Origin of the sequence: Microvirga arvi (assembly GCF_016892765.1) — a bacterium.
In the GTDB taxonomy this organism is placed as follows: Bacteria; Pseudomonadota; Alphaproteobacteria; order Rhizobiales; family Beijerinckiaceae; genus Microvirga; species Microvirga arvi.
Map to the genome: position 1 here is coordinate 57,672 of NZ_JAFEMD010000014.1, position 57,671 is coordinate 115,342.

General features: G+C 60.2%; 51 protein-coding genes (2 of these 51 cut by a window edge). 29 read left to right on the forward strand and 22 right to left on the reverse strand.

The genetic code is table 11. The annotated features are described in order from the left end of the window. The 5 genes in view from ILT44_RS10895 to ILT44_RS10915 are tightly spaced (at most 27 nt apart) and all read left to right on the forward strand, a layout consistent with a single transcriptional unit that may run on beyond the window. On the forward strand, positions 1–375 hold the 3' portion of the coding sequence (locus ILT44_RS10895; protein ID WP_204239598.1) for a TRAP transporter small permease. 165 nt of this gene lie to the left of the window's left edge; the window shows 375 of its 540 coding nt (coding positions 166–540); its start codon lies beyond the left edge, outside the window; its stop codon occupies positions 373–375. A 4-nt stretch (positions 376–379) separates the two neighbouring features. Beyond that, the gene (locus tag ILT44_RS10900; protein ID WP_204239599.1) at positions 380–1,660 is read left to right on the forward strand and encodes a TRAP transporter large permease; all 1,281 of its coding nucleotides are present in this window, start codon (positions 380–382) and stop codon (positions 1,658–1,660) included. 23 nt (positions 1,661–1,683) lie between these two features. Then, positions 1,684–2,520, forward strand: coding sequence for a 5-dehydro-4-deoxy-D-glucuronate isomerase (kduI, locus tag ILT44_RS10905; protein ID WP_204239600.1), 837 nt, complete (start codon positions 1,684–1,686; stop codon positions 2,518–2,520). Positions 2,521–2,530: 10 nt separating this feature from the next. Beyond that, positions 2,531–3,289, forward strand: a complete 759-nt coding sequence (gene kduD / locus ILT44_RS10910; protein WP_204239601.1) for a 2-dehydro-3-deoxy-D-gluconate 5-dehydrogenase KduD — start codon at positions 2,531–2,533, stop codon at positions 3,287–3,289. 27 nt (positions 3,290–3,316) lie between these two features. After that, positions 3,317–3,658 carry a cupin domain-containing protein gene (locus tag ILT44_RS10915; protein ID WP_239468107.1) on the forward strand — a complete coding sequence of 114 codons (342 nt, stop codon included), beginning with the start codon at positions 3,317–3,319 and terminating at the stop codon, positions 3,656–3,658. 87 nt (positions 3,659–3,745) lie between these two features. On the opposite strand, the gene ILT44_RS10920 is transcribed toward ILT44_RS10915, so the two are convergent. From ILT44_RS10920 to dctP, 5 genes are all read right to left on the reverse strand, one after another. Next, positions 3,746–4,642, reverse strand: coding sequence for a shikimate dehydrogenase (locus tag ILT44_RS10920; protein ID WP_204239603.1), 897 nt, complete (start codon positions 4,640–4,642; stop codon positions 3,746–3,748). Between the two features lie 8 nt (positions 4,643–4,650). Further along, entirely contained in the window at positions 4,651–5,100 is a 450-nt protein-coding gene (locus ILT44_RS10925; protein ID WP_204239604.1) for a type II 3-dehydroquinate dehydratase, read from the reverse strand. A 30-nt stretch (positions 5,101–5,130) separates the two neighbouring features. Next, complete coding sequence (locus tag ILT44_RS10930; RefSeq protein WP_204239605.1) at positions 5,131–6,432, reverse strand: TRAP transporter large permease; 1,302 nt, start codon at positions 6,430–6,432, stop codon at positions 5,131–5,133. Further along, positions 6,429–6,947 (reverse strand): TRAP transporter small permease, encoded by a 519-nt coding sequence (locus tag ILT44_RS10935; protein WP_204239606.1) that lies wholly within the window; start codon positions 6,945–6,947, stop codon positions 6,429–6,431. The genes ILT44_RS10930 and ILT44_RS10935 overlap by 4 nt, the downstream gene beginning before the upstream one ends. Before the next feature lie 87 nt (positions 6,948–7,034). Beyond that, entirely contained in the window at positions 7,035–8,027 is a 993-nt protein-coding gene (gene dctP / locus ILT44_RS10940) for a TRAP transporter substrate-binding protein DctP (RefSeq protein WP_204239607.1), read from the reverse strand. A gap of 194 nt (positions 8,028–8,221) precedes the next feature. Here dctP and ILT44_RS10945 point away from each other — a divergent pair, with 194 nt between their 5' ends. From ILT44_RS10945 to ILT44_RS10960, 4 genes are all read left to right on the forward strand, one after another. Beyond that, the gene (locus ILT44_RS10945; protein ID WP_204239608.1) at positions 8,222–8,890 is read left to right on the forward strand and encodes a GntR family transcriptional regulator; all 669 of its coding nucleotides are present in this window, start codon (positions 8,222–8,224) and stop codon (positions 8,888–8,890) included. Next, positions 8,887–9,567, forward strand: coding sequence for a GntR family transcriptional regulator (locus ILT44_RS10950; RefSeq protein ID WP_239468091.1), 681 nt, complete (start codon positions 8,887–8,889; stop codon positions 9,565–9,567). Before ILT44_RS10945 ends, ILT44_RS10950 begins: the two co-directional genes overlap by 4 nt. A 65-nt stretch (positions 9,568–9,632) precedes the next feature. After that, positions 9,633–11,516 carry a bifunctional sugar phosphate isomerase/epimerase/4-hydroxyphenylpyruvate dioxygenase family protein gene (locus tag ILT44_RS10955; protein ID WP_204239609.1) on the forward strand — a complete coding sequence of 628 codons (1,884 nt, stop codon included), beginning with the start codon at positions 9,633–9,635 and terminating at the stop codon, positions 11,514–11,516. A 150-nt stretch (positions 11,517–11,666) separates the two neighbouring features. After that, positions 11,667–12,407, forward strand: a complete 741-nt coding sequence (locus tag ILT44_RS10960) for an invasion associated locus B family protein (RefSeq protein ID WP_204239610.1) — start codon at positions 11,667–11,669, stop codon at positions 12,405–12,407. A 52-nt stretch (positions 12,408–12,459) separates the two neighbouring features. On the opposite strand, the gene ILT44_RS10965 is transcribed toward ILT44_RS10960, so the two are convergent. The 6 genes from ILT44_RS10965 to ILT44_RS10990 all read right to left on the reverse strand — a co-directional run bounded on the left by ILT44_RS10965 (position 12,460) and on the right by ILT44_RS10990 (position 18,571). Then, positions 12,460–13,305 (reverse strand): endonuclease/exonuclease/phosphatase family protein, encoded by an 846-nt coding sequence (locus ILT44_RS10965; protein WP_204239611.1) that lies wholly within the window; start codon positions 13,303–13,305, stop codon positions 12,460–12,462. Positions 13,306–13,316: 11 nt separating this feature from the next. Beyond that, on the reverse strand, positions 13,317–14,129 hold the full coding sequence (locus ILT44_RS10970) for an ABC transporter permease (protein WP_239468108.1): 813 nt from the start codon (positions 14,127–14,129) through the stop codon (positions 13,317–13,319). Between the two features lie 80 nt (positions 14,130–14,209). Then, on the reverse strand, positions 14,210–15,046 hold the full coding sequence (locus ILT44_RS10975) for an ABC transporter permease (protein ID WP_204239613.1): 837 nt from the start codon (positions 15,044–15,046) through the stop codon (positions 14,210–14,212). Positions 15,047–15,131: 85 nt separating this feature from the next. Beyond that, positions 15,132–16,265: an ABC transporter substrate-binding protein gene (locus tag ILT44_RS10980; protein ID WP_204239614.1), complete on the reverse strand. Its 1,134-nt coding sequence runs from the start codon at positions 16,263–16,265 to the stop codon at positions 15,132–15,134. Next, positions 16,258–17,349 carry an ABC transporter ATP-binding protein gene (locus tag ILT44_RS10985; RefSeq protein ID WP_204239615.1) on the reverse strand — a complete coding sequence of 364 codons (1,092 nt, stop codon included), beginning with the start codon at positions 17,347–17,349 and terminating at the stop codon, positions 16,258–16,260. The genes ILT44_RS10980 and ILT44_RS10985 overlap by 8 nt, the downstream gene beginning before the upstream one ends. A gap of 163 nt (positions 17,350–17,512) precedes the next feature. After that, a complete protein-coding gene (locus ILT44_RS10990; protein ID WP_204239616.1) occupies positions 17,513–18,571 on the reverse strand; it encodes a LacI family DNA-binding transcriptional regulator in 1,059 nt (352 codons plus the stop codon). Between the two features lie 259 nt (positions 18,572–18,830). Between ILT44_RS10990 and ILT44_RS10995 the strand changes: the two genes are divergently transcribed. From ILT44_RS10995 to ILT44_RS11050, 12 genes are all read left to right on the forward strand, one after another. Beyond that, positions 18,831–19,904 carry an ABC transporter ATP-binding protein gene (locus ILT44_RS10995; RefSeq protein ID WP_204239617.1) on the forward strand — a complete coding sequence of 358 codons (1,074 nt, stop codon included), beginning with the start codon at positions 18,831–18,833 and terminating at the stop codon, positions 19,902–19,904. A gap of 65 nt (positions 19,905–19,969) precedes the next feature. Further along, a complete protein-coding gene (locus ILT44_RS11000) occupies positions 19,970–21,229 on the forward strand; it encodes an ABC transporter substrate-binding protein (protein WP_204239618.1) in 1,260 nt (419 codons plus the stop codon). A gap of 84 nt (positions 21,230–21,313) precedes the next feature. Beyond that, a complete protein-coding gene (locus ILT44_RS11005; protein ID WP_239468110.1) occupies positions 21,314–22,246 on the forward strand; it encodes a carbohydrate ABC transporter permease in 933 nt (310 codons plus the stop codon). Between the two features lie 5 nt (positions 22,247–22,251). Then, positions 22,252–23,103, forward strand: coding sequence for a carbohydrate ABC transporter permease (locus ILT44_RS11010; RefSeq protein ID WP_204239620.1), 852 nt, complete (start codon positions 22,252–22,254; stop codon positions 23,101–23,103). 12 nt (positions 23,104–23,115) lie between these two features. Continuing rightward, a complete protein-coding gene (gene araD, locus ILT44_RS11015; protein WP_204239621.1) occupies positions 23,116–24,849 on the forward strand; it encodes an L-arabinonate dehydratase in 1,734 nt (577 codons plus the stop codon). A gap of 10 nt (positions 24,850–24,859) precedes the next feature. Then, positions 24,860–25,669: an HpcH/HpaI aldolase family protein gene (locus ILT44_RS11020; RefSeq protein ID WP_204239622.1), complete on the forward strand. Its 810-nt coding sequence runs from the start codon at positions 24,860–24,862 to the stop codon at positions 25,667–25,669. Positions 25,670–25,714: 45 nt separating this feature from the next. Next, the gene (locus tag ILT44_RS11025) at positions 25,715–26,578 is read left to right on the forward strand and encodes an aldose 1-epimerase (RefSeq protein WP_204239623.1); all 864 of its coding nucleotides are present in this window, start codon (positions 25,715–25,717) and stop codon (positions 26,576–26,578) included. After that, a complete protein-coding gene (locus ILT44_RS11030) occupies positions 26,575–27,456 on the forward strand; it encodes an SMP-30/gluconolactonase/LRE family protein (RefSeq protein ID WP_204239624.1) in 882 nt (293 codons plus the stop codon). Before ILT44_RS11025 ends, ILT44_RS11030 begins: the two co-directional genes overlap by 4 nt. Positions 27,457–27,468: 12 nt before the next feature. Next, complete coding sequence (locus tag ILT44_RS11035; RefSeq protein ID WP_239468093.1) at positions 27,469–28,233, forward strand: SDR family NAD(P)-dependent oxidoreductase; 765 nt, start codon at positions 27,469–27,471, stop codon at positions 28,231–28,233. 7 nt (positions 28,234–28,240) lie between these two features. After that, complete coding sequence (locus ILT44_RS11040) at positions 28,241–30,244, forward strand: alpha-glucosidase (protein ID WP_204239626.1); 2,004 nt, start codon at positions 28,241–28,243, stop codon at positions 30,242–30,244. 3 nt (positions 30,245–30,247) lie between these two features. Next, the gene (locus tag ILT44_RS11045; protein WP_204239627.1) at positions 30,248–31,018 is read left to right on the forward strand and encodes a sulfite exporter TauE/SafE family protein; all 771 of its coding nucleotides are present in this window, start codon (positions 30,248–30,250) and stop codon (positions 31,016–31,018) included. Further along, positions 31,015–32,505 carry an NAD-dependent succinate-semialdehyde dehydrogenase gene (locus ILT44_RS11050; protein WP_239468095.1) on the forward strand — a complete coding sequence of 497 codons (1,491 nt, stop codon included), beginning with the start codon at positions 31,015–31,017 and terminating at the stop codon, positions 32,503–32,505. The genes ILT44_RS11045 and ILT44_RS11050 overlap by 4 nt, the downstream gene beginning before the upstream one ends. A gap of 114 nt (positions 32,506–32,619) precedes the next feature. Here ILT44_RS11050 and ILT44_RS11055 read toward each other — a convergent pair whose 3' ends face one another. From ILT44_RS11055 to ILT44_RS11075, 5 genes are all read right to left on the reverse strand, one after another. Continuing rightward, positions 32,620–34,680: a S8/S53 family peptidase gene (locus tag ILT44_RS11055; protein WP_204239628.1), complete on the reverse strand. Its 2,061-nt coding sequence runs from the start codon at positions 34,678–34,680 to the stop codon at positions 32,620–32,622. Between the two features lie 38 nt (positions 34,681–34,718). Continuing rightward, positions 34,719–35,480 (reverse strand): phosphatase PAP2 family protein, encoded by a 762-nt coding sequence (locus ILT44_RS11060; RefSeq protein WP_204239629.1) that lies wholly within the window; start codon positions 35,478–35,480, stop codon positions 34,719–34,721. Positions 35,481–35,963: 483 nt separating this feature from the next. Continuing rightward, positions 35,964–37,538, reverse strand: a complete 1,575-nt coding sequence (locus tag ILT44_RS11065; protein ID WP_204239630.1) for a hypothetical protein — start codon at positions 37,536–37,538, stop codon at positions 35,964–35,966. A 535-nt stretch (positions 37,539–38,073) separates the two neighbouring features. Further along, positions 38,074–39,414 (reverse strand): alpha/beta hydrolase family protein, encoded by a 1,341-nt coding sequence (locus tag ILT44_RS11070; protein WP_204239631.1) that lies wholly within the window; start codon positions 39,412–39,414, stop codon positions 38,074–38,076. 100 nt (positions 39,415–39,514) lie between these two features. Beyond that, positions 39,515–39,901, reverse strand: a complete 387-nt coding sequence (locus tag ILT44_RS11075) for a hypothetical protein (RefSeq protein WP_204239632.1) — start codon at positions 39,899–39,901, stop codon at positions 39,515–39,517. A 158-nt stretch (positions 39,902–40,059) separates the two neighbouring features. On the opposite strand from ILT44_RS11075, the gene ILT44_RS11080 reads away from it, so the two are divergent. Then, entirely contained in the window at positions 40,060–41,142 is a 1,083-nt protein-coding gene (locus tag ILT44_RS11080) for a D-TA family PLP-dependent enzyme (protein ID WP_204239633.1), read from the forward strand. 42 nt (positions 41,143–41,184) lie between these two features. Here the strand turns inward: ILT44_RS11080 and ILT44_RS11085 are convergent, their stop codons facing one another. The 6 genes from ILT44_RS11085 to ILT44_RS11110 form a co-directional block, all read right to left on the reverse strand. Further along, entirely contained in the window at positions 41,185–42,084 is a 900-nt protein-coding gene (locus ILT44_RS11085) for a carbohydrate kinase family protein (protein ID WP_204239634.1), read from the reverse strand. Then, entirely contained in the window at positions 42,081–43,151 is a 1,071-nt protein-coding gene (locus ILT44_RS11090) for an ABC transporter ATP-binding protein (protein ID WP_204239635.1), read from the reverse strand. Before ILT44_RS11090 ends, ILT44_RS11085 begins: the two co-directional genes overlap by 4 nt. Next, entirely contained in the window at positions 43,151–44,659 is a 1,509-nt protein-coding gene (gene argH / locus ILT44_RS11095) for an argininosuccinate lyase (RefSeq protein WP_204239636.1), read from the reverse strand. The genes ILT44_RS11090 and argH overlap by 1 nt, the downstream gene beginning before the upstream one ends. 5 nt (positions 44,660–44,664) lie before the next feature. Next, entirely contained in the window at positions 44,665–45,516 is an 852-nt protein-coding gene (locus ILT44_RS11100) for a carbohydrate ABC transporter permease (protein ID WP_204239637.1), read from the reverse strand. Then, on the reverse strand, positions 45,516–46,391 hold the full coding sequence (locus ILT44_RS11105) for a carbohydrate ABC transporter permease (protein WP_372441153.1): 876 nt from the start codon (positions 46,389–46,391) through the stop codon (positions 45,516–45,518). Before ILT44_RS11105 ends, ILT44_RS11100 begins: the two co-directional genes overlap by 1 nt. A gap of 75 nt (positions 46,392–46,466) precedes the next feature. Further along, positions 46,467–47,720, reverse strand: a complete 1,254-nt coding sequence (locus ILT44_RS11110) for a sugar ABC transporter substrate-binding protein (RefSeq protein WP_204239639.1) — start codon at positions 47,718–47,720, stop codon at positions 46,467–46,469. 167 nt (positions 47,721–47,887) lie between these two features. On the opposite strand from ILT44_RS11110, the gene ILT44_RS11115 reads away from it, so the two are divergent. The 7 genes from ILT44_RS11115 to ILT44_RS11145 all read left to right on the forward strand — a co-directional run. Next, complete coding sequence (locus tag ILT44_RS11115; RefSeq protein ID WP_239468096.1) at positions 47,888–49,141, forward strand: ROK family transcriptional regulator; 1,254 nt, start codon at positions 47,888–47,890, stop codon at positions 49,139–49,141. Beyond that, positions 49,131–51,527 carry a PIG-L family deacetylase gene (locus ILT44_RS11120; protein WP_204239641.1) on the forward strand — a complete coding sequence of 799 codons (2,397 nt, stop codon included), beginning with the start codon at positions 49,131–49,133 and terminating at the stop codon, positions 51,525–51,527. Before ILT44_RS11115 ends, ILT44_RS11120 begins: the two co-directional genes overlap by 11 nt. Before the next feature lie 5 nt (positions 51,528–51,532). After that, positions 51,533–52,432, forward strand: a complete 900-nt coding sequence (locus ILT44_RS11125; RefSeq protein WP_372441150.1) for a DMT family transporter — start codon at positions 51,533–51,535, stop codon at positions 52,430–52,432. A 124-nt stretch (positions 52,433–52,556) separates the two neighbouring features. Next, positions 52,557–54,869, forward strand: a complete 2,313-nt coding sequence (locus tag ILT44_RS11130) for an FdhF/YdeP family oxidoreductase (protein ID WP_204239643.1) — start codon at positions 52,557–52,559, stop codon at positions 54,867–54,869. Next, positions 54,866–55,681 carry a formate dehydrogenase accessory sulfurtransferase FdhD gene (gene fdhD, locus ILT44_RS11135; RefSeq protein ID WP_204239644.1) on the forward strand — a complete coding sequence of 272 codons (816 nt, stop codon included), beginning with the start codon at positions 54,866–54,868 and terminating at the stop codon, positions 55,679–55,681. The genes ILT44_RS11130 and fdhD overlap by 4 nt, the downstream gene beginning before the upstream one ends. A gap of 113 nt (positions 55,682–55,794) precedes the next feature. Beyond that, entirely contained in the window at positions 55,795–56,445 is a 651-nt protein-coding gene (locus ILT44_RS11140) for a cytochrome c3 family protein (protein WP_204239645.1), read from the forward strand. Between the two features lie 17 nt (positions 56,446–56,462). After that, positions 56,463–57,671, forward strand: the beginning of a protein-coding gene (locus ILT44_RS11145) for a TAT-variant-translocated molybdopterin oxidoreductase (protein WP_204239646.1). The gene runs 1,686 nt beyond the window's last position; the window shows 1,209 of its 2,895 coding nt (coding positions 1–1,209); its start codon is at positions 56,463–56,465; its stop codon lies off the right edge, out of view.

Consider the following 57,671-nt stretch of genomic DNA (forward strand, 5'->3'; position numbering starts at 1 on the left):
CTCCTGCTGATGAGTTGGTTCATCCTGCTCGGCTCTGCCGTCGGGGTGCGCGACGGCAATCATCTCGGCTTTGAGATTGGTCTCCACTATGCTCCTCAAGGCCTGCGGCGCTTGATGCTCGGCGTTACCGAGGTGCTTGTGACGGTCTTCGGTGCGGCCATGGCTTGGTACGGCACTGAGCTTGCCGTGGAAACCTGGTCTGCGGCCATGCCCGGACTGCCGATCCCGCAAGGCTTGGACTATGTCCCACTCGCGGTCGGCGGCGCGCTGATCGCCCTTTTCTCATTGGAAAAATTCGTTCGCCTGCTCTCCCTGGGAGAGGACGTGCCTCTTGTGCGCGTGGACGAGCCTCATCTTGTTGCCGTGAAGGATTGACGCCATGGAGATGTGGGTTCTGTTCGGCGTCTTCACGCTGCTGCTTCTCATCGGCACGCCGGTGGCGTTCTGCCTCGGCATCGCTTCGCTCGCGACCATCCTCTACATGGAATTGCCGCCCGTAGTGGTTTTCCAGCAGATCAATTCCGGCATGAACGCCTTCGCCATGATGGCGATTCCGTTCTTCATCTATGCCGGCGATCTCATGATGCGAGGCGGCATCGCGGACCGGCTGATCCGTCTTGCCGCCGGCCTTGTCGGCCATCTGCGCGGCGGGCTCGGGCAGGTCAACGTGGTGGCGTCGACTCTCTTCGGCGGCATCTCCGGATCGGCCATCGCAGACGCTTCGGCGATTGGCGGCATCATGATCCCGCAGATGGAGAAGCGCGGTTATGCCAAGGACTACAGCGTCAATGTCACGGTGAACGCCGCAATCATTGCGCTCCTGATCCCCCCCTCCCATAACATGATCATCTACTCGATTGCTGCGGGTGGTACGATCTCCGTGGCCGACCTCTTTACCGCAGGCGTCGTTCCCGGGTTTCTGCTGGCAGCGGCCCTGATGATCACGGCCTACGTGGTCGCCGTCCGTCGGGGATATCCTGCCGACCCATTTCCCGGTTTTCGGATGCTGGCTTATTTCTTCGTTTCGGCTGTGCCGGGCATCCTGCTGATCTTCATCATCTTCGGTGGCGTGCGCTCCGGCGTGTTCACGGCGACGGAGAGTTCGTGCATCGCGGTGGTCTATGCACTGCTTGTCACTCTCTTCGTCTATCGCGAGATGAACTGGGAGAACTTTGTTGAGGCGACGCTTGGCGCTGTGCGCACCACCGCGATGGTGCTCCTCGTCATCGGGACGGCCAGCGCCTTCGGTTGGCTCATGGCCTTTCTGCAGGTACCGCAGGCGACCATTGCGCTGATGAAGACCGTATCGGATAATCCAATCATTGTCCTGCTCCTCATCAACGTCATCCTGCTGGTGCTCGGCACCTTCATGGACATGGCGCCAATGATCATCATCTGCACGCCGATCTTTCTGCCGGTGATTAAGGCCTTTGGCATCGATCCGGTGCATTTCGGGGTGATCCTGATCCTGAATGCTGGTATCGGGCTCAACACGCCACCGGTCGGGTCTGTTCTCTTCGTCGGCTGCGCGGTCGGAAAGATCACCATTGGGGAAGCCATGAAGACCATCTGGCCATTCCTTGGTGCCAGCGTCCTCGTGCTGTTCCTCGTCACCTACATCCCCGGCCTGTCGCTCTGGCTTCCGGCTCTGTTCCGCTGATCCATTCAAACAAAGAGGCAATGATGACCATCGAAGTTCGGCAGGTATGCCATCCCGAGGCCGTCCGTCATTTCAGTTCAGCCGAACTGCGCCGGCACTTCCTGATCGAGACGCTCTTCGTCCCGGGTGAGATTAAGCTGACTTACAGCCATATCGACCGGCTTGTGGTCGGGGGCGCGACGCCGGTCGACGGCGCGCTCACGCTGGAATCCCACAAGCAGATCGGCTCCCCCAACTTCCTCGATCGCCGTGAACTCGGTGTAGTGAATCTTGGTGGTGCAGGGCGTGTCCACACGGACGCAACCATCCATGACCTCGGCCCCCGCGATGCGCTCTACATTGCCATGGGGACTAGGGATATCCGCTTCGAGAGTGTGGATGCGTCCAATCCAGCCAAGTTCTATTTCGTCAGTACACCGGCCCATGCGCGCTTCGAGACCGTGAAGATCGGCCTCGACCGGGCCCGCCGGGTGGATTTGGGCGATGCCGCCAATGGAAACGTCCGCACGATCTTCCAGATGATCCACCCGGAGGTGTGCCGCTCCGCCCAGCTCGTGCTTGGAATGACGCAGCTCAAGCCGGGCAGCATGTGGAACACCATGCCAGCTCACCTGCACGATCGCCGCTCCGAGGTCTATGTCTATTTCGACATGCAGCCCGACACCCGCGTGTTCCACTTCATGGGCGAACCCGACGAGACGAAGCATCTCGTCGTTGCCAACGAGCAGGCAATCCTGTCGCCCGGCTGGTCGATCCATTCAGGGGTGGGCACCAGCAACTACACCTTCGTCTGGGCTATGGGTGGCGACAACCAGGACTTCACTGACATGGACATGGTGCCCATGGATGCGCTGCGTTGAGGAAGGCGCGATGACATTCTCTTTCGATCTGACCGGCAAGACCGCTGTCGTGACCGGAGCCAATACCGGTCTCGGTCAGGGGATTGCTGTTGCTCTTGCTCAAGCGGGGGCTGCAATCGTCGCCGTCGGGCGCTCCGCTATGGACGAGACCGGGCGCCTTTGCCGCGAGGCTGGCGCCACTTTCCATAGTGTTCGGGCCGACCTGGCGACGCTTGAACCGATCGAACGCATCGTCACTGATGCTGTCTCCGTCAGCGGCCGGATCGATATCCTCGTCAACAACGCGGGCATCATCCGGCGTGCCGATGCCATCGAGTTCACGGAGAAGGATTGGGACGACGTGATGGACGTCAATCTCAAGTCCACCTTCTTTCTGTCTCAGGCGGTAGCGCGGACCATGCTGGCAGACGAGCGGGGCGGCAAGATCATCAATATCGCCTCGCTCCTATCCTTCCAGGGAGGCATCCGCATCCCGTCCTACACCGCAAGCAAGAGTGGGCTTGCCGGCCTGACCCGCCTCCTCGCCTGCGAATGGGCGTCCAAAGGCATCAATGTGAATGCCATTGCGCCGGGATATTTCGTGACTAACAACACCGAGGCCCTTCGCAACGATCCGAAGCGGAGCAGCGAGATCCTAGGGCGTATTCCGGCTGGGCGCTGGGGCGAGCCCGAGGATCTTGGCGGTGCCGCCGTGTTTCTGGCATCGTCTGCAGCGGATTACATCCATGGAGTTGTATTGCCGGTGGATGGTGGATGGCTGGCACGCTGAAGAGACTTTGGAGAATCCATGAACCGTATGAATCAACCTTTCGCATTCGATGCCGACACTGAATGGGAAACTGCAGGCGAAGGTATTCGCCGGAAAATCCTGACTTATAATCCCCAGGTGATGATGGTGCGGGTCGCCTTCGAGGCTGGAGCCATCGGCGTTGCACATTCGCACCCGCATATCCAATGCAGTTTGGTAGAGGAGGGTGTGTTCGATATCACGATAGCCGGCCGTACCGAGCGCCTTAAGAGCGGAGACAGTTTCCTCGTCCCATCAAACGCGGTCCATGGTGCGGTCGCGGTCGAAGCCGGAGTTCTTCTTGATGTCTTCACGCCGATGCGAGAGGACTTTGTTGCGGCAGAGCGGTGAAGTAGGTGCATCTGGCTTCGCACTCGATTGACCTCTGTGCCCAGGCCTACATGCTGCCGAGCAGCGGGCGGTTTGATCAGTTGAATTCTACATTTCGCCGAAGTGGCGAAGCATGCGCTCGGCGTCCGGCTCCAGCCCCGTAAAGAGCCCGAACGCCCCCACAGCCTGAAAAACGGCCATGCCGCCGCCGGACATGGTGCGGCATCCTCGCGCCCGTGCCTGACGCAGCAATTCGGTTTCCAGAGGGAAATAGACGATATCGGAGACCCACAGGTTGGGATGAAGAAGATTGGCAGGAACAGCCATGCCGGGGTATTTCGCCATGCCGAGGGGAGTCGTGTTGACTATCCCATCGGCAGCAGCCATGGCATCGGCCAGGACAGAACCGCCCAGGGCGCGGTGCTTGCCAAAGCGCTCGCACAGGGCGCTTGCCAGGTTTCGGGCGCGCGCTTCGTCCGTGTCTATGATCGTGACCTCGCCCGCCCCAAGGGTCAGCAGCGCGTGAGCCACGGCAGCGCCTGCGCCACCGGCGCCGAACTGGACTACGCGGTCGATTTGAACATCAGACAGTTCGCGCCGGAAGCTTTCGGCAAAGCCCCACCAATCCGTGTTGTGCCCGACGCGCCGGTCATCCTTAAGCACGACGGTATTGACGGCTCCAAGCGCGGCCGCATCAGGTGACAGTTCGTCGAGCAGGGGAATCACAGCCTGCTTGCAGGGATGGGTGATGTTGAGCCCTGCGAAACCGAATCGCTGAGCCGCATCGAGAATCCCGGGCAGAGCGTCTGCATCGAGACCGAGAGTCTCCAGATCGATCAGCTTGTAGATGTAGCGAAGACCCTGCTCAGCTCCTTCCCGCTCATGCAGCCTTGGTGTTCGTGACGCCTGAATGCCAGTGCCGACCAGCCCGACGAGAACGGAAGGGTAGGTCGATACTCTCGAAGCTTCATCCGCCTGGGACAGGGGCGTGGATGTATTGTTCATCATAGGGTTCAGGCCCTTGCGGGCGATTGGCTGATCATATCGAGAATAGCCTGCACCGCAATCGGGTAGCCCTTGGTTCCAAGGCCTGCGATGACGGCAGTCGCTATCGGTGAGACATAGGATTTGTGGTAGATCTGCTCGCGCCGGTGGATATTCGAGATGTGCAACTCGATCATGGGGCCTGGAAACATCTTCAGAGCATCCATGATCGCCATGGAAGTGAACGTGAAGGCGGCCGGATTGATGATGATCCCGCTTCCCTCATCGATCGCCTCATGCACCCACTCGATGATTTCGTATTCCCGATTCGACTGGCGGAAGACAATGGTATGGCCGGATGCGGCCTCCCGGCACATCGCCTCGACCTCAGCCAGGGTCGTCCGGCCGTAAATCTCCGGCTCGCGGGTGCCGAGGCGGTTCAGGTTAGGCCCGTTGAGAATGTAGATCGGCTTGCTCATCGGTATCTGTCTCTAAAAATCGGAGCAGGCTTATCCCTGGTAGCCAAAGAGGCGCGGCAGCCAGAGCACGGTTTCGGGCACGAAGGTCATGATCGCGAGTGCGACGATCATGGCGAAGAGGAAAGGCAGCGTGTCGCGGACGATGTCGCGCAGCGGCTCCCCGGAGATGTTCGCCATGATGAACAGGAGCAAACCGTAGGGCGGCGTGATCAGCCCGATCATGATGTTGACGACGACCACAACCCCGAAATGTACGAGGTCGATGCCGAGAGCCTGGGCCGTCGGGATAAAGACCGGCACCACGATCAGCAGGATCGCCGTTCCTTCCAGCACACAGCCGAGCAACAACAGCAGGATATTGACGAAGATCAGAAAACCGTTCGGCGAGAGGTCCCATCCGGCGAGCAGTGCCTTCACGCCTTCCGGAATATTCTCGACGGTGATGACATAGTTGAATACGAGGGCACCCGCGATCAGCATACCGATCGAGGAAGTCGTCCTCGCGCTGACGGCGAGGGCATTGTAGAAGTCGCGCCAGCTTACGCTGCGATAAAGCCCTGCCGATATGAGAAGCGCGTAACCGGCCGCGACGGCTGCAGCTTCCGTGGGAGTCATCACCCCGCTGTAGATGCCGCCGAGCAGGACAACAGGCATCATGAGAGAGGGGAAGGCCTCCCAGGTGATCCTCGGGATTTTTCGCAAGGGGACCGGCTTCTCGACGGGGAAGTTCTTCCGGCGAGCGGTCGTCGCAACGATGATCATCTGGCTCAAGGCCATCAGAAGGCCCGGAACGACGCCGCCGAGGAAGAGAAAGCCAATCGACGCGTCGGAGACGAGGGCATACAGCACCATCGGAATGGATGGTGGGATGATCGGTCCGATTACGGAGGAGACCGCCGTGAGGGCCGCCGCATAGCTTCCCGTATACCGTCCGTCGCGGGTCATCATGACCTGCATCATGCGTCCCGTGCCGGCAGCGTCAGCGATGGCCGAGCCGGACATGCCGGCGAAGATGATGCTCTGCAGAATGTTGACCTGAGCGAGGCCACCGCGGAAGCGGCCGACCAGCGCATTGCAGAACGCCATGAGACGGTCCGTCATGCTGCCGATATTCATGAACTCGGCGGCGAGAATGAACAACGGCACCGACAGGATGACGTAGTTGGAATACATTCCATTGAGGAGCTGCTCGGCGGCCGTTCCCATGTCCAGTCCCGCCAGGAACAGGTACAGGATCGAGCCGGCGATCATCGCATGGCCGATCGGCAGTCCAAGAAAGGCGAGGGCAGTGATCGCGACGAGCGAGATCGAGAAGGGGCTGGTCAGGTTCATACGCCGGAGCTCGCTTTGGTGGGATCGAATTCCTCCGGCGCCACGCCCCGCATGGCCTGCCAAGCGAGCCAGATGTAGCGAATGATGGTGGCGACGGCGAAGACGATATAGATCGAGAATAGCCAGTCGAACCGGATCTTGAGGTAACTTGTCCTCTCCACCTTCATGAAGGTGACGTAGTCGACGATCGCCGGAAGAGAGATGGTGTAAAGCACGATCAACACAATTGCACTGATGAGCGCCATCACACGCCGAGGTCCAGGGCCGACGGCGCCGTAGATGATGTCGAAGCGGATTTCCTCACGCTCGCTCACGACGAAGGCTGCACCCCACAGGACAAGCCAGAGCCAGAGGACGACGCTAATCTCGTGCGTCCATCCGATGGGAAGCCCCAGAAGATACCGGAAGGCAATCTGCAGGAGGAAGGCTGCGAACATCGCGGCCAGCATGGCGGCGGCGATGTTCTCCGCGCGCTTTGCAAGCCACGAGCCGAGCGCCCGCGATGATGAAGTCATGAGAGCTGTTCCCTTCGTAAGAAGGCGCTGGGCGGATTTGAAAGGGCAGCCGCCAGAGCGCGATGCTCTGGCGGCTGCAAGTTAGCCTTACATCGCGTTGATCTTGTCGACCATGCCGGCCGGCCAGCTCTTTGCCAAGTCGGACGCCAGATACTTCTTCTGCGCGAATTCGCGGAAGGCCTTCAGGTCGGGCGTGTAGACCTCGAGGCCCTTCTCCTTGAAGAAGGTCGCGAGCTGTGCCTCCTGCTTAAGGTGCTCCTGCGTGCTCCACTCGATCGCTTTGTCGGCGGCCGCCTGGAAAGCTGCTTTCTTCTCCGGCGACAAGGAATCCCAGACTTTGTTGGACACGGCCAGAACGTCAAAACCCACGAGGTGGGAGGTGAGGGCGATCTGCGACATCACCTCATAGAACTTCATGTTCTGTACGTTCGGCAGCGGGTTGTCCTGCCCGTCGATGGCACCGGTCTGCAGCCCGGTATAGACCTCGGCATAGGCCATCGGGGTCGGATTCGCCCCCAAAGACTGGCCGAGGAACTGCCAGGCATCGCCGCCGGGCATGCGCAGCTTGATGCCGGCGAGATCCTCAGGCTTGCTGATCTTCTTGTTCGGCTTGAGGCCCACATGCCGGGCGCCGAAATAGGTGGGTCCAAGGATATGGATGCCGAGCTTGTCGGAAGCCATCTTCTTCAGCTGCTGGCCGACGTCACTGGCGAACACCTTCTTCAGATGGTCGGCATCGCGGAACAGATAGGCGGAGGTGACGATGGACCATTCCGGAATCTGGTTCGAGATGTCCTGCGGTGCGATGTTGCCCATCTCGAGATTGCCGCGCTGCATGGCGACAAGCTCGGTGCCCTGCTTGAACAGGGTGCCGCCGTAATAGGGCTGAAGGTTGAAGCCTTGCGCCTTCACCGCCTCCCCGAACTGCTTCATCATGTTGGCTCGGATATCCTGCTCCGAGAACACGGCGGAAAATCTCAGGTTTGTGGGTGCTTGTGCGGCGGCCGGTCCAGCCATGCCCCATGTCACAAGGGCCGCACCTGCAGCCATCAAGGCACGCCTACTGATGTCAAATCCCATGGTTTCCTCTCCTTCAAGTTGCCGCGCATTAGCCTGCGTCTCCGTGACACTATCTCTTCCGAGGTTCGCAAAATCAATAGGCATTTTACAGATCATCTGATATTTTGAATTTTAACATATGAATCAAGATCCTTTGAAAGGAACTGGGTCAGGGAGGCCCGCATGATATTGGCTCAAGACAGGGCGGTGACGGGATGAGCATCGAATTGATGGCGACATCCATTGCCGACCGCGCCTATGACCGGATTCGGGCTGACATCATATTCGGCCGTCTGGCTCCAGGGCTGCGGCTTCGTCTGGACCGGCTAGCGAGCCACTACGGCGCGAGCGTGAGTACCCTCCGGGAGATCCTGAGCCGCCTCTCATCGGAGAGCCTCGTCATCGCCGAGGGACAGCGCGGGTTTAGGGTCGCCCCCGTATCACCTGAGGGTTTCGAGGATGTCGCGGCAATGCGGCTGCTCCTGGAGACCTACGCGCTGCCCCTGGCCTTTGCAGCCGGCGATCTGGAATGGGAAAGCCGCGTCGTAGCCGCGCATCACAAGCTCGCCTTCATGGAACGGCGGATGCTGGCCGGAGATCAGGAGGGCACTGAGCTTTGGAAACGCTATGACCGTGAGTTCCACCAATCCCTGATCGAAGCGTGCGGCTCCCAGACCCTGCTCGATCTCTATGGCGGTGTGTTCGACCAGTATCTCCGTTATCAGATGGTAGCCGTGGTGTTTCGCGGAGAGATCGCCGCTGAAGAGCATAGGGAACTGTTGGACTGCGCCCTGACGCGTAATGCCGGTAAAGCTTGTGATGTTCTCACACGGCATGTGAATGGATGCGTGGCCTATACGCTGAAGAGCGGAGCGCTGGCATGAGCGACCAACTTCTGATGATCTCTCAGCCCAACATGATCGGTGAAAGCGCCTACCAGAAGATCCGGTCCGATATCGTGTTCGGCCGCCTGCCTCCTGGCAAGAAGCTGAAGCTCGAGAGATTGAAGGCCGATTACGGTGTCAGCGTCAGCACGCTGAGGGAAATCCTGAACCGCCTGCATTCCGAGCGGCTCGTAGTCGCCGAGGGACAGAAAGGCTTCGAGGTGACGCCTGTCTCGATCGCGAATTTAAGGGAGATCGCAGCACTCCGACAGCTTCTCGAATGCCGCGCGCTGGAGCAGTCCTTCCGGGCAGGCGACATGGAATGGGAGGGCCGCGTCGTTGCTGCACACCACCGACTCGCTCGTATGGAGGCGCGGATGGCCCAAGGCGACAGAGCCCATACAGAGGAGTGGAAGCGGTACGATTGGCAGTTCCACCAAGCGCTGATCTCCGCCTGCGGATCGAAGATGCTGATCGACAACCATGCTGCCGTCTTCGACAAGTACCTGCGTTACCAAATGATCGCACTGAGCTATCGCGGTGACATTGCTGCCAAGGAACATGCACTCCTTATGGAATATGCCCTGAAGCGGGACGCGGCACGTGCCTGCGAAGTGCTTACACGCCATGTCGCCGGTGGCGTCGAGCATGCGCTCGCTACGGGAACGATCAGCTGAAGAATAAAGGAGCAGGCCGGTACGACAACACGCTCCTGCATATAAGATTAAATGGATCGACAAGCATGCGCACCGCCATTGCCACCGTCTGCCTGAGCGGCACCCTGACCGAGAAGATCGAGGCCATTGCGGCTGCCCAATTCAAGGGCGTGGAGATCTTTGAGAACGACCTCTTGTCCTTCAACGGCACGCCGGCCGATGCTCGGCGCATGATTGAGGGCCTTGGGCTCGAGACAGTCACCTTTCAGCCGTTCCGCGACTTCGAAGGCATGCCCGAACCGCAACGGTCGAAGGTTTTTGCCCGGGCTGAACGCAAGTTCGACGTCATGGAGGAACTCGGCTGCGATCTCCTGATGGTGTGCAGCAACGTCTCGCCAGACTCGCTGGGCGGGATCGAACGAGCGGCGGCTGACTTCCACGAACTCGGCGAGCGGGCTGCCAAGCGCGGCATGCGCGTGGCCTTCGAGGCCCTCTCGTGGGGGCGTCACATCCACGATTACCGCGATTCCTGGGAGGTTGTGAGGCGCGCCAACCATCCGGCCGTGGGCCTCGTGCTCGATTCCTTCCATGTGCTGGCGCGCGGGACGGATCTATCTGCGATCCGCTCCATTCCATCGGACAAGATATTTCTCGTGCAGATGGCCGATGCGCCGAGGCTCGACATGGACTACCTATCCTGGAGCCGGCATTACCGCTGCTTCCCGGGGCAGGGAGATCTGCCCATTGGAGAGTTCATGAATGCGCTCGGCGCAACAGGTTTCGACAGCCTACTCTCCCTGGAGATCTTCAACGACCGCTTTAGGGCCGGTTCCGCACGCAGCGTCGCCATCGACGGGCATCGCTCGCTCATCGTTATGCTCGACGAGCTCCGCCGGACAGGAGTGGTTCTGCCTGAACTTGCGGAACTGCCACCCAAAGCTGTCTGCTCCGGCGTAGAATTTGTCGAATTCGCCGTGGATGAGCGCAGTGTGGTCGGGTTTGAACGAACCTTGAGCGGGCTCGGGTTCCAGAAGGCCGGACACCATCGCTCCAAGGCTGTAAACCGCTGGCGCCAGGGAGATATCAACATTGTCGTGAATGCAGACAAGGAGGGTTTCGCCCATTCCTTCAACATCACGCACGGCACCTCGGTCTGCGCCCTGGCTCTCCGGGTCAATGACGCACCGGAAACCGTCGAACGTGCCACCACGCTCTTGGACCAACCTTTTCAGCAGCCGGTTGGGCCCGGCGAGTTGAACATCCCGGCGGTTCGTGGCCTTGGCGGCAGTCTTCTGTATTTCGTGGACCATAAGACCGGACTCGACCGGCTCTGGGACGTTGATTTCGAACCCACCGAAGTGAGCGATTTCGCCGGAGCGGGACTGGTCACAGTCGATCACATCTCTCAGTCTATGCATTACGAGGAGATGCTGACGTGGCTCCTTTTCTACGGCTCGCTCCTCGAAGTGCGGAAGACTCCGGTTCAGACCGTAATCGACCCAGGAGGTGTGGTTCAGAGCCAAGCCATCGAGACCCATGACGGGTCGCTACGGCTGATCCTCAATGCATCCCAGAGCCAGCGCACCCTGTCCTCGCGCTTTCTGAACGAGCTTTTCGGTTCGGGAGTCCAGCACATAGCGCTGGCCACGAGCGACATCCTGGCGACCGTGCAAAGCCTGAAAGAACACGGGGTCGATCTCCTGCCCATCCCCGAGAACTATTATGATGATCTCGAAGTCAGAACTGACCTCTCCGCCGATGATGTCGAGCGGCTTCGTGCCAACAACGTTTTGTACGATCGAGAAGGCGAGGCCGAGTATTTCCAAGCCTATACGAAGACCCTGGAAGGCGGTTTCTTCTTCGAGATTGTGGAGCGGCGCCGCTACCGGGGTTATGGAGCGGTCAATGCACCCATCCGGCTCGCATCCCAAACCCATCTGGCCTCCATAACCGTGCCTCCCGAGCTTTAGGCTCTGCAAAGCTTTTAGTGCTCCCTCAGATGCCTATGCTCATATTCTTGCCCATCTTCGCTGAATTAAGAGATGGCTTGACCCTTTAGAGCCTTTTGATAGGGCAAGAACCCTATGAGAGCAGGCTTGATCCAGAGGAGCCCACCTGAGATGCCATTGACCTCCCGTCTTGCAGGTTCAGCTATAGCTACGGTACTGGCGCTCAGTCCCTTGCCCTGTTTAGCTCAAGCTTCGGGTTCGACCGCAAAGCCGAAGCAGCCTGCGCCTAAAGACCAAAAGGCCCAGCCTCAAACTCCCGCCACGGTTGTTGTCGAGCTTAAGGCGGCACCGTTCCAACCGGAATGGACCAAGGTTTGTGGGCCAGATCAGAATGCCAAGGATCAGACCTGCTATACCACGCGCGACTTCGTTACCGACAAGGGACAAAGGATCGTTGCAGTGGCCCTTTACGACGCGAAGGGGAAGGGGGCACAGAAAACGATGCGGATCATGATGCCGCTTGGCCTCCTTGTGCCCCCTGGCATTCGGATTACGGTGGACAAGAGCCAGCCGGCCTCAGGCCGTTACGCCACGTGTGTCCCTCACGGCTGCTTCGCCGAGGCTTTGGTGAAAGATGACTTCGTGGCTGCCCTCAAAAAGGGTTCTATCCTAAGTGTGAGCGCCCAAAATCAAGCGGGGAAGGAGGTTACCTTCATGGTGCCGACAACCGGTTTTGGCAAAGCCTTCGACGGGCCGCCCATCGATCCCCAAGTGCTGGCCGATCAGCAGAAAAAGATCCAGGAGGAGCTTCAGAAGCAGGCAGAGGAAGTCCGCGGTCGCCAGATGAGCAATCCCGGCAACCCCGCCGAAGCTCCTGCCGCCAATGCCGGAACGACGGCGCCCAAAAATTAGAGCTCGCAACCATATGGTTGCGTTCTCGTCTCGCCTTTGGAGACCGGCGATGTCAGCCTAGGTCGAGCTCCAACAGCACGGGCTGGTGATCGGAGGCTTGGGAGGCCTGGTCATAGACGATCCGGCGGATCCTCGGTGCAAGATCCTCGGTGACGAACATGAAGTCGCAGCAATGGGGTTGCCCGTTCCTCTGATCGTAGAGGCAAAAAGATGGAGGATGGTCGCTGTCGCCATTCACAGCTTCCCATGCGTCAACAAGAGCCGGCGCGCCAGACTCGAAAGGGTCGGACAAACGCATCTTGGTTGGATCTCTGGCCTTCATGTTGAAGTCGCCGGTCAGGATTGCGGACGATGCCGTCGGGAGCAACTCATAGGTGCCAGGGCCGTTTTCCCGAAGGGTGTCGGCCCGGTCATGGGCCGTGCGGTGGACGTTGCGAATGCCTTCCACCTGCGCACGTCTCAGCTTGTCGGATGAGTATTCCAGGTGAGTTGTCATGACGCGCAGCGGACCCGCCAGGGTTTCTACTGTGGCTTCCAGGAGAAGCCGGGGCATGTTCCGGGTTGGAGCAGCCTCCCATGGCAATGTGTGACGCAAGACCTGCGCCACAGGCAGGCGCGACAGGATCATGTTTCCGAACCGTCGGCGGCCTCCTGCACCGTCAGGGATGTCGAGAGCAACACCTTCAAACGCTGCGAAACCCGGGAGCATGGCTGCAATCCGGGTGAATTGGTCCGCTCCGTCGTTGCCTTCAAGGTTCGAGAAGTTAGCCGAGACCTCCTGCAGGCAAAGCATGTCGAAATCGGCAAGATTGCGGGCTTCCCTTATCAGCCGCCCGAGATCGACCCTGCCGTCGATGCCTAAGCCCCATTGGATGTTCCAGGTAATGATCCTGAGCATGTCCGCCATACTCACTGACCGACCTTGCTTAATACGTCGGCCTTGAGGAAGCGTTCGATCACGAGCATGAACAGCACCGAAGGAACGAGCAGGATCAGAGCTGTAATTGAGGCAATCTGGTAGTTGCCTCCCATGCTGGCGTTGTAGAGCAGCAGCGGTAGGGTTGTGACCTGCGGCACGCCGACGAAGAATGTGCCGGTGAACTCGTCCAGGGACTCAAGGAAGACGAAGATGGCGCTTGCCATAATGCCCGGCGAGGCTAGCGGCAGGGTTATCGTGAAGAAGGTACGCAGAGGCGACGCGCCGATGTTGCGGGCTGCCAGTTCGAGGTCCTTATCGACTGCTGCAAAAGCTGCAGCTGCAATCCAGACCGAGTAGACGAGGCCGTGCGCAGCGTGCACAAGCACGACCCCCGTAATCGTTCCGGTGAGACCAAGCCCATAGAATACGCGCGCCACGTTGATGTAAATCGCCACAGATGGGAATGCCTGCGGCAGCAGGAAAAGGATCATCAAAGCCGTGCGCCAGGGCAGCTTGAGCCTCGCCAAGGCGTAACCTGCAGGCACCGAGACCACAAGAGCGACCATCACCGTCAGGCATGCAATGCTGACGCTCGTCAGCAGCGACGCCATGGCGTCACCGGTTGGACGGAACACGGTCTCCCAATAGCGCATGCCATAGGTCACCGGCAGTTTATACGGTGTGTACCACCTCTCTGCCACTGACCACAGGACGAGATTGGCCAAGGGCCCGAACAGCAGGAAAGCAAAGATTGCTAGCCCGATGATTTTGAGGATGGTCGAGCCGAGCGACCAGGATCGCAATCTGAGCACCGAAGGAGCCTGCCCAGGCGACAGAGTGGGCAATGCGTTGACACGCGTTGGAGAGGACCACATTGGCGCAGTCATGCCTGCGCCTCACGCTTCATGTTGTGACGGAGATAGATCCAGGCAACCGTACCGGCAATCAGATAGGAAATTACGCCGAGTGCATTGGCCGTGCCGTAATCGCCGTATGAGTTGATGCGGAATGCCATGTCCACGGTGAGCATCGTCGGCTGGGATCCTGCGACCATCATGGGAACCGACAATACTGAGAGCATTGTCACGAAGGACAGCACAAGGCCGACGAGCAGTGTCTGAGCCACTTGTGGCAGGACCAATTCGATCAGGACCCGCAGCCGTGAGGCACCAAGATTGCGTCCGGCTTCGATCGTGGCGCGATCAATGGATGCCATGGCACCTGCCAACATCAGCGTTACGAAAGGCACCTGCTTCCAGACGAAGGTGATGATGATACCGCGCCAGTCGAGAAAGCTTGTGGCCTGGAGTGGCTCCATGAGCCCAAGTCCCACGAGGGAATTATTCATGAGGCCGTTCTTGGCTAGGAATGTACGCATGCATTGAGCTGCGACGATGAATGGGATGAAGAGGGGCCAGCGATAGAGATTGCGGAGTGCGGTCACCAGCCATGGTGTTTCGCTGAGCGTCAGGATTCCTGCGATGATGATCGAGATCAGGGCGGTCAGCAGCGTGGATACGATGACGATGAAGAGCGTGAAGGCAATATCGGTCGAATAGAGCTCATAAGCTTTCTCAAAATGAACGAGCGAGAGAAAGCCGCTTCCCGGATCCGTAAAGGCGGTCGCCAACGAATAGCCTAAAGGATAGAGGAACAGTGCTCCGATCATTGCCAGAGCCGGCGCAATAAGAAGAAGGCCAAAGAAAGAGGGTCTCGCCATGATTCTATGTCATATCGCTCTTGTTGGGAGCCGGCTTCAAAAGAAAGCCGGGCGGCTATGCTCTATAACCGCCCGGAGACAGATCTTAGTTCGCGACCTTTTTCTCGTAGCTTTCGAGAATGTCATTGAAGTAAGGACTGATGGGGAAGGGCTTGCCGTTTGAGGAGAGAGCTTCCGGCGTGATATCGGCGAAGAGAGCATTCCAAGCGGCTTTATCGAGCTTGCCTTCAAGGTTCTGGGCGTCGATGCCTGGGTACCAGTTGAAACGCTTCACGATGCCATCGGCTTGAACCTCCGGGCTCGTTGCCAATGCAATGAACTCGGCCGCCAGCTTTTCGTTCTGTGTCTTGGAGGGAATGGCATAATACATAGGCTGACCGGGCATCCCAGGCGATACGAGCTTCAACCGCATATTCGGTGGAATCTTGCCTTCGGCCTTCCAGGTATAGAACATGTCGACCCATACCGGACCCATGGCAATCTCGCCACGGTTGAGCATGTCGAGCGTACCGGCATTGCCGGGGGTGATCACGACATTCTGGTTGAATTCCTTCAAGTCCGCCAAGGCTTTATCCCAGGTGGCCTTGGTAGCGGCATCGTATGGGCCTTTCTCCAGCTTCGCCGCATCGCCGCCGAACGCGGATACCCAGCCCGTGACGAAGGCTACACCGGACATACCGCCCTTGATGCCATTATAGCCGAATTGTTTCGGGTTCTTCTTCGCCCAATCGCGCAGCTCCGCATAGCTGTTCGGCGGGTTTTTGATCAGGTCCGGATTATAAGCCAGCGCAGTCTGCGAGTGGAACATCGGCATGACATAGCCCGACACGTCGGCGCCGAGCGAGTTGTTGGCCGTATCCCGGCTCACCAACTTCCCTGTCGGAAGGCTGTCACGGTATTTCTTGAGAAAGCTGCCCTGTACCATCGTACCGGCAGCCTTCTGGTGCACGACGACAACATCGAAGTCCGACGGAGCGTTGGCGCTCTTCTGGGCTTCGAGCTTCTCATAGATCTTCTGCGATCCGCCATCGCCCGGACCCGTCCCGACAGCGACGACCTTCACGCCTGGGTGCTGCTTCTCGAACATCGGACCGAGATAGTCCTTGATGTAATCGACCATGTTCTGGTCGCCGGCGGTAGCAACATTGAGTGTCTGCGCACTCGCCGCGCTCGTCATCAAAACTGCTGCGAAACCAGCAGCCAGCAAGCCTTTATGCATGAAGTCCTCCCTTTGTTTGTTCAGTGGGGAACAGATGTAGCGAAGCCACCGGAAGGCGCAGGCCGACCGGACGGTCAAGCTCGTGGTATCTGTCGTCTGTCACGGAAAAATGACGGTCGCCGATAGCAACCACGTACCTGTAGTATCCGCCCGGGTAGGTTCTCTGCGTGATCCGTCCGGGAAGAATGATGGATCCGTCGATGCGGGCAGCAGGGTCCTCGAGGGATGCCACATCATCGCGGAAGTAGGCTGTGACGGCTCCGATCGGAACGGAGTCGATGCACGATGCCATGCTCCCATCGTCTGCCCTGATCTGAACACCCGATCCGGCAGGCGTAACGTCGAGGCTGATCGTGTTCTCAGCTCCCATGAAGCTGGCTACGAAGGGAGAGGCTGGCTGGTCGTAAACTTCCTTCGGCGTCCCGACCTGGGCGATCCGTCCGGCTTCCATCACGACGATCCTGTCCGCCATGGTCATGGCCTCTTCCCGGTCGTGGGTGACATGGAGCGCGGTGAAGCCGAGCTGGTTCTGGAGCGACTTGATTTCCGAGCGCAGTTGGATCCGCACCTTGGCGTCGAGGTTGGAAAGAGGTTCGTCGAGCAGAAGTATCTGAGGCTCTATGGCCAGCGCCCGTCCCAGGGCAACGCGCTGACGCTGGCCGCCCGAGAGAGCCGTTACCTTGCGGTTTTCGAGGCCCGACAGGTTCAGCATTTTGAGGACAGAGGCAACTCGGGCCCGGATCTCTTCTCTTGGCACGCCCCTGAGGCGCAAGCCGTAACCGACATTGCCGAGAACGGTCATGTGAGGCCAAAGAGCATAAGATTGGAACATCATGGCCATGCCCCGCTTCTCGGGCGGTACATTCACCACATCGCGACCGGAAAGGCGGATGCTGCCACCGGAGGCTTTCTGGAAACCGGCGATCGTCCGAAGAAGGGTTGTTTTTCCGCAGCCGGAGGAGCCAAGAATGGCCACGAATTCGCCGGAGGCGATCGAAAGACTGACGCCATGCAGCACCTGCTGGCTGCCATAGCTCACCTGAAGATGATCGACATCGATCGCGGGCAAGACAGTGCCGTCCACGCTCGTTATACCTCCCTATGTACGCTTTCTGCGTCTCTTATGTGATCAGACAATCACATTTGGATGGCGTTGGAAAGTATTCACCTAGGGTCATTTCAGACATTTTGCTGGCTATGAAGTCTGGAGCCCGGACCGTCAATTCCTGATCAGAAGCAGGGCCTGATTAAGAGCTCCGCCGCTCGATCAGGACATGGCCCGTATCGACGACAAGCGAGGTGCCTTCGGGGCGTTCACCATGGATGCTGGCGAGGATCAGGCGAGCGACTTCTCGCCCGATCAGGTCTCCGGAGGGGCGGATCGTCGTCAGGGACGGAATGCACGAGGCACTGAAATCGAGGTCCCCGAAGCCGACCAAAGAGACCCTCTCTGGCACGGCAACCCCCTGGCGCTGGCACTCGAAGAGAGCTCCCAAGGCGATCAGATCATTCGAGCATACGATGCCGTCGAGATTCGGAATCTGGCGGAGGGCACGGTTCAACAGGAGCGATCCCGCCTCGACCGTGGCTGCGCCGGGATGATTGATGATCTCACAGGTTGCCGGCTCTGCTGCGCGCTTCGTCTCTTCGGCAAAACCGCTTGCGCGCTTGGCCGCGCGATGATCTTCCTGCATGCGGGCCCCTAGAAAGGCTAGGCTTCGGCGCCCTTTCGACAGGAGATGCCGGGCCGCAGATGCGCCGACCTGCGGGTGTGAAAATCCCACGGCCATGTCGATCGGCTTCCCACCAATCTCCCACATCTCGACGACAGGCACGCCGCTCGCTTGGAGAAGCTTTCGGGTTTCGGCGTTATGGGACAGTCCTGTCAGGACAACGGCGGCCGGGGCCCAGGACAGGGCAGTCCGAACCAGAGCCTCCTCCTGATCCTCGCCATACTCGCTGTGACCGAGAATCACCTGCAGGCCTTCTGCCGACAATTCTGATTGGATGGTCGACACGGTCTCAGCGAAGAAGGCATTGCGGATCGAGGGTACAATGATGCTGACCACCTTCGAGGACGCAGCCGCAAGCCCCCCCGCCACGAGATTGGGAACATAGCCCAGGGTCGAGATGGCACGAGCAATTTCCTGACCTGCCGCAGGGGAAACGGCGCCAGGCTTGCGAAGGTAGAGCGAGACAGTGGAAGGGGAGACCTGGGCGAGCTTGGCCACATCCATCATGGTCACGCGCTGCATCTTGCGCCGCTTCCTAGGTACGCGATTCTGCAAGTCACTGCTCGCGTCCATCAGTCTCCTCTTTCGTAGCGCTACGATAAAATCATTCTCGTCAGTATAGCGGCTATGGGGCGCAATTCAAAGAAAATATCGCCTCCCGAACTCCAAAATCGCTTATTTTCCTGTTCGAAAATCCCCTTGGATGCTTCTTGCATAAGCCTTATCGTAGCGCTATGATAAGCCTACTGAGCCAAAAGCCTGGGACTCGTCGCAGGGGCATCTGCGCAGGCGTGACGGATTTGAGCGCGCTGCAAAGCAACAGGGAGGGAGCATGTCGTCTGTCAGCTTCCGCAAGCTTGAGAAGAACTACGGTGCACTTCGGATCGTAAAGGGCATCAACCTGGAAATTGCCGACCGTGAGTTCGTGGTGCTGGTGGGCCCATCGGGCTGTGGCAAGTCGACGACCCTGCGCATGCTTGCAGGTCTCGAAAGCATCAGCGGCGGCGAGATCCGCATCGGCGAGAGGGTGGTGAACAAGTTGCCGCCCCGTGAGCGCGACATTGCCATGGTGTTCCAGGATTACGCGCTCTACCCGCACAAGACCGTTTATGAGAACATGGCGTTCAGCCTGAAGGTACGCGGAATTCCGTCTGCCGAGATCAAGCCGCGCATCACCCAGGCGTCCGAGATGCTCGGAATCACTCAGCTTCTTGAGAGGAAACCCAGCCAGCTCTCTGGCGGTCAACGCCAGCGCGTGGCCATGGGGCGCGCCATCGTGCGACGTCCCCAGGTATTCCTCTTTGATGAACCGCTCTCCAACCTGGATGCCAAGCTGCGCGGCCAGGTTCGCACCGAGATCAAGCGCCTCCATCAGGCCATCGGCACCACCATCATCTACGTGACCCATGATCAGGTGGAGGCGATGACCCTTGCCGACCGGATCGTGATCCTCAAGGGCGGTGAGATCGAGCAAGTCGGCACGCCGGATGAGGTCTACAACTCGCCAGCCAGCGTTTTCGTCGGCGGCTTCATCGGCTCGCCTGCGATGAACTTCGCGAAGGGGACGATCCGCGGCGGACAGGTGATGTTCGATGGTGGGGCCGGCATTCCGCTCCAAGGCCACCTGGCCCTGAAACCCGGTGGCCTGGAGGGCCGTGATGTCATTGTCGGAATCCGGCCTGAGCACTTCATGCCGGCCGGCGAGGGCCATGCCCTGTCAGGCCAAGTGCAGGTTGTTGAGCCGCTAGGCTCCGACACGCTCATCCACTTCGCTCTTGGCTCGTCCATGCTGACGGCACGTGTCGCGCCGGAGATGCGGCCAAGCCCGGGCGAAACTCTCTCCATCGGTGTCGATCCATCACGAATCCACCTGTTCGATGCGGCAACGGAAAAGGCCCTCGTCTGAAAAGCGCAGGTCAACAAAGGATGCCGGTAAGGAACCGACATTGTCAAACTTCCACGGAGGAAACGATGACTCTGAAGACAACCATGACACTGCTTCTGGCGGGTGCGGCCGTGACCCTGTCGTCATCCATCGCGACGGCACAGACCAATCTGCAGGTTTTCGTCTCGAGCCAGCACCGCCCTGACGTATGGCGCAAGGCCTTCGACATTTACGAGGCCAAGAACGCGAACGTGAAGGTGACGATCGAGACCGGCGGCAACACCTCAGAGCAGCAGGCGCAGTATCTCAACACCGTGATGACCGCGAAGGATTCCTCGCTTGACGTCATGATCCTCGATGTGATCCGCCCGGCACAATATGCGGCGGCGGGTTGGACCGTACCCTTCAACGAAGTGCTTGGCAGCGATGCCGCCAACTCAATGAAGCGCTATCTCCCGGCTTATGCCGAGGCCAACACGGTCGACGGCAAGGTCGTCGCGCTGCCGGCTTTCGCCGATGCCATGTTCCTTTACTACCGCAAGGACCTGCTCGAGAAGCACGGCATCCAGCCGCCGCAGACCTGGGACGAGCTTGCGGCGGCCGCCAAGAAAGTCGCCAACGCCGAAAAGGACCCGAACCTCCAGGGGCTTTCCTTCCAGGGCAAGGCGATCGAAGGTGCCGTCTGCACCTTCCTCCTGCCTTACTGGAGCATGGGTAAGCAGCTCGTTTCCGATGGCAAGCTCTCCTTCGACAAGGATGCTGCCGTGAAGTCGCTGAAGCTGTGGAAGGACTTCGTCGATCAGGGCGTTGCCAAGAAGAATATCGCCGAAGTGGCCACTGACGACACCCGCAAGGAATTCCAGGCCGGCAACGTTTTGTTTGCGGTGAACTGGTCTTATGCCTGGGGCCAGTTCCAGGGCGCCGAATCGGTTGTGAAGGACAAGGTCGGCGTCGTGAAGCTCCCGGCGGTGCAGGGCGGCCAGCCGGCCTCCTGCCTGGGGGGCTGGGAATGGGGTGTGTCCGCCTATTCCAACAACAAGACCGAAGCGCAGAAGTTCGTGCAGTATCTGTCGAGTCCCGAGATCTCGGAGTTCATGGCGGTCAATGCCGCACTGCTTCCGCAATTTCCGGAAGTCTACACGGATGCAGATGTGACCAAGGCTGTGCCTTGGTTCGCCAACGCCCGTCCGGTAGTGGAAACCGCCAAGGCGCGGCCGGTGACGCCTCGCTACAACGAGGTGAGCGAGATTATCCGCACCACCGTCAACGCCGTCTTGGCCGGCCAGTCGACCCCTGAAGAAGGCGCCACACAGATGGAAGGCCGCCTGCGTCGCGTGCTGCGTTAAAGCAAACAATAAAATCTATCTGACGGACGCCTGTGTGCGTCCGTCACCTCAACTGTGCAACCGGGCAGGATGGTGACGATGGCAATGGCCAGCGAAACGACCCTAGTGACCACACGCAACGAGAGCGGCACGAAGTGGTGGACGCGATTCCTCGATCCAAGCGAGGGCACTCTGGCCGTGCTGCTGCTGATGCCGGCGGCGCTCCTGTTGACACTTATCATCGTTTATCCGGTCTGTCGGCTGATCTGGACCAGTTTCCAGAACCTGTCTCTCACCTCCGGCGTTCCTGCGACCTTCGCTGGGCTTGAGAATTACACTCTCATGCTGGAGGATCCGGTATTCTGGGAGACAACCTGGAACACGGTTCTCATCACCCTCATCACCGTTCCGGGCGCGCTGCTCATCGGCATGGCGCTAGCCCTCATGGCCAACCTGCCGTTCAACGTGAAATGGCCGGTTCGTCTTTCACTTCTCATCCCCTGGGCTCTGCCGCTCTCGTTCGCGGGCTTGATCTTCGCGTGGTTCTTCCATTCCGAATACGGCGTCGTGAACGACGTGCTTCGCCGACTCGGCATCGAGGGCGTGATTTGGTTCAACTCGGCCAATTGGGCCTTCGCGGCGATCTGCCTCACGATCATCTGGAAGACGTCATCCTTCATGGCGCTCATCATTCTCGCCGGTCTGCAGACGATTCCTCGCTCCCTCTACGAGGCAGCGGATGTCGACGGGGCAGGGCGCTTGAGGCAGTTCTTCGAGATCACGCTGCCGCTGCTCAAGCCCGCCATCGTCGTGGCCCTGATCTTCCGCACCATCACGGCATTGCAAACTTTCGACATCCCGTTCACCATGACGCGCGGCGGCCCGGGCACCTCCACTGCCACCCTCGCCATGTACATTCACCAGAACACGGTCGACTTCCTTGATCTAGGCTACGGCTCGGCGCTCGCCGTCGTCATGTTCGCCCTCTCCATGGGTGTGACGGCGATCTACCTGCGCATGATCCGGGCCAAGGGGTGACAGCCATGAGCCACGATACGACCGCCAACCGCTCAATCTTTTCCGGCAAGCCCCTGCGCATCCTGATCGGCTTTATCCTGGTCATGAACGGCACGTTTCCGGCGCTGTGGATTTTGTTCACGTCGCTCAAGACGGAAGCTGAGTTGACCGTGAAGCCGATTACGTGGCTGCCCCATGCGCCGACGATTGCCAACTACCTACGCGCCTTCACGGACCAGCCCCTGCTGTTGTTCTTGTTCAACAGCTTTATGGTAGCGATCTTATCCACCGCGCTGACGCTCTTCATATCCGTGCTCGCTGCCTATGCGCTCGCACGGCTTCAATTGCGGGCGCGAGACCTCATCCTGTCAGCCATTATTGCGGTTTCGACGTTCCCGCTCGTTACGCTGCTGGTGCCGCTCTTCGAGATCATGCGCGCCCTAGGCCTGCTCAACACCTGGGTGGCCTTGATCCTGCCCTATACGGTGCTGAGCCTGCCGGTCTGTACCTTGATCCTCGTGTCGTTCTTCGAAGGGATTCCTCGCGATCTCGAAAACTCTGCCATGATCGACGGCTGTACCCGCATCGGTGCCCTGTTCAAGGTCGTGGTTCCGCTCTCGGCGCCAGGCGTGTTCACGGCCGGCATCCTCGCCTTCGTGAACGCCTGGGATGAGTTCCTGCTCGCACTGTCCTTCAACTCCAATCCGATGCTGCGCACGCTTCCTGTCGGCATCACGCTGTACCAGGGCGAATTCGCGTTCCCCTGGCCGGTGATCTCTGCGGCGCTCGTCGTCGGCATCGTGCCCGTTGCAGTCTTGATCGTGATCTTCCAGGAGCGCGTCGTGTCCGGCCTGACCTCCGGTGGCATCAAGGGATAAGGACCATTTGAGATGACACGCCGATCAATCGGGGAACTGCGGAGCCAGCGCTGGTTCGCATCAGACGACATGCGCGGCTTTGCGCATCGCCAGCGCACGCAGCAGATGGGCATACGGCGGGAGGAGTTCCTCGGAAAGCCCGTCGTCGCCATCATCAACACCTGGAGCGATCTCAGTCCCTGCCATTCGCATTTGCGTGACCGTGCCGAGGCGGTGAAGCGCGGCGTTTGGCAGGCAGGCGGCTATCCGGTGGAGTTGCCTGCTCTGTCGGTCGGCGAGGTGATGGTGAAGCCTACCACCATGCTCTACCGAAACTTCCTCGCCATGGAGGTCGAGGAACTCCTGCGCTCGCACCCCATTGACGGCGCCGTGCTCCTGGGCGGCTGCGACAAGTCCACGCCGGGCCTCCTGATGGGGGCGATCAGCATGGATATTCCGGTGATCTACTGCCCGGCGGGACCCATGTCGAACGGGCAATGGCGCGGGCACAAGACCGGAGCTGGGACCCACACCAAGAAATACTGGGACGAGCTTCGCGCTGGCAACATCACCCAGGACGATTGGGTCGATCTCGAAAGCCGAATGACCCGCTCCATCGGCACCTGCAACACCATGGGTACAGCCTCGACCATGACGTCCATCGTGGACGCCATGGGCCTCACGCTTCCCGGCGCGTCTTCGATTCCCGCCGCCGACAGCGGTCATCCGCGCATGGCTTCGGCCTGCGGCGAGCGCATCATCGAGATGATCTGGGAGGATTTCAAGCCATCCCGCTTCCTCGATGCAAAAAGCTTCCGCAACGGCCTTGTCGCCTATATGGCGCTCGGCGGGTCGACCAACGCCGCCGTTCATTTGGTCGCCATGGCGCGGCGAGCGGGAGTCGATCTCACCCTCGACGATATGTCCGACATGGCCGCCCGGGTGCCCGTCTGCGCCAATCTGTTCCCATCGGGCGAGTATCTGATGGAGGATTTCTATTTCGCCGGCGGGATTTTGGCGCAGCTCAAGAAGCTGGAGCGGCATCTCGACCGCGACGCCATGACCGTGAATGGCAGGACGTTAGGCGAAAATATTGCCGGAGCCGAGTGCTGGAGCGACGAGGTCATCCGGGGAGACGACAACCCGGTCGTACCGCTCTCGCGCGGCAAGACGCTGGCCGTGCTGCGTGGCAATCTCGCTCCAAATGGCGCAGTCATGAAGTCGTCGGCAGCCAACCCGAAATTCCTCAAGCATGTCGGACCTGCCCTTGTCTTCGACAGCCCCGCCGAAATGAACCGCACGATCGACGACCCCGACCTCGACATCACGGAGGATACGGTGATCGTGCTGCGCAATGCGGGCCCTGTCGGCGCGCCGGGCATGCCGGAGTGGGGCAATCTGCCGATTCCGAAGAAGCTCCTGAAGCAGGGCGTGCGCGATATGGTGCGCATCTGCGACGGGCGCATGAGCGGCACTCATTACGGCACCTGCATTCTGCATGTTGCGCCGGAGGCTGCAATCGGCGGACCTCTCGGTCTCCTCAAGACGGGAGACCTCGTGGAACTCGACGTGGAAGCCGGGCGACTCGACATGCGGGTTGACAAGGAGGAACTGGAGCGCCGCCGCGCCGCATGGAAGCCGGGAGCCTTGCGCTACGAACGGTCCTTCGCGGCCCTCTACCAGCGCCACGTCTCCCAGGCTGACGAAGGCTGCGACTTCGATTTCCTGTCCACGCGCGGCCTTGTGGCCGAGCCATCGATTTTCTAAAGGCTTTGCCATGATCAGCATCGAGAACCGCTTCAAAGACTGGCTGAAGGGGCAGGGACCGCGCCCGCCGCTTGGCACCTGGCTTATGGCGGCTGCCCCTGCAACGGCCGAGGCCATGGGCTACAGCGGCTTCGACTTTCTCGTCGTCGATATGGAGCATGTGCCGATCGAGGTGTCGGATCTGGCGCATATCCTGCGCGCCATCGGCTGCACGCCGGCCGATGCGGTCGTGCGGCTGGCCTGGAACGATCAGGTGCTCGTCAAGCGCGTCCTAGATGCGGGCGCCCAGACGATCATGCTGCCCTTCGTCCAGACAGCGGAGGAGGCGCGTCAGGCCGTCTCGTTCGCGAAGTATCCGCCGGACGGCGTGCGCGGCGTTGCCGCCGTGCATCGCGGCTCACGGTTTGGACGCGCCTTCGATTACCTCAAGCGCGCCAACGATAAGGTCGCGGTGATCGTACAGCTCGAGACGCCGGAGGCGATCGAGCGGCTGCCGGAGATTGCCGCTGTTCCGGGAATCGATGCCCTGTTCGTCGGGCCGGGCGACCTTGCCGCCGCCATGGGGCATATCGGCAACATTGCACATCCTGATGTCCAAGCCCTGATCGAGAAGGCAGCCAAGATGGCGCAGCAAGCCAGCAAGCCGGTCGGCATCGTCGGCCCCAATCCCGACATGGTGCAGCGCTTCATCGATTACGGCTATGGCTATGTGGCAGTGGCCTCCGACATTGCCATGATGACGAGCCGCGCCTCCGAGTGGCTCGGCACTCTCAGGGGTGAGGCCGCTCACTTTCCTGTCGCGCCCGTCGCGGCCTATTGAAGCCTTGAGGAGGTTATCCTGATCGTCACGCTCAGGAGCAGCGCTTTGAAGCTCGATCTGGCGCCATCCATCGGAGGCACTATCGCGGGCTTCTGGCATGATGACGCGGCGCTCATGCGAGAGACCCCAGAGCAGGCTTTGCGCGATGGACTAGTGCGGCAGACCAGCTGCTATCCGCTCATCCCCTACAGCAACCGCATCGCCCAGGGACGCTTCTCGTTCGAGGGCGTCGAGCATCGGCTGGCGTTGAACTTCGGCGATCATCCACACTCCATCCATGGCAATGCGTGGCATAAACCCTGGCAGGTAGCGGAGGTCGAAGAACCACGCTGCCGTCTCGTTCTCATCCATCGTCCAGAAGGCGATGGCGCGTGGGGCTGGCCCTTTGCCTACCGCGCCGAGCAGATCTTCGAGCTTTCTCCGGATGGATTGAAGCTGACTTTGATGCTCGTGAACACGGATCATCGCCCCATGCCGGCTGGTTTGGGGCTGCATCCGTTCTTTCCGAAACGTCCTGGCGTTCGTTTGCAGTTTGCGGCCGAGCGCGTCTATCCAAACTGCGAGAGCTCGCTTCCGATGGACAGCATGCCGGTTCCACCGGTTTGGAACTACCGGGCCATGCGCGAACTGGGCGAACCGCATCTCGACAACTGTTTTGCCAGCTGGAATGGGATAGCTCATATTGCCTACCCCCAGGAGAAGACCGCCTTGAACATCGAGGCCGATCCGCTCTTCGGCCATCTCGTGGTGTATGTCCCCACAGGGCGTGATTTCTTTGCCGTCGAGCCTGTGAGCCACATGAACAACGCCATTAATCGACCCGACCCGGTTAGCCACGGCCTGATGGTTCTTGGGCCGGGCGAGCGTCTGACGGCGCGGGTGCGGTTCGGCGTGGAGATCTTGTCATGAGTCTTAAAGTTGCGCTCGATGTTCGGACTGAACTTGGAGAGTGCCCTGTCTGGTCCATTGAGGAGCAGGCGCTTTACTTCGTCGATATCAAGGGCAGGGCACTCCACCGCTTTGTGCCCGCAACCGGCGCGCATCGCACCTTTCCCATGCCCGAGGAGATCGGATGCATCGGGCTCCGAAGAGGTGGTGGCTTCATCGCTGGCTTCCGATCGGGCCTCTGGCTGCTCGATATCGATGGCAACCGCACACAGAAGCTCGCCGACAACCCGGAGGACCAGCGCACGAGCCGGTTCAACGATGGGCGCGTCGATCCAGCAGGACGCTTCCTGGCCGGCACCATCGATGAGCCCAAGGAGGGCGGCAGAGCGCATCTCTACCGCTATGACTCTCGTGGGCTGGCAATGCTGGCCTCTGGTCTTCTGACCTCCAACGGCGTTGCCTTCTCACCCGATGGCAGCGCCCTCTACCACTCGGACACGCCCACCTTCACGGTGTGGCGCTACACCTACGATCCAGCAACGGGGGAGGCCAAGGACAAGACTCGGTTTGCGCGTCTCCAGCCTACGGAAACCGACCAGGGTCGCCCCGACGGTGCAGCGGTGGATGCGGAGGGCTGCTATTGGACCGCCCTGTTCGAAGGCGGACGAATCCAGCGCTATTCTCCAGAGGGGCGCCTGCTGACCGAGTATCCCGTTCCGGCCCGGTGCCCCACCATGGTCTGCCTCGGCGGCCCTGATCTGAAAACGCTGTATGTGACCTCTGCCCGCACCGGCCGTTCCGAGGATGAGCTGGCGGTCTTTCCGCATTCCGGCAGCCTGTTCGCCATGCCGGTTGATGTGCCGGGACTGCCCGAATACGAATTCGATATTTCCGTTTAAGGCTGCATTGCCATGTCGTTCGATTACACAGCTGCCCAATATCGCTCCCTTGCCAACCGGTCCGTCATCATCACCGGCGGGGCGTCCGGGATCGGCGAGGAGATGGTGAGAGCCTTCGTCTCTCAAGGCGCTCGCGTCTCGTTTATCGACATCGAAAGGGAGCCGGGCGAAGCCTTGGCGAAGGAAACTGGCGCGGGATTCTACGCCTGCGACGTCACCGACATTGCAGCCCTCCGCGCCGTGTTGTCCGGGATCGAGAATGACCACGGCAGCGTGGATGTTCTCGTCAATAATGCCGGCAAAGACGACCGGCACGACATGGCCGAGGTGGAGCCCGATTACTGGCGCCGCGCGCTGGCGCTCAATCTCGATCATCAGTTCTTCGCAACGCAGGCGGTCTCTAAGGGCATGGCCGCGCGCGGTGCCGGATCGATCATCATGCTCGGCTCTATTTCCTGGATGCGTGGGCGTCCCGGTATGGTGGGGTACACGACCGCCAAGGCGGCGATCAACGGGATGACGCGAACGCTTGCACGCGAGTTGGGGCCTGCGGGTATCCGAGTGAATTGCATCCTGCCGGGCGCGATTCTCACAGACCGGCAAAAAAAGCTCTGGCTGACGCCGGAAATGAACCAGCAGTTCCTCGATCTACAAGCTCTGAAGTTCCGGCTCGATGCCAGCCATGTGGCCAGGATGGCGCTCTTCCTCGCATCCGACGAGAGCGGCGGCTGCACAGGGGCGAATTTCATTGTCGACGCCGGCCTGACGCAAAATTGAGATTGCCATGAGAATCCAGACCAATCCAGACGGCTTCGACCTCGTTCTCGACGGCAGGCTGATGCTGCGCCACCGCAGCGACACCCCATGCCTGTTCGTCGGTCAGGGCGACGCCAGGATGGATATGTATCGCGGCAACTTCGACATTGAGGACTACGTCATCGAGCGCACGCCGCTGGTGCACGCCGTCGTATCCGGTTCGGAAATTGCCTTCTCGGCGGCACCGGGTCAGCCGGCTCGGTTGACCCTTCAGGCCTCAGTCGATGGACGGGACGGCATCATCGCGTTCCAGACCGACGATGCCTCGATCAATCGCGTGTGGCTCCGCGTCGAGGCGGAGGAGCGCGAGCATGTCTGGGGTGGCGGCGAACAGATGTCGTATTTCGACATGCGCGGCCGGCGGTTTCCCCTATGGACCTCCGAGCCTGGTGTGGGCCGCGACAAGACCACTGAAATCACCTTCAAGGCAGATATCACCGGCAGGTCGGGCGGTGATTACTGGAACACCAATTATCCGCAGCCGACTTATCTCTCATCGCGGCACTATGCGCTGCATGTGGAGACGACCGCCTATTCGGCATTCGATTTCCGTCGCGAAGACTTTCACGAGATTGAGGTCTGGGCCGTGCCGGAACGGATCGAGCTGACCGCTCGCCCGACGTTCATTTCTCTCGTCGAGGCCATGGCCGAGCGCTTCGGTCGCCAGCCGCCATTGCCGGACTGGGTCTATGGCGGGGCGATCATCGGGCTCAAGGACGGGGCCAATTCCTTCGAGCGGCTCGAACACATCATCGCAGCCGGCACGAAGGTTTCCGGACTCTGGTGCGAGGATTGGGTAGGGCTTCGCCATACGTCCTTCGGCGCGCGTCTCTTCTGGGACTGGAAGGCGAATGAGGATCGCTATCCGGCGCTGTGCCAGCGCATCGCCGAACTGGAAGATCGCGGCATCCGCTTCCTTGGCTATGTGAACCCCTACCTCGCCATCGACGGCTCCCTGTTCCCGGAGGCGGAAGCTGCGGGCTATTTTGCGACTGACGAGAACGGGCAAACGGCTTTTGTCGATTTCGGCGAGTTCGATTGCGGTGTTGTCGATTTCACGAACCCGGAGGCGGCGGCTTGGTTCGCCGAGCGCGTTATTGGTCGGAACATGCTCGATTATGGGCTCTCCGGGTGGATGGCCGATTTCGGCGAGTATCTTCCCATCGATGTGAAGCTCGCCAACGGCGTTGATGCCAAAGTCATGCACAATGCCTGGCCGACGCTCTGGGCCGAGGTGAATGCCCGCGCCGTCGAGAGCAGGGGAAAGACAGGCGAGATCCTGTTCTTCATGCGCGCCGGGTTCACTGGTGTCCAGAGGCATTGCCCTCTGCTCTGGGCGGGTGATCAGTCGGTCGACTTCACCCGCCACGATGGCCTTGTGACCGTTATCTCCGGCGCCCTCTCATCGGGGCTCATCGGCAATGCCTATCATCACTCGGACATCGGCGGCTACACGAGCCTCTTCGGAAATGTGCGCACGGCAGAGCTCATCATGCGCTGGGCCGAGATGGGAGCCTTTACCCCGGTCATGCGCACCCACGAGGGCAACCGTCCGCGCGACAACCTGCAGATCGATCAGAACCCGCAGGTGCTGGCCCATTTCGCGCGGATGACACAGGTCTATGTTCATCTCGTGCCCTACCTGAAATCCCTCGTGGCGGAGGCCTCTACGCGAGGGCTGCCGGTGCAGCGGCCGCTCTTCCTCCATTTCGAGGATGACGCCCGGACCTATGCCATCCAGGATGCCTATCTCTACGGGTCTGACCTGCTCGTCGCGCCAGTCTCACAAGCTGGAAAGACTGAATGGAGTACCTATCTGCCGGCAGGAGCGGAGTGGGTTCATGTCTGGACTGCCGAGACGTTCGCTGGCGGAAGAGACGTGACCGTACTTGCCCCCTTTGGTCAGCCACCGGTGTTCTATCGCGTTGGCTCGCCCTTCGCCGACCTGTTTGCGGGCCTCAGAAAACTCTAAACGATGTCAGTTGCGGAACTCATCGGTTTTCTCTTGCTGGCGGGCACTGCGGCCTATGCGCAGACCCTGACGGGCTTCGCCTTCGGCCTCATCACCATGGGCGGCGTCGGGCTGATAGGGCTTTTGTCTCTGCCTGATGCCGCCGTGATCGTGAGCGTGCTGACGCTCGTGAATGCCACGCAGATGCTGCTGAAAGGCTGGCGCGATGTGGCGTGGCGAGAATTCGGCTTCGTCATGGCCGCCAGCATTCCGATGCTTTTTGTCGGCTATTGGCTGCTGGAGTGGCTTGCTGGAACCCGGGCCGATCTTCTGCGCCTGATCCTCGGATTCGTGATCATCGTCTCGAGCTTGCAGTTGGCGCGAAAGCCTGAGCCTTTGGCGAAGCAGTCGGGAGAGGGATCGTTCCTCTTCTTCGGTGCAATCGCCGGTCTCATGGGAGGGATGTTTTCAACCGCAGGACCGCCGCTCGTCTATCATTTCTACCGCCAGCCCGTGCCCCTGGTGAAGATCCGGGAAACCCTCGTCACCGTCTTTGCGCTCAACGCTGTTTTCCGCATCGGTCTCGTGGTGCTATCCGGCGATCTGCCGTCAGGCCCGAACCTGACGGGCCTTCTTGCCATTCCAGCCGTGATGAGCGCGACCTATCTGGCACGCCGCTGGCCACCTCCAGTTTCATCAAGTACGATGCGCCGCATCGTGTTCATCCTTCTGTTCCTCTCAGGCGTGTCGCTCGCAGCGCCTGCTGCCATTCATCTATTTGGAGCTATGCCATGACTGCCCATGCTAAACCTTTGGATCGTCGTGTTGTGGAGTTGCGGGATACCTCGCTTTTGGTGGATCGGGCCTATGTGGCGGGTGAGTGGGTGGAAGCGCCGGACGGGCGTACCTTTCCTGTCACCGATCCCTTCGACGGGGCTGTGATCGTCACCGTGCCTGATCTTGGCCCCGAGGTCGCAAGGCAGGCCATCGACACGGCTCACTCGGTGCAAAAGGACTGGGCACGGCGCACCGCCAAGGAGCGCAGCGCCATCCTGCGCCGCTGGTACGACCTGATCATCGCCAACGCCGACGACTTGGCCCTGATCCTCACCACCGAGCAGGGCAAGCCGCTTTCCGAGGCCAAAGGCGAGGTGATCTCGAACGCAGCCTACATCGAGTGGTTTGCCGAGGAAGCCAAGCGCATCGATGGCGACGTGATCCCCGGCGCCACCCCGAGCCAGCGCATCGTGGTGCTCAAGCAGCCCGTGGGCGTATGCGCCGCCATCACGCCGTGGAACTTTCCCAATGGAATGATCACCCGCAAGGTCGGCCCGGCGCTCGCCGCCGGTTGCACCATGGTTCTCAAACCCGCAGCCCAGACCCCGCTGTCGGCGCTTGCCCTGGCCGTGCTTGCCGAGCGGGCGGGTGTGCCGAAGGGCGCCTTCTCGGTGATCACAACCAATGACGCCAAGCCCATCGGTGAGGAGTTCTGCCACAACCCGAAAGTGGCCAAGATTACGTTTACCGGCTCCACTAATGTGGGCCGCTGGCTGATGCGTGAGGCGGGAGGCAGCATTAAGCGCCTATCGCTGGAGCTTGGGGGCAACGCGCCCTTCATCGTGTTCGACGACGCGGATCTCGATGCGGCAGTGGATGGGGCGCTCGCGTCCAAGTTCCGCAATGCCGGCCAGACCTGTGTGTGCGCCAACCGCATCTATGTGCAGGAGAGCGTGGCCGAGGCCTTTGCCGAGAAGCTGGCCGAGAAGGCAAGAGGGCTGAAGCTTGGGCGTGGCACGGAATCCGGCGTGGCCATGGGGCCACTGATCGACGCGCGGGCCGTGGCCAAGATGGAGGAGCATGTGGCAGACGCGCTGGATAAGGGCGGGCAGATTCTGGTGGGCGGCCGCCGCTCGGTTCTAGGCGGCACGTTCTTCGAGCCCACCGTGATGACGGGCATCAACCAGAGCATGAAGGTGACGAAGGAGGAGACGTTTGCGCCCTTGGCACCGATCATCACCTTCAAGGACGAGGCGGAGGTGATCGGGATGGCCAACGCGACGGAGTTTGGTCTGGCTTCCTACTTCTATGCCCGTGACATGGCCCGCGTGTGGCGGGTGGCGGAGGCATTGGAGAGCGGCATGGTAGGGGTGAACACGCCAGCGCTTGCCAACGAGATGGCGCCCTTTGGCGGCGTGAAGCAGTCAGGTCTTGGACGCGAGGGTTCCAAATACGGCATCGAAGGCTTCCTCGAAATCAAATACATAGCGCTCGCAGGAATGTGAGGTCGCAAGAAAAGGCGGCAAACAAGGGCTTCAAGGCGCTGCTGCCTTCGTTGACTTGCGGCTTCTAGAGCTGATCAACAGGAGGGAGCACCCGACGGGCATATGGTGGCTGCTCTACCTCTTTACTGTGACCGGGCGAACGGGTGGAAGGATGATCCGGCCCGCGCCCCCTCTTTCAGGCGAAGGCTTGGGGGCAGGAAGGAGGACTTCATTATTATAGGCGAGCTTCCGAACTGCCTTTCTGTTCCCGGCCCGTCCACTGGCGAGCTCGCCGGCAATCCAGCGGGTGATCAACGGTGCCGAGACGCTCGTACCGTTCATCGCAACGACCGATCCGCTGCGTGTCCCAGCACCAAGGACACCGGCGTGAACCAGAGAGTCGTCGCTTATTGTCAGCGCCTCCGGCCCGCGGCGATGTGCGGATGGGGCGCCGGCTGGGGGCGTGATCGGCCCGCCAGCGGAATAGTAGGGTGGGCGAAGCTCCTGCCTTAACAGCCCTCCAATCACGACCGTTTCCTTTCCAGTCGCGATTGCATTGATCATGCCTGCTCGCTTGACGAGACAGGATGGGTCGTCTTCTTCAATAGGACGACCTGCTTCGTCGTAACGTTTGTAGCAGGGGTGATCGAAGTAGGCTTGCCGCCCGCGACGTTGATAGCCATAGGGTGCATCGTCTCTCTGAACCCAGACTTCGATTTTCTCCTGGCTCGAAAGCCCGTTATTCGTGAGGGTCAGGATCCATACACCGTGTGGTGCCATCGGGTCGACAGGGATGGGCGAGTTCTCGGCCTCGATTCTTGCTGTGGGCTGAAGCGAGATCAGGAACATCCCACGGTTTGTCGGCGCAGGGAAAAAATAATATCCTGCATTACAGATCACCTGCCCATTCGTCTCGAGCTCAAGAATCTGGTTGTCGTTCTCCATCAGCGGCGGACTGATCTCTCCGGCCGGAGTCTCAATCGTCAGTCTCACCCGGTTGCCTGCGACAGCGGCATGGGGGAGCCATATCTCGACGAAACTCGGCGTGTGATCGTCAGGCAGCATCCGCAAGGGGAGGGTCACCTCATCGGAAGCGGACCCAAACGCAATCGTCGCATGCGCACGGGCAAGGTGGCTGTTGCCGGACGGAATGACAAGCCTCATCGGCTTGTTGCCGGCCTTGCTGTTATGCTCATGCAGGATTTCGTCGATTGCCAACTCTATTTCGTGTGTGCCGTCGTGAGGTCCAGCCAGCAGCCCGTAGCTGAAGTTGATAACGATCGGCAGGCTCTTGCCTGGTCCGGCAATTTCCTGAGCCTTATCGCGAATGTATTTCACCGCATCGACGGCATACGGCGCTAGGCTGGCGCCTGAGGAATCGGCAGTCGTCGCGGTTGGGAGTTGAACGCAGACGATCCGCCAATCGGGTGCCTGATTGGGTTCCCATCCACAGGCGATATCCATTACATGGGCTCCGTGCGAAGCTCGCCAAGCCAGGCTCTTCCGGCCGTCCATTGTGAAATCGGCGAGTTGCAAGCGACGATAAATTTCGTCTTCGTCAACCAAGTCGCCTTGCCGGCAGGTCACGAGCAGATTGTCGATGACCGGCTTTCTGATCTCTCGGCCGTATTTGAAGCCGCTCAACCCTCCGTCATAGATACCGTCCTGGATCCAGACACACTCGACACGGGTCTGAGAGACCGCTTTACGGAAGCGTTCATGGGCAAAGGGAATGCCATCATCAATGATGCCGACGATGACGGTCTTGGCGGTTGCTTTTGTCGAAGTCAGGGGCTGGTACCGGCGAGCCTCTTGCTCCGTCGTATCAGCAACTGAAGAGGCGGGCAGGGGCGGGCCGAGGGTGAACCGATCGAGACTCTGGAGGAATGGCTCGTATCTGGCTTCGGTCAAGAGACTGCGTGTTTTATCGAAGGGTAGGAATCCTGTCGTGAAGCGCTCCGTTTCGCGAGGCGCATCTTCCGACAGGTGAGGGAGATCGGAGAGTTCCCGCCAAAGCGCCCAAGCCTCGTCATTCCATTTATTTTCCCGCTGCCGCAAAAGCACAGGAATTTTCTGTTTGTCAAAGGAAGGCAGGATAAAATCCGACAGGCCTGGGCCCCAGGTCCAAAACACGTATGGATCGATAATTGATCTAGGAATTGGGTTGTATGGAGGTGGGTCGAGCTTCCAGCCCATCGGATGCTCCTTCTTTCAAAGTTCAGGAGGTCTCGGGTTCAACTCCATTCCTTCTTCGCCTTGTTCCAGAGCCATGTGAGCACATAGGATTGATGCGCTGGATTGATACTCTGAGCGGTGGAGTCGTACTGGACGGAATATCCCGTCGCGATCGGCATGGACTTGAGTTGCTCCGTATTCACGTCATAGAGTTCGTGCCAGATGAAATCGCTACTGGGCGGATACTTCGTGCCTTCGAAGCGCCATGCACTGTAGCCTGCTGCACCGGAGCAGCGATTGACGAGATACTGGCCAAGAGTCAGGCCGAGAACCGCACCGGCGGCGCTGTCGACGGGAAAGTGCACTCCTGCAATGGTCCGATTGATGGCGATCCTTGCCGCCAGACGAAGGAGTTGCGTGCGCCAATCCAGGGTATTGTAACCGACTCTTCCTGAGGCGCGCATCACGTTCCAAAGAACCAATGCAGCCACGAACGCCTCCGTTGCATGGCCGCTCGGGAGAGATCCATGCGCCGGGGTCATGATCATCGGTTGGATTTGCGGCGAGTATTCAAGCGGGCGGCGGCAGGCGAGGCCTTGCTTGAGCCGCAGGTGAACGAACATTGCAAGACGCAGGGCTGCCGCTAGAAGCTCCAGGGTATAGGGTGTTCGGTCAGGGTGGAGTTGACTGACGGAGCTTAAGAAGGCCAACCCGCCACCCATTTGCGCCAGGATCTCGGATTGTCGATCAGCCCGCAGTTCGGCGTAGGAGTTGATGAGCGCAAGTTGTGAATTGAAAACGGTCCTCCTTGGGCGTGCCATGAGAATAAGCGGCTTATAGACCGGCTTAGGGGCATTTTCTCCGCTAGGGGGGGGAACCTCAAGATGCCACACGGCCATGTGCCTCGGGTGGATGGTGGCATCCTCCAGCGTAAATCCGAGGCGTGAGATCATCTCGACATCGATGACGCCCGCCCGAACCCACGGCGACCACCGCTTAAGATTCCTGCCATCTTCTCGGTGATATGGTCCAGGCGGGATGTTGGAAGGCAGCCAATTGCCGGCTATTCCGTCGCGGCTCCGGATGAGGCCATCGCTTATCAGAGGTGAGTCGTAAATGGCTCCGCTGACACCCCCGACGCCTCCAACGCCTCCAACACCGCCCACTCCACCGACCCCGCCTACGCCTCCGACCCCGCCAACCCCTCCCACTCCCCCGACGCCTCCGACGCCTCCGAGAGGCCCGATCCCTGATGAAAAGTAACTCACGTTGGTCCTCTCCCTTTTCACTCCGCGCAAAAAGCGTCACTCGGGCACGCCGGCACTCTGGAGTACCGAAGCCCATTCCTCGCCTATCTCATATCCGGAACTGGGCGTGCGTTCTCTCCAAGTTCGGATCGTGAGATGCGGCTCCAACTGCATGAGCCTTTCGACGGTGCGCCGCGCGTCGTCATGAAAACCGAGCTGCCACTGCGCAATTGCCATGGCGCGAAGGGTCGAGGTATGTGTGCAGTTGGACCTCAGCGAGCGCTGCGCTAGCTTCAGGGCACGATCATATTGATGTGCAGCCAAGTGAGCAGTCGCGGAAAGAGAGTCGTAGAAGTAGCGGTGAGGATCGAGAGGCGACAGCTTCCGAGCACGCTGCGTGCAACTCACTGCCTGCTGACCTTCACCTTTGAAGGCGTGCAGGGTGCCTTTGAGCAGCCATGCGAGCGAGTCGTTTGGATTGGTCAAGAGGGCAAGCTCATAGCGCTCTTTGGCGATATCGAGCTTCTTCAGCAGATTCGTATGGACAAACCCGTCTATGGCGAGTGCTAGAGAGCAGTGTGGATCGATATCCAAGGCTTGTTTCGTGCATTGGAGGGCGAACTGAGCGTCCTGCTGGGGGTTCTCTGACCAGCCCTGCTGGACTCTCAGGACATGCCATTTGGCAAGCCAGGCCCGAGGTATGGCTTGCCGTGGTGCCCGTTCGATGAGAGCTTCCAAAAGCTTGCGGGCCTCGTCAAAGTCGTATGGCGACAGGCGATGCATGAGGGCGACAGCGGCAATGAGAAGCGTATAGCTTTTCAGGGTGGGTAGAGCCTGCGATTGAGCGCGCTGCAATTCGCTGACCATCACGGCAGTGCTCACATTGGCGGCGATCTCGTCAATCAGATCCCGTTTGCCGGAGATGACGCTTGCCAGTTGGCCCTTGTATCGCCCTGCCCATGCGATCTGACCCGATTTGGACTCCGCGAGCTCGACCTCTAAAATGGCCTGCGAGCTTCTGATGCGATAAAAGCCCGAAAGAACATAGTTTGCATTCAGGTTGGTGCTGACTTGAGCGAGGGTCGCTCCCCTGTCGCGGAAGACAGTCGTCGATAGACGTGATATCACGTGTAGTTCCGGGGAGCGTGAGAGATCCTGAATGAGCTCCTCTGCAAGAACCTCTCCGAGGATGCTATGCTCGTCTTCTATGCCGTGCGTGGTAAACGGGATAACGGCAAGCGTCGGAAGCAGATCTTCGTGAAGTGTTCCAGGTTCGATCACCGGCTTCGGGCCAGGTGGTCCAATTCGATAGGCTCGGATGGGATACGGCATATGCTTGAGATAGCACTCGCCAAGATCCTCAACGTCTGCATCGAGATCTGCTGTGAGACGGTCGCGTACATTCGCAGATATGACGATCTCGCCGGGGCCCGCCAGAGTGAGGATTCTGGCTGCCCTGCTTACCCCTCGCCCATAAAGATCAGCATGATCGATGATGACATCGCTGACCTCGATCCCCATTCTGAGCATGATCTGCCGGTAGCCCCGAACCTTGACGTCGACTTTCGCTCTGAATTGATAAAGCCGCAGAAATGGCAGATCGAATGTCGTCGAAATCCAGCAGGAGCCCATCCCCCAGTCCCTTGGTGAAACGGCCATTATGCTCAGGAAGGATGTGGGTTCTGACGTGTTCGACGAATGCCAGCCAGCGCACGATGAAGCTTGTCTCGTCCTGCTCCACAAGACGAACGGATTCGACAACATCAAGGATGAGAACCGCCCGATTGGCCCGTACGGCAACAGGAAGCGGCTCTTCAAATTGCTGACCAATCTGCATCAAAGAAATCTCGCAACATTGTTCCTGTCCGCGGCGTGGCACAGATGGAATAGAAGACGATGTTGGAAATCTGTTTTGTTTGATCCTAACGCAAGTAGGCTCTGTTTTATAGTCTAGGAGTGGTTACTCACCTTGCTTATGGGGCACGACTGAAGAGTTCTTGGATTATTTTCATAATTACCTATGTACGGTCTTCCCCTGAGACGGCAGGACCAGCAGGGACTTTCGTATCTACGAGCTTGTGGCAGTCCATAGACGCCGGCAAACCCGAGCCCTTGCCCCGGGAACGAAGGCCCGGCAGTTGCCGGGCCCTTACAGTTGGATCAACAATCAATTGGTGCTTCGCTTCTTGTGCTCCAATATCAACCCAACGGCGGTTCGATTTGCGAAACCTTTCCAATAGGTATGCTCGGGCTTGAGCGAACCGTCCTTGTTGGCCGCGAAGACCCCGTCACTCGCCCGCTCTACTGGTAAATCCAGATAGCTGCCAAGTTCCGCGTCCGCTTTCACATAGCGGCCCAGAAAAGCCGTGACGAAGTGCTGCGTGATGTTGTTCATGCGCACTGTGTCCCACACCGGATCGGCATAATGGTTGAAGGGTGTTGAGTTGCCACTGTCCATCATCTGCCAGCTCTCGACCGGCGCCGGGATAGGTGCTGCGGCATTGTGATTGGCGTTCTCAAAGGTGAGCAGATACCGGTCCGCATTGACAGTGCCTGTGTAAAGCGTCCGCACACCTTTCTCATAACCTGAAACATCATCTTTGCTTCCGGCCACGTAGAGGATTGGTGCCGTAATTCCGGCAAGTCCCTGATCGTTCCAGAAGCCGCGTTGCATGCCCCACGGTGCGATGGCAACCACAGCCTTGATTCGCTCGTCGCGCAGCTTTTTATGCGTCTCGGATCCAGCCAGATGCAGGGATAGCATACCTGCCGGAACGCCCGAGTCATACGCGACGGCTTCCTTAGTGACACCGGCTCCAGCAGTGATGACCGCCCCGTAGCCACCCATCGAGTAGCCAATCAATCCGGTCTGTGAGACGTCGACCAAACCGTTCAGGAAATGACCATTGTTCTTCGACAACTGATCCAACGCATTGAGCACAAAAACCTGGTCGAGAGGCCGATTGATCAGCGTCGAACCGAACTTGCCTTGGTCGGTATAAGTGGAATCCGTGTGGTCTATGGCTGCGATCACATAACCTTTGGTTGCCAGATTCTCAGCCAAATGGCTCAGAAGGAAGCGATTGCCCGGGTAGCCATGACTGATGATAACCAGCGGGTAGGATGAGCCGGTGCCGGCGGCCCGCTTGGGCTGGGCGTCTCGTACAGCTTTGCCGTAGAGCGTTACCTGTGTTTTGCCATCGCGCAGATATACACCGCTATACGCGCCAGACTGACTTCCTTGCGTTTCGGCCGGATACCAGACCTCGAGCGTGAGCTTGCGATCAAAGCGGGGTGGTTCCTGTCCGGCTGTTGCCTTCGAGACGTCGATCTGGTCCTTGTTGGTCACTTCGATCGTGCGGACACCGATCCCATGCTCCCCAGGCTTGGAGAGAGCCGGGGCATCAGGACGGATCAAATCGATACGGTTGTGATGGTTCATGTCCTGCGCGAGCGAGGGAGAGGTGATTGCCAATAGGGTGAAAGTTGCCAATGCTGCGCTTCTCATGAGGCATCCTCCTGGATGGAAAGGCGTTTGGGGAATACCGAGGGATGGGTTTCTTCCCGGCTTCTGGCAGAGCAATTCTCGAAAACCCGATCAGGATGGTTCAGGCGGAATTAGCGCCTGCTTGTGGCGCAAAGAACGTGTACTGGGCTTTGATCAGGGCTTCCAGGCCAGCCTTGGATCCGTCCGTGTAGTACCATTGCGCGAGTGCTGCTGATCGCGAGTACAAGCCAATTTCAGCTTCCGCGATCCGGCATTGCATGTCGGAGAGGCTGTTGAAGCCCTTTTCAAGAGCAATCTCTTCCGAGCTTCTTGGCTGACCGGTCTTGGGCCCAAGCGGCGGCTGCATCGGTGTTGACGGATGGGAGGCGAAATCCCGGCCTAAGATGTCCAGAACTCGAAGGAGTGGATTTTGCGTCAGTGGGTAAAGCACGGGAACCGTCTCTGAAGGCATTTGTCCGGACCATATTAGTCGAGGATGCCAGTCCATATAGCGGGCGCCTTCCTGAAATTAAGGGAAGGTTAATGACGAAAGTGACGTCGCGGAGGGTGGTTTGGAGTAGCCTCAGGAGAGGCAAGACAGTTCTCTTCCGATGCTCTATTGTCCTGCCAAATTCAAGGACAGGGCAGTAGAGGGCAGTGCAGGCCATGAGCATCGAGGATCTCAAAGCCAAGGTTGCGCGTGAGTTCGGGACACCTGCGGTTGTCATCGACCTCGATGTCGTCGAGCGCAACATTGCCAGAGTGCAGGAATTATGTGACGCTGCGGGTGTTGCCAACAGGCCGCATATCAAGACTCATAAGAGCCCCGTCATTGCATCCATGCAGCGCGATGCCGGCGCCCGTGGCATTACCTGCCAGAAGATCGGCGAAGCCGAGGTCATGGCCGAGGCTGGGCACGATGACATCCTGATCGCCTATAACATCCTAGGTGAGGAAAAGCTTGGCCGGCTTGGCCGGCTGCTGTCTCGGACGAAAATGACCGTTGCAGCCGACAACCCTACGGTAGTCGCAGGCCTGCCTCAGGCCGCTGCCATAGGCGGGCAAGATCTGGGTGTGGTGGTGGAGTGCGATACCGGACGCAAGCGGGCAGGCGTCGAGACGGTTGAAGAGGCCGTGGCCCTCGCCAAGGACATTGCATCACGTCCTGGTCTTTCATTCGCGGGGTTCATGCTGTACCCGCCTGAAAACGCCATGAGAGAGACGCAAGCCTTCCTCGACGCGGCCACGGCCGGCATCCGTGAGTTCGGTCTCGAGCCGCAGATCGTATCATCTGGAGGGACACCCAATCTCCTCAATCTAGGCAAGATCAATGGCGTGACCGAGCACCGGGCCGGAACATCAGTGTTCAATGACCGGATGATGCTGGCAGCCGGTGTAGCGCATCTGCAGGATTGTGCGCTGACCGTCTATGCCACCGTCGTCAGCCGGGCGGGGTCCGAGCGCGGCATTCTCGATTCCGGATCGAAAACCCTGACGAGCGATACGGGTGGGTTGGAGGGACATGGCCTCATCCTCGAGCATCCACAGGCGAAGATCGCCCGCTTTGCCGAAGAACACGGTTTTCTGGACCTGTCAGGCTGCAATGATCGTCCCAATGTCGGCGATGTCGTTCGAATCGTCCCCAATCACGTGTGTGTTGTCGTCAACATGGTTGATCGGCTGGTGACGGTCCGTGGGAATGAAATCGTCGGCGAGTTGCCTGTCGCAGCCCGTGGGCGTCTGACCTGACAGGCGACACGCGCGTAGAGAGGGGACACACAGACGATTGATCTAACGAGCTGCCTTTGTTGGGGCGCCGCCGACCGATTGAACGGAGCGGGATCCAGACTCTACACCTGCGCCAAGACTCTCGCGAAGGTCGTGCCCCTTCAGCCAGGCGTGCAGAAAGCCGGCATTGAAGGCATCGCCGGCTCCGGTGGTATCGACAACGTCGACAGGAAGCGCTCCGGCACTGGCAGAGCCCGAATTGTCATATGCCAATGCTCCCTGCTCGCCGCATTTGAGTACGACGAGGGAAAAGCTCTCCCGGAGCTTACTGAGAATGGCGCGTGGATCATCCTCGCCCGTCAGGGCACGCCCCTCCTCAAGGTTCGGGAAGAGAATATCGATCCCCTTACAGGTCTCAAAGAACGCATCATCCTGACGGATCAGCTGGTCGTCCCAGCTTGGATCGAGCGAAATCGTGAGGCCGCGATCCCGGGCCATGGAAATAACACCGGGACTATCCTTAAGCGTCGTAAATTCCGCGATGTGCAGATGAGCGACATCCGGGTCAGAGAGTGCCTGCTCCAAGTTGGCTGGGCGGGAGCCGCCGGCACGACGGGATACGAAGGCCCGCTCTCCGCCCTGAACCAAGGCTACAGTGGGCTGAGGACCGGCATCCTCGGCGCGCTCCACAAACGAAAGATCGATGTCACTGGCGCCCAGTTCCCCTTCCAGAGCGCGTGACAGGGGGTCCATTCCGAGCCGGGAGAGAAGAGCCGCTGGCCGCCCGAGCGCCACAAGATGGGCGGCCGTGATATAGGCTCCACCGCCGGCTGCAATCGTTACATTTTGAGCAAATCGCTCCCGGCCCAGCGCCGGCATCTCGTTCAAGCCCGTGAAGATGATGTCGCAGTAGGTTCTGCCAAGGCACAGAACCTTGCTTCTCCCGCTGGATGCCGCACTCATCGGGCCGCCAATGCCTTTTCGGTCGCCTTGTCGAAATAGTACAGGCGGTCGACCGGTGCATGCAGGGTCAGATGCTCACCAACCTTGGGGATCAGTCGGCCCGGCGCCGAGCCGATGATGGTCTGCCCGTCATTCTCGATGTGAACAAGTGTTTCGGACCCCAGGGTTTCAACGACGACCACGGCGCCCGAGAGAGTCAAGCCCGCTGCATCGCTTCCGGTCGGCATGAGATCCTGGGGACGAACGCCGACGAGGACCTCAGGCGTCGTAGCCATGGTTGCCGTCGCCGGCAGGGATCCGCCAGCCGACAGCTCAATCCGATTGTTCCGAACAGCGCCCGGGAGCAGGTTCATGGTCGGGCTGCCGATGAACCGCGCCGTGAACACATCGACCGGGCTCTCGTACAGCTCGAGCGGGGAGCCGACCTGCAGGATTCTGCCTTCCCTCATGACGACGATCCGGTCTGCCATGGTCATGGCTTCCACCTGATCGTGTGTCACGAAGACGGAGGTCGTGCCGAGCCTGTGATGAAGGCGTTTGATCTCGATGCGCATCTGGGTGCGGAGCTGCGCATCGAGATTGGAAAGCGGCTCGTCGAAAAGAAAGGCCGAAGGATCGCGGACCATAGCGCGACCGATAGCGACGCGCTGGCGCTGGCCGCCTGACAGGGCAGAGGGGCGGCGCTCCAGCAGATGAGTAAGCCCCAGTGTTTCGGCAACCTGCGCGACGCGCGCGCGCTTCTGGCTCTTCGAGAGCTTGGAGCGGTAGAGCCCGAAGGCGATGTTGTCGGCAACCGTCACATGCGGATAGATCGCGTAGTTCTGGAACACCATGGCAATGTTCCGCTCCTTGGGCTGGAGATCGTTCACCACGCGCCCATCGATGCGGATCTGGCCGCCGGTAATCTCTTCGAGACCCGCGATCATTCGGAGCGTTGTGGACTTGCCGCAACCGGAGGGGCCGACGAGCACCACGAATTCTCCGTCCTGGATCGCAAGATCGATTCCATGAACGACGGTGGTACGTCCATAGGCCTTGACCAAGCGATCGATTTCAATGGTCGCCATCAGCGAGCTCCGAGAAGGGCGGTGAAACGGGAGTGGAGATCTTCGGCCGATGCGGTCTCACGCAACTGGGCTGCCTTCATCCGGCTTCTGATGCTTGAAATTTCCTCTCGGTAGCCAGAAAGGGCCTGGGCCAGCGCCTTGGGAGCCGGACCGCCGAAGCGGTCGCGGACTCGAACGAAGTTCTCAGGAGACACGATCTCGGCGAAGTTCTCTGGTCCGACAGAGCTGCCGCGGCCTGTGCAGTGCTTGAAGGCATTCTGGAACGCTTCGTAGCCGTCCGTCCCAATATCGCCGCCGATGCTCACGACGGATCGAGAGACTTCTGCGGCGATTTCGTGGGCCTCCCGGAAGGACAGCCCCTCCAGTCGCACCAGAGTGTCGGCCAGTTCGGTGACCGTGATGCAGCTGCGGCGAATGTTTTGCCGGACCCGGTCACCGTTGATATGCAGAGCCGGAACAAGCGCTGCCAGGAGATCGAGAACACGCCCGCCGCTTTCGAATGCACCATAGCCGAAGCCCTGGCTCTCGCCCTCGCTGTCGTTCATGTCCGTAAAGGGCGTATTGTGCATGATCGTGATCATGGCCTGCGCCCGCCCAACCGTCTGCGATGCCAGATGGCGCATGTGCTCGATGGGAACGGGATTCCGCTTCTGCGGCATGATCGAGCTGATCTGCACGAAGGCGTTGGGCACATAGACCTGTCCGACCTCGAAGCTCGTCCAGAATTGCAGGTCCTGGATGAAGCGGCCGAGATGAAGGAAGACCAATTCAATCGCCGAGTAGGTGGACGTGATGTAGTCGATGGATGCGATGCAGCCGTAGGAATTCTGCAGCGGTCGGCTGAAACCGAGGAGGTGTGCCATCAGATCCCGGTCGATGGGAAAGCCGCTGGTGGTGATGGCAGCGGCTCCCATGGGGCTGCGGTCGACGATGTCGCGCGCGGATTCCAGGCGGGCAATGTCGCGCAGCAATGTTTCCAGAACGGCGGAGAGATAATGGCCGAAGACGGTCGGTTGCGCCGGCTGTCCATGGGTGTAGGCGACGATAAGCGTCTTGCTTTCCCGCTCGGCTACGGAGGCCAGCGTTTGGGCCAGATGGGCCAGACGTTCGAGCAGGGGATCGATCCGATGCTTGAGGCCGAGCTTGAAGAGGGTATGGTCGATATCGTTGCGGGAACGCGCCGTATGAAGGCGGCCGGCAAGATCCGGCCCCAGGCGGGTGCGAAGCTGTTTCTCGATGAGAAAGAAAAAGTCCTCCACCTCTCCGGTGTAGGTCAGGCTGCCGACATCGACCTCGCGGTCGATCGCCTCAAGGGCTTCGGCGATGGGACGGGCCTGCTCTATGGTGAGAATGCCTGTTTGATAGAGCATTACGAGATGAGCCCGGTCGATCAAGCGAAAGCCTTCGACATGATGATCCCTGGCCCCATCGAAGAGAGGGCGAAGCACGGTCTCCTTGTAGACTGGATCCGGAAAGACGGAGGTGTCGTTGAAGGTGCCTGTAGTCATCGGCTTTAGCCTTTGAGTCCGGCGAGCATGACGCCCCGGACGATGTAGCGCTGGAGGAAGAGGAAGATGATGAGAGTGGGAAGGGTCGCGATGCTGGCGCCCGTCATGATCTTCTCCCACTGTACCGACTGTTCCACTGCGAAGCTGGAGAGACCGACGGGCAAGGTGTAGAGTTCGGCGCTCGTGGTCACGATGAGCGGCCAGAAAAAAGCAGTCCAGTTCCCGAGGAAGGTGAAGATCGCAAGCGCGGACAGGGCAGGGGTCACCAGCGGCATGGCGATCTTCCACCAGATGGTGAACTCGTTGAGACCATCGATGCGTGCGGCCTCGAGAAAATCGTCCGGCACGCTCTCGAAGAACTGCTTCATCAGGAAGGTCCCGAACGCTGTCATCATGCCCGGGAACATGATGCCCCAGTAGCTGTCGATCCAACCGAACTGGCTTGCCATGAGATACCAGGGCAGAACCAGCATCTCGGTCGGGATCATCAGGGTGGACAGGATCGCGATGAAAACGATGTAACGGCCCCGGAATCGGAATTTCGCCAGCGTATAGCCCACCAGGCTGTCGAAGAACACATTCGAGAGGGTGACGATGATCGCCACGATCGTGGAGTTGATGAACCAGCGCGTGAAACGGCCGTCGCTCAGGATCTCGATATAGTTGTCGAGGGTTGGCGCAGCCGGGATGACGCGCAGGTCATAGACCTGGGAGGCATCCTTGAGTGAGGTGGAAAGCATGAAGAGCAGAGGCGTCACCATGATGACGCCGCCGATGAACAGCAAAGTCCAGGTGATGATCCTGCCCGGTCTGACCCGCGCCATCGGAAGAGCCTGAGAGGAGGCAGTGTCTTTCATCAGCGGTCACTCATGAGGCGCAGTTGGACGAGGGAGATCATGAGCAGGATCAGGAACAGGACAACGGTCTGAGCCGCGGCGTATCCCATTTCGTAGGAGCTGAAAGCGGTCTGGTAGATCATCAGAACGAGGGGCTTGGTGGCGTTCAGAGGTCCGCCGGGATCGTTCGTGTTGATATTGTAGACCTGGTCGAAGATGCGAAGGAATCCGATCGACGAAAACACAACGAGGAAGACGAGGGTTGGCTTGAGCAGCGGAAGCGTAATCTTCCGCAGGATCGCGCCTTCCGAAAGGCCGTCGATGCGGGCGGCTTCGTAGTAGGTGATCGGAATCGCCCGCAGGCCCGCGAGGAAGATGATGATCTGAAAGCCCAGGCCCGCCCAGATTGCCGGGGCCAGCACCGCCGGCAGCGCCTGAGAGGTCGAGCGGAGGAACGGCTGCTGGGGGATGCCGAAGCCGGAAAGCATGTCGTTGATCACGCCGATGGGGACCGGCTGGTAGAACCAGCGCCAGACCCAGGCCATCGCCGCTGCTGTCGTGAGGAACGGAAGGAAATACAGCGCGCGGATGAACGAATGCATGAACCGCACCCGATCGAGATAATAGGCGACCACGAACGAGATCAGCAGGCTGATCGGCGTGCCAAGGATCAGGTAAAGGAAGGTATTGCGAAATACCTGCCAGAACAGAGGGTCCGCCAGAAGTCTCTTGTAGTTCTGAAGCCCGACGAAGGCGGCGGGCTTCGTGATGGTCCAGTCCGTGACGGACAGGTAGAAGGCCTGGAAGGTCGGCCAGAACCGGATCACCACGTAGAAGAGGAGAGGAACCGCGAGGAAGCCCCACGCCCATATCAGCTGTTTCTGGCCAAGGCTCATCCTTGACCAGAGGCCGCCGGTCGCGGCCTCCCGATGTGCGGCAACGGACATGAACCTGTTCCTCGCGGACTGGGCTTAGCGCTTCGCGCGGTCGATGATCGCCTGCTCGGCTTCAGCGGCCTTGGCAAGCGAGGTCTTCGGATCCTCGCCACCGATCAGAACGCGGTTTGCCATGTCGATCGCCACCTGCCGCTGGGCGGCCTCGTCCTTGAACAAGGTCGTATGCGAATACTCCAGACCCTTGAGGAACGGACCGTAGATCGGGTTGGCGATGTTCTCCGGGGTCAGAGCTGCAGTGCGGCGCGCAGGCAGCTCGCCTACGACATCCATCCAGATCTTCATGGCCTCCGGTGAAGACACGTAGCTGAGGAACTTCTCGGCGGCTGCGAGCTTCTCGCCCTCCGCTTTCGTGGTGATCGCGTTGGCGAAATAGCTGGCATAGTTGCTGCGCACGCCCTGGGCGTTGGCGGGGAGTTCGGTCACGCCCCATTCGAAGGCTTTGATCGTGCCGAAGGAGCCAAGGCGGAACGTGCCATCGATGGTCATGGCGGCGAGGCCCGCGCGGAAGGCGGCCTGTCCGTCCTCCATGAAGCCGGCCTGGCCGACTTTGTGCTTCTTCTGGAGATCCGTATAGAACGTCAGCGCCTTCTGACCTGCCTCGTCGTTATAGGCAACTTTGGTGTCGTTCTCGGTATAGGGAACACCGCCGAACTGACGGATCAGGACTTCGCGCCACCATTGGTGATCCTGCCCGCCCATGTCGAGGGTCATGCCGGCGGAAACGATATTGCCGCTGCCGTCGCGCTTGGTGGTCTTCTCGGCTGCGGCAACAAGCTCGTCGAGGGTCTTGGGCGGGTTATTGGGATCGAGGCCCGCGTCCTTGAAGGCCTTCTTGTTGTAAAAGAGCGCCAGCGAACGAACGGCGGTCGGCAGACCGTAATAGTCGTTCCCGCGCTTCATGGCACTCACGATCGGGAAGAAGTCGCGCTCGATGTCGGCGCTCGGAAATGCTTCCGCGCGCAACGGCCGGATCATCTTTCCCGAAATGAAATTGTCGGTCCAGCCGTAGAAGAGCTGCACCACGTCCGGCCCTTGTCCGGCGAGAATCGCGGCGGCGACTTTCGTCTGGTAATCGGCATAGGGGAAGGTCGTTTGCTTGACCTTGATGTCCGGATTGGCCTCCTGGAACTTGGCGATCAGCTGGGTCATCGCCTTCACCCGGGTGTCAAAGACGTATTGCCAGTATTCGATTTCGACCGCCTTGGCTCCGGAACAGGCTAAAGTGGCGAAGCCCAGGGCGACGCTCGCAAGCATGTGACGATAACGCATATCCCTCTCCATTATTGCTGGCGCCGAGCGCCCACGCTTCTCTGGTCGCGGCCTTCGGAGGACCGTTCCGAATGCAAGGCTCACTTAGACTTAAGGACCTGTCAATAAGATAATTCACTTGAGTTATTCATTGACCCAAGCCATCGTTGTACGGTGGAGTGGTGGAGATGCCGAGAAAATCCAAAGCTGCGGCGCGATCGACGATTGGAAGCAATCCTGAGCGGAACCGCTCTCATAACCGCCGCGTGGTGTTGGATGTCGTACGCCAGTTTGGACCAGTCGGGCGTATGGAAATCTCCCGGCATGCCCATCTGAGCACCCAAGCGGTCTCTAATATTGTCGATGATCTCGTCTCGGACGGACTGCTCATCAAAACAGGGCGGCTGAGGGCAGGGCGCGGATTGCCGCCGATCCAGTTCGCGGTCAATCCAAATGGCGGCATGACAGCCGGAATCGAGATCGCCGCCGATCATGTATCCACCCTTCTCGTGGGGATGGATGGCCAAGTTCGTGCCCAGCGGACTCTATCGATTCAGCGGAACGATCCCAAAACTGTGCTTCCGGTTATCAAGGCCGAAATCGAGGCCGCGCAAGCGCAGATGAAGACTCCTGTGCCACAGCTTCTCGGAGTCGGCGTCGTGATGCCCGGTCCGTTCAACGTGGAAGGCATGACATCCGTCGGGCCGACGACGCTCTCCGGGTGGTTGGATTTCGACGCGGCCACCGGCATCGGCCAAATGCTCGGCTCGCCCATCACCCTTGAGAATGACGCTACGGCAGCAGCTGTCGGCGAGCGCCTTCACGGCGCAGCGAAGGATTTGAAGAATTTCTGTCTCATCTATTTTGGGCAGGGACTTGGTCTCGGCATCATGATCGACGGCCACCCTTATCGTGGGGCCAACGGCAACGCAGGCGAGATTGGACACGTGCTGGTGGAGAAGGGAGGGCGCCTCTGCTCCTGCGGACAGCACGGTTGCCTTGAAGCCTACGCGTCGATCCAGGCCCTGACCGAGAGACTGGCTGGTGCCGGGATCAACAACGTCGACTATTCGCGTTTGGAGCGACTCCACAGCGAAAAACATCCCGTCATTCAGGCATGGATCGAGGAGGCTGGTGGTTATCTCGCGCCGCAGATTGCCATGCTCGAAAACTTGTTCGATCCCGAGGCCATCGTGATCGGCGGCGCTCTTCCACCGGGACTCCTGGAAGATCTCACCCAAGCCATGCAGCCGCTGCCCTTGTCGGTTGCGCGTCGTAGGAACCGGAGCGAAGCGCGCCTGCTTCATGGTCGGACGGGGCGGCTTACGGCAGCTCTCGGCGCCGCCGCCTTGCCGCTCCTGGAAACGATGACCCCCCGGCTTGATACGGCCCATGCAGCCCGAAGTGAACCACCGAAAGAGGAGATCTCTCTTGCTGGATGACCGCAGCCGTCTCGCCCGCGCCGTTCATCAGCCGGCACTGGTCCGCCTGCATCGGGCATTGAGCCGGTTGCCGTCCGTGCTCACCGTCATGAACACGGGTGCGCACCCGGACGACGAGATCAACGGCATGCTGGCGGCCTTGCGCTTCGCCTTCGGCATGCGCACCGTGGTCGCCTGCTCCACCCGAGGAGAGGGCGGCCAGAATGCCCTCGGCCCGGAGCGGGGAGGCGCCCTCGGCGTGCTCAGGACCGCCGAGATGGAGGAAGCCGCGCGCCGCATGGATGCCGACGTGGCATGGCTTGGTCACGGCCCGGACGATCCAGTGCACGATTTCGGCTTCTCCAAGAACGGCGACGATACCCTCCGGCGATGGGGCGAGGAGCGCATCGTCGAGCGTCTCGTCCGAGCCTATCGGCAGTATCGACCGGACATTGTGATTCCCACATTTTTGGACGTGCCCGGCCAGCACGGACACCATCGTGCCATGACGCGAGCCGCCGAGAAGGCCCTCATTCTGGCCGCCGAGCCTTCTGCCTTTCCGGAGCATGCAGAACTGGGGCTTCAGCCGTGGCAGGTGTCCAAGTTCTATCTGCCGTCCTGGTCGGGGGCGGGCTATGCCTACGATGACGAGGTACCGCCGCCGAACACCACTCTTCGCATCCAGGTTGATGGCGGTGATGAGGTCACCGGTTTGGCGTACCGGCAGCTCGGTGAGTGGTCGCGCGCGGCGCACGCATCGCAGGGGATGGGGGTCTGGCGGGACAATCCGGTCGATCAATGGAGCCTTCACCTGAAGTGTCAGGCCGAGGGCGCCTCAATCACGGAAAGCGACATCCGCGATCATCTCCCTGCAACCCTTGCGGATCTCGCGGTCACACCCGGCCTGACCGATGCTGCCGCAGCCGCCTTGCGGGAGGCCCAGACGGGTCTCGATGCTGCCATAGCAGCCTTCCCGGACCGCAGGGGGATCAGCGAGGTGCTCACCCGAGCGGCACGGCTGATTGAAGAAACACGGGCGGGTGCGGATCGGAATGCCGTCGATCAGATTGGTCATCGTCTCGACCGCAAGCTGCGGGAGATCGATGCCGCTCTTTTCGAAGCCCAGGCGAACGCTGCCCAGGCGATCTTCACGGGCTCAAGCCATCCAGATTCACGAATCGCCTTGGACGTCCACATCGATGCTCCCGGCCTCGCGAATCTCGCCGTCACTCCACGGCTTCCAGATGGGATCGAAGCCAAGGAAGTCTCCCGCGAACCGGGACACATTCAATATACAATAGAGATACCTTCTGCGGCGTCCCTCACGGGCAATTACCCCGTAGCCTTCGACCCTCTCGGTGGCAACGGTCAGGCCGGCATTCAAATCTCCGGCGAGGTTGGCGGGCGGACGATCCGGGTTGATCTCGATCCCGAGGAGCCTCTGAAGATTGGCCCGTTGCAGTCGCTGCTCCTTGATCCCGCCATGGCGATCATCAGGACGACTGAGCAAGCGCCGACTATCCGTGTTCACGCGGTCGGGGCCAATCCGACGGATTGGCAGGCTCCGGACGGATGGAGCGTCCGGCGGCAGCATGGGGATTGGATCATCGACCCGCCCCGAGAGGTGAATGCCGGAGTTTCCAGGTTCATTCCCATCGTGGACGGCAGATCGGCTAGCACCGTCCAAGCCATCGCCTATCCGCATATCCGGCCCACTTCGTTCACCGCGCCAGCGGAGTTCAAGGTTCTTGCCCTCGACATCACTCTTCCGGTGGGTGCCCGCATCGGCTATGTCGGAGGCGGAAGTGATAATGTCGGTCTCCACATGCGCAGCCTCGGTCTCGACGTGACGGATCTCGGAGAGGCAGAGCTGAAGGCCGGATCTCTGTCAGAATACACCACCATCGTCATCGGCATCTTTGCATTCGGACTGAGACGTGATCTCAAGGCTGCGACGAAGCGGTTACATCGGTTCGTGGAGGAGGGTGGTCACCTGGTGACGCTCTATCACCGACCGACCGATCTCTGGGATCCCGATCATACCCCGCCACGGCGCCTGGCGATTGGTTCACCCTCGCTCCGGTGGCGTGTGACCGATCCTTCGGCTCCCATAACGGTTCTGCAGCCCGAAAGCCCGCTGTTGAACTATCCCAACCGAATTGGAGCGGCAGATTGGCAGGGCTGGGACAAGGAGCGGGGGCTTTATTTCGCCTCGGACTACGATCCAAGCTATGAGGAGTTGCTGTCACTGAGTGATCAGGGGGAGAGCCCTCTCAAGGGATCCCTGGTCTCGGCCCGGATCGGTCTCGGACGCCACACCCATATGGCTCTCGTACTGCATCACCAGATGGATAAGCTCGTCTCAGGCGCTTTCCGGCTTCTGGCGAACCTGGTGCAGCCGGCCTGAAGGATATGTCGGCTGATCTGGCAAGTTCTTCTAAGGCGACTGCGGTGCCGCTCTGGCGTAGCGCAGGGTGGCTTCTGGTCGACATGGCGCTGGTCACGACGATGCAGGCCATCGTCAAGGTGCAGGGCGAGACCTATCCAGCCGTTCAGCTTGTCTTCCTTCGCTCCCTCGTCGGGCTCTTGTCGGTGGCTCCGCTCGTCTGGCGCCACCGCTCGGAGCTGACGAAGCTTTCGAATCTCCGCGATCATTTGATCCGCGTGGGGTTCAATTCGGCGGCCCTGACCTTCAATTTTGCTGCATTTACAGCTCTTCCGCTGGCGCTGGTGACGGCCATCGGCTTCACCCGACCTCTCGTGCTCATGGGCATGGCCGCGATCCTGCTCGGGGAACGAGTCACGAGGATCCGTTTTGCGCTGACAGGGGTGGGGTTTCTTGGTGTCCTGATCATGGTGCGGCCGGATACCATTGCATGGAATGTGGGGCTGGTCGCTGCTTTCGCATCCGTGGTGTTCGGCTCCATGGCGGTCGTGCGGACAAGGCGTCTGGCCGGAGAGAGCACGGTCGTCCTGATGCTGTTCTACACCGTTGGCCTCACCCTCCTGACTTCGATCCCGGCGGCCATCGTCTGGGTGCCCATCTCCTGGACCGAGACACCAACCATCATCCTCATCGGTGTTTTGGCACAACTGGGCCAATATTGCTGGTTGAGGGCTTACCAAAAACAAGAGGCCCGTTTCCTTGCGCCGATCGGGTATCTGTCCATCCTGTTCTCGGGACTCACAGGATGGCTTTTTTTCGCCGAGGTCCCCACACTTTCGCTATGCATCGGCGCAGTTACCGTCATCCTGACGACTTCACTGGTTACACCTGTTGAGCGCTGGTTCGAGAATAGACGACCTTTGTAGAATCGTTCGAATATCGCCGCCTCGGGTACGCTCGGGCCTACTTGAACGGTCAGGCCTCCCGGTCATTTACATGGGATAGGTCGAATGCCGTAGATGAACCACGGCAAGCGGGAGGCTGCCCCAGATGAGCGATGAGCCGAAGATCAAGCCCTATCCGGGACCTGCAGGCGGTTGGGGCTCCGTCCGTTCCGTCGAAAGTATTTTGGCAAAGGAAGGGCGCCTCGTCAGCGGCAACGCCATTCTTCTCAAGCAGAACAAGCCGGACGGCTATGCCTGCGTGAGCTGCGCGTGGGCGAAACCTGCCGATCCGCATCCGTTCGAATATTGCGAGAACGGAGCCAAGGCAACGGCCTGGGAGCTCACCACGAAGCGCGTAACGCCGGAGTTTTTCGCCAAACATACCCTTGCCGAACTGCGAACGTGGCCGGACCACGACCTTGAGGAAGCCGGCCGCCTGACCCACCCGATGCGCTATGACAGGTCCTCCGACACCTATTCACCCGTCAGCTGGGACGAGGCTTTCCAGGAGATCGGACAGGAACTCAAAGGCTTCGATCCACGCCACGTAGTGCTCTATGCCTCCGGCCGTGCTTCCCTAGAGACGTCATACATGTGGGCGCTCTTCGCCCGGCTGTACGGCACCAACAACCTGCCGGATTCCTCCAACATGTGCCATGAGACCACCTCGGTCGCTTTGCCTGAGAGCATCGGCGTTCCAGTCGGCACGGTGATCCTCGACGATTTCGAGCTGACCGACTGCATTCTGTTCTTCGGGCAGAACGTAGGAACCAACAGCCCGCGAATGCTGCATCCTCTTCAGGAGGCCTCCAAGCGCGGCGTGCCCATCATCACCTTCAATCCGCTGAAAGAACGTGGTCTCGAGCGTTTCACCAATCCGCAGGCGCCGACCGAGATGCTGACCGGGTCGGAGACACGCATCTCTTCACAATATCATCAGGTGAAGATCGGCGGCGACGTCGCAGCGTTCATGGGGATGGCTAAGATCCTGATCGAGGCCGACGACAAGGCGCGCGCCACCGGCGGCAAGCCGGTGCTCGACCATGCCTTCATCGCCGAGCATACCCATGGCTTCGAGGAATTCGCGCAGACAGCCCGGAAGGCTCAGTGGCCCGATCTGGAGCACCGTTCGGGTCTCTCCCGATCAACGCTGGAGGCGGCAGCAACGGCCTACGCCCGAGCGAATGCTGTCATCGGCATCTATGGCATGGGGCTCACCCAGCACAAGGCCGGTGTCGAGAATGTGCAGATGTTCATCAATCTGCTGCTGCTGCGTGGGAACATCGGCAAACCGGGTGCCGGGATCTGCCCGGTGCGCGGCCATTCCAACGTTCAGGGACAGCGCACGGTCGGCATCGCGGAAAAGCCCGAACTCGTGCCCCTCGACAAGCTCAAGGAGCAGTACGGTTTCGAGCCGCCGCGCTGGAAGGGCATGACTACGGTGGAGGTTTGCGAGAGCATCATCAAAGGCGAAGTGAAGGCCTTCGTCGCCCTCGGCGGGAACTTCGTGCGCGCTGCTCCGGAAACGGCAGCTCTAGAGGAAGCTTGGACGCGTCTGCGCCTGTCGGTGCAGATCTCGACCAAGCTCAATCGCAATCACCTCATCCCGGGTGAAGTCACCTACATCCTCCCGTGCCTTGGGCGGATCGAAATCGACGAGCAGGCGACAGGGCCTCAAGCCGTCGCGGTTGAGGATTCCACGGCTTGCATCCATGGCTCCAAGGGGATCGCGAAACCCGCAAGCCCCGACCTTCTGTCCGAGCCACGGATCGTCGCCGAGCTCGCGAAAGCAACCCTTCCTCCCAATCCGAAGGTGCCGTGGGATGATTGGGTCGCCGATTATGCCCGCGTGCGGGACGCCATCGAGGAGACCTATCCTGAGAATTTCCGCGGGTTCAACGAGCGGATGTGGAAGCCCGGCGGCTTCCATCGTCCCATCGCAGCCCGCGAGCGTCGCTGGAAGACCAAGACAGGCAAGGCCAATTTCACCGTACCCCGGAGCCTTGAGACGGACCCTGGCATAGCCGAGAGCGATCGTGACGTCCTCAAGCTCATGACGGTCCGCTCCAACGACCAGTTCAACACGACGGTCTATGGCTATTACGACCGGTTCCGAGGCGTCAGGGGCACCCGCATGGTGCTCTTCATGAACCGCAACGACATCGTCCGGCTGAACCTGGAAGAGGGCGACACCGTCACCCTGACGACGGCTGTCGATGACGGCGTGGTGCGTCAAGTGAGCGGCCTGCGTGTCACGCCTTATGACATTCCGGAAGGTTGCTGCGCGGCCTATTATCCCGAGTGCAATCCCCTGATCCCGGTTTGGCACCACGCCGACAAGAGCAAGGTCCCGGCTGCGAAGTCGATCCCGATACGCATTACGCTTCAGCAGAAGCAGTTGTCGGAGGCGGCAGAATGAATCTTCAACTGCAGCCTGTCGTTCGCCTGCCTCGGACGAGCGTCGCCAAGGGTGCCGTTGCTCCCGGGGAACGCGTCCTGCCGGAGGAAACCCCGGTTGCTCTCACCTATAACGGGTCGACTCATGCCGTGATGATGGCCAGCCCCTCCGACCTCGAGGACTTCGCCCTCGGATTCAGCCTCTCGGAGGGGATCATTGCCGGGCCGGGCGACCTGATCTCGACTGAGATCATCGAGCATGATTTGGGATGCGAGATCAGAATGTGGCTGTCGGATCCAAGCGGTGGGTCTTACCGGACCAGACGCCGCGCCATGGCAGGTCCGGTCGGCTGCGGATTGTGCGGGGTGGAGTCCTTGACCGAAGCACTGCGACCGGCGCCGTTCATATCCGATACTGTCATCATGCCGCCGGGTGCCATCGCCACGGCCATGTCCGACCTGTCGGACGCGCAGCGCCTCAACCGGGAGGCCAGGGCCATCCATGCAGCAGCCCTCTGGCGCCCTGGCCAGGGCCTGGTCGCCATCCGTGAGGATGTTGGACGGCACAATGCGCTCGACAAGCTGGCCGGGACTCTCGCCAGGAATGATGAATCCTGCGCAGGGAGCATGGTGCTGCTGACGAGCCGCGTGTCGGTGGAAATGGTGCAGAAGGCTGCCCGTATGGGTGCTCCGATCATTGCCGCGATTTCCGCTCCGACGGCTCTTGCTGTCAGGGTTGCGGAGGGTTGCGGGATCACCTTGGTGGCAGTGGCGCGTGGGGAATCTTTCGAAGTTTTTACCCATGCCCAGCGTATCCAGCTTCTTGGGTCTTAAGGCCGCAAGCAGCGCTAATTCAGGGAACGATCCGGCACCGAACCGATTGTCCAACAGCGAAGCTTCGCCTCAGGCGCGGAGCCTGACACAATGAAGGGTGCGCGGCACGGGCGATGGCGCAGCTTTTCACACCGGCAGCAACCACCCTGTTCCGGGTGGTCATCGTGCTCACGGGTCTTGGCCTCGTGGCTGCGGGCGCGACGGCTTATGTCTGGGCCCGAGCGGGAAGCACCTGGAACGTCGGCAAACCCGCGCCCCAGCCTGTCCCGTTTCGGCACGATCTCCATTCGGGCCAGCTCGCCGTTGACTGCCGTTACTGCCATTCGACCGTAGAGCGCGCGGCTGATGCGGGCATGCCCTCGGCCCAGACCTGCATGTCCTGCCACTCCCAGGTCTGGGTGGGTGCGAGCGTTCTCGAACCCGTCCGTTCGAGCTTCGCGCTCGGACAGCCGATCCGATGGACCTCCGTTCACCGCCTGCCGGACTATGCCTATTTCCATCACGCGGCCCATGTGACAAAGGGTGTCGCCTGCGAAACCTGTCATGGTCGTGTGGACCAGATGCCGAAGACGGTGAAGGCCCAGACCCTCTCCATGGGCTGGTGTCTGGACTGCCATCGCGATCCGGTGCCGAATCTTCGCCCCCGCGGGGCGGTGTTCACCATGGGATACGAGCCGCACGGCGATGAGCTTCCTGGGGACATCCGCGAGTTCTACCGGGAGGCCTCCCGGCGGCTCACCAGCTGCAACACATGTCATCGGTAGGTTTGATGGGCGAGGGAATGACGATCAATCTCGAAGCCCTTAGAGCCCGCCTCGCGAAGGAAGAAGGGCCGCGTCTCTGGCGCAGCCTGGAGGAACTCGCGGATGTGCCGGAGGTGCGCCGTTATGTGGAGGCCGAGTTCCCCGACATCGTGCAGGCGTCCCACATCGACCGGCGCACCCTGCTCAGACTGATGAGCGCCTCCTTGGCGCTCGGAGGTTTGGCGGCCTGCAACGGCAGCGAGACCGGAAAGCACCCGCCGCTCCTGTCGCAGAGCCATAACATGCCTGGCTATGTGCCGGGTGTACCGGTGACGATTGCCACCTCCCTACCTTTGAACGGCTACGGCCGGGGCGTCCTCGTCAAGGCGCAGGAGGGCCGTCCCGTCAAGATCGAGGGTAATCCGCTTCATCCTGCAAGCCTCGGTGCGACGGATGTGTTCGCGCAGGCCGAGATCCTCTCCCTCTACGATCCTGACCGCTCCAATGCTCCAGTTCAGGGTGGTGCGCCGAGGTCTTGGGAGGAGCTTACGAATTTCATTCGCCCTGTGCGCAACGAGCTTGTGGTCGACGAGGGCAGGGGGCTGCATGTTCTGATGCCGCCGACCTCCTCCCCGACCCTTCACAGACTGGTTGGGCAGGCGCGGCAGCTGTTCCCGCATGCGCAATGGCATGAGTTCTCACCCATCGACGACGGCAATCGTCAGGCTGCCGCCAGGGCGGTATTCGGACGCGATGTGGAGCTGGTCTACGATCTGACCCAGGCCGACGCCATCGTGACCCTGGGAGGCGATCTCTTTGCCGAGGAGGCAGGCCACATCCGCTACGCGGCGGGTTATCAAGCACGGCGTCGGGCGAAGGAGCGAGAGCTCCCCCATCTCTTTGCCGTCGAGACGCGCCCGAGCCTTGTCGGCGCCCGCGCGGACGAGCGGATCCCGCTCCGCCCGCGTGATTTCGAAGCCTTTGCCGAGGCGCTTGCAGCGGCCCTCGATGCAGGAACTGCGCCTTCCGGCTCCCATCCCGCCATTCCCCGTCTGGCTGATGCGCTACGCCGTGCCGGCAGCCGCAGCCTCCTTGTGGCAGGTCGCGAGCAGCCCACCCACGTTCATGCGCTTGCCCTCGCCATCAACGCCCGTCTCGGCGCCTTCGGCAAGACGTTACGCGCTATCGAGCCCCTGCGCATTACCGCCAGCGAGATTCGTACGCTCGCCGACCTCGCAGAAGCCATA

Bases quoted from the DNA above. Each gene is read 5' to 3' on its own strand.
- ILT44_RS10900 (WP_204239599.1), top strand. From the start codon at position 380: ATGGAGATGTGGGTTCTGTTCGGCGTCTTCACGCTGCTGCTTCTCATC.
- kduI (WP_204239600.1), top strand. From the start codon at position 1,684: ATGACCATCGAAGTTCGGCAGGTATGCCATCCCGAGGCCGTCCGTCAT.
- kduD (WP_204239601.1), top strand. From the start codon at position 2,531: ATGACATTCTCTTTCGATCTGACCGGCAAGACCGCTGTCGTGACCGGA.
- ILT44_RS10915 (WP_239468107.1), top strand. From the start codon at position 3,317: ATGAATCAACCTTTCGCATTCGATGCCGACACTGAATGGGAAACTGCA.
- ILT44_RS10920 (WP_204239603.1), bottom strand. From the start codon at position 4,642: ATGAACAATACATCCACGCCCCTGTCCCAGGCGGATGAAGCTTCGAGA.
- ILT44_RS10925 (WP_204239604.1), bottom strand. From the start codon at position 5,100: ATGAGCAAGCCGATCTACATTCTCAACGGGCCTAACCTGAACCGCCTC.
- ILT44_RS10930 (WP_204239605.1), bottom strand. From the start codon at position 6,432: ATGAACCTGACCAGCCCCTTCTCGATCTCGCTCGTCGCGATCACTGCC.
- ILT44_RS10935 (WP_204239606.1), bottom strand. From the start codon at position 6,947: ATGACTTCATCATCGCGGGCGCTCGGCTCGTGGCTTGCAAAGCGCGCG.
- dctP (WP_204239607.1), bottom strand. From the start codon at position 8,027: ATGGGATTTGACATCAGTAGGCGTGCCTTGATGGCTGCAGGTGCGGCC.
- ILT44_RS10945 (WP_204239608.1), top strand. From the start codon at position 8,222: ATGAGCATCGAATTGATGGCGACATCCATTGCCGACCGCGCCTATGAC.
- ILT44_RS10950 (WP_239468091.1), top strand. From the start codon at position 8,887: ATGAGCGACCAACTTCTGATGATCTCTCAGCCCAACATGATCGGTGAA.
- ILT44_RS10955 (WP_204239609.1), top strand. From the start codon at position 9,633: ATGCGCACCGCCATTGCCACCGTCTGCCTGAGCGGCACCCTGACCGAG.
- ILT44_RS10960 (WP_204239610.1), top strand. From the start codon at position 11,667: ATGCCATTGACCTCCCGTCTTGCAGGTTCAGCTATAGCTACGGTACTG.
- ILT44_RS10965 (WP_204239611.1), bottom strand. From the start codon at position 13,305: ATGCTCAGGATCATTACCTGGAACATCCAATGGGGCTTAGGCATCGAC.
- ILT44_RS10975 (WP_204239613.1), bottom strand. From the start codon at position 15,046: ATGGCGAGACCCTCTTTCTTTGGCCTTCTTCTTATTGCGCCGGCTCTG.
- ILT44_RS10980 (WP_204239614.1), bottom strand. From the start codon at position 16,265: ATGCATAAAGGCTTGCTGGCTGCTGGTTTCGCAGCAGTTTTGATGACG.
- ILT44_RS10990 (WP_204239616.1), bottom strand. From the start codon at position 18,571: ATGGACGCGAGCAGTGACTTGCAGAATCGCGTACCTAGGAAGCGGCGC.
- ILT44_RS10995 (WP_204239617.1), top strand. From the start codon at position 18,831: ATGTCGTCTGTCAGCTTCCGCAAGCTTGAGAAGAACTACGGTGCACTT.
- ILT44_RS11000 (WP_204239618.1), top strand. From the start codon at position 19,970: ATGACTCTGAAGACAACCATGACACTGCTTCTGGCGGGTGCGGCCGTG.
- ILT44_RS11005 (WP_239468110.1), top strand. From the start codon at position 21,314: ATGGCCAGCGAAACGACCCTAGTGACCACACGCAACGAGAGCGGCACG.
- ILT44_RS11010 (WP_204239620.1), top strand. From the start codon at position 22,252: ATGAGCCACGATACGACCGCCAACCGCTCAATCTTTTCCGGCAAGCCC.
- araD (WP_204239621.1), top strand. From the start codon at position 23,116: ATGACACGCCGATCAATCGGGGAACTGCGGAGCCAGCGCTGGTTCGCA.
- ILT44_RS11020 (WP_204239622.1), top strand. From the start codon at position 24,860: ATGATCAGCATCGAGAACCGCTTCAAAGACTGGCTGAAGGGGCAGGGA.
- ILT44_RS11030 (WP_204239624.1), top strand. From the start codon at position 26,575: ATGAGTCTTAAAGTTGCGCTCGATGTTCGGACTGAACTTGGAGAGTGC.
- ILT44_RS11035 (WP_239468093.1), top strand. From the start codon at position 27,469: ATGTCGTTCGATTACACAGCTGCCCAATATCGCTCCCTTGCCAACCGG.
- ILT44_RS11040 (WP_204239626.1), top strand. From the start codon at position 28,241: ATGAGAATCCAGACCAATCCAGACGGCTTCGACCTCGTTCTCGACGGC.
- ILT44_RS11045 (WP_204239627.1), top strand. From the start codon at position 30,248: ATGTCAGTTGCGGAACTCATCGGTTTTCTCTTGCTGGCGGGCACTGCG.
- ILT44_RS11050 (WP_239468095.1), top strand. From the start codon at position 31,015: ATGACTGCCCATGCTAAACCTTTGGATCGTCGTGTTGTGGAGTTGCGG.
- ILT44_RS11055 (WP_204239628.1), bottom strand. From the start codon at position 34,680: ATGGGCTGGAAGCTCGACCCACCTCCATACAACCCAATTCCTAGATCA.
- ILT44_RS11060 (WP_204239629.1), bottom strand. From the start codon at position 35,480: ATGGCACGCCCAAGGAGGACCGTTTTCAATTCACAACTTGCGCTCATC.
- ILT44_RS11065 (WP_204239630.1), bottom strand. From the start codon at position 37,538: ATGGGCTCCTGCTGGATTTCGACGACATTCGATCTGCCATTTCTGCGG.
- ILT44_RS11070 (WP_204239631.1), bottom strand. From the start codon at position 39,414: ATGAGAAGCGCAGCATTGGCAACTTTCACCCTATTGGCAATCACCTCT.
- ILT44_RS11075 (WP_204239632.1), bottom strand. From the start codon at position 39,901: ATGGACTGGCATCCTCGACTAATATGGTCCGGACAAATGCCTTCAGAG.
- ILT44_RS11080 (WP_204239633.1), top strand. From the start codon at position 40,060: ATGAGCATCGAGGATCTCAAAGCCAAGGTTGCGCGTGAGTTCGGGACA.
- ILT44_RS11085 (WP_204239634.1), bottom strand. From the start codon at position 42,084: ATGAGTGCGGCATCCAGCGGGAGAAGCAAGGTTCTGTGCCTTGGCAGA.
- ILT44_RS11090 (WP_204239635.1), bottom strand. From the start codon at position 43,151: ATGGCGACCATTGAAATCGATCGCTTGGTCAAGGCCTATGGACGTACC.
- argH (WP_204239636.1), bottom strand. From the start codon at position 44,659: ATGACTACAGGCACCTTCAACGACACCTCCGTCTTTCCGGATCCAGTC.
- ILT44_RS11100 (WP_204239637.1), bottom strand. From the start codon at position 45,516: ATGAAAGACACTGCCTCCTCTCAGGCTCTTCCGATGGCGCGGGTCAGA.
- ILT44_RS11105 (WP_372441153.1), bottom strand. From the start codon at position 46,391: ATGAGCCTTGGCCAGAAACAGCTGATATGGGCGTGGGGCTTCCTCGCG.
- ILT44_RS11110 (WP_204239639.1), bottom strand. From the start codon at position 47,720: ATGCGTTATCGTCACATGCTTGCGAGCGTCGCCCTGGGCTTCGCCACT.
- ILT44_RS11115 (WP_239468096.1), top strand. From the start codon at position 47,888: ATGCCGAGAAAATCCAAAGCTGCGGCGCGATCGACGATTGGAAGCAAT.
- ILT44_RS11125 (WP_372441150.1), top strand. From the start codon at position 51,533: ATGTCGGCTGATCTGGCAAGTTCTTCTAAGGCGACTGCGGTGCCGCTC.
- ILT44_RS11130 (WP_204239643.1), top strand. From the start codon at position 52,557: ATGAGCGATGAGCCGAAGATCAAGCCCTATCCGGGACCTGCAGGCGGT.
- fdhD (WP_204239644.1), top strand. From the start codon at position 54,866: ATGAATCTTCAACTGCAGCCTGTCGTTCGCCTGCCTCGGACGAGCGTC.
- ILT44_RS11140 (WP_204239645.1), top strand. From the start codon at position 55,795: ATGGCGCAGCTTTTCACACCGGCAGCAACCACCCTGTTCCGGGTGGTC.